We start from the raw sequence: 57,671 nt of genomic DNA, 5'->3' as shown, positions 1-57,671 counted from the left end.
ATTTAAAGGATTTGTTGCGTTCCGAGAATCCTATGGATTATACAGTTGTTGTTACCGAGCGACAACTTAAAGGAAGGGGGCAAATGGGAACGGTTTGGCAGTCGGAAGGGGGTAAAAACCTTACGTTTAGCGTGTTGAGGAGGTTTGATGCACTGAGCGTCAAGCATCAATTTGTGTTGAATATTGCCGTTTCCTTGGCTGTTTTGGACACGTTGATGGAGCTGTCCATTCCCGATGTGACGGTAAAATGGCCCAACGACATTATGTCAGGTTCCAAGAAAATTTGTGGCATTTTAATAGAAAATGTGCTTAGGGGAGAGTATGTGGGCCAATCCATTATAGGAATTGGTTTGAATGTGAATCAAACTGATTTTACGAATTTCGAGAAGGCTTCTTCATTAAAGCAGATTATGGGCCGCAATTTTGATTTGGACGAGCTTTTATATGGGGTGCTTCACAGACTTCAACATCATATGGAAAGGATTGAATCCAAAACCGTGAAACAGTTATTGCCTTCTTATGAGAAGTTACTTTTTAGGAAGGATAAGCCTTCTACATTTAGCGACCCCCATGGAAATAGGTTCATGGGTTTTATCCGAAGGGTTTCACCAACTGGCAAACTGATTATTGAACTGGAAGACCAGGTCCTTAAAGAATTCGATTTAAAAGAGGTGACCTTGCTCTACTGACCTATTTTGTCCATGTTGTTGGATAATGTACCCATAAAGTTGGTGATGGGTGCTTTGATCATCATGGCCATCATGGCATTGAACTGTCCCTCGAAACTAAGTGCTACTTCACTTTCGTTGTCTCCGAGCGATGTAATGTCGGCGGTAAGGGTAAAAGGTAGTTTGTCACTTGCCGCGCCCAGGACCACTTTATCATACGGGTTTTGTTCTTTTAGCCTAAGTACAATTTCGGGCATACCTTTTAGGGCGAATTTGAAGGTGTGCTCGTCCAACACTTCAAACTTGTCTATATTCTCGGGCATTAAAGTTTCAAAGTTTTTGATATCTGTCAAGAACTCAAATACTTCTTTGTCGCTTTTGGCTACTTTCTTTTTTGAGGCTTCAATGTGCATAGTAAATTATTGTTTCCATTCTTGTGGATTGGATCTCCACTCAAGAAGGGTCTTTAATTGTGATTCTTTGATGTAATTGGTTTCAGAGGCCTGTTCGATCAAGTGCTCGTAATCCGATAGGGTATGGAGTTCAATACCTTCTTTTTCGAAGTTTTCGGTGGATACCGGAAAACCATACGTGAAGATGGCGATCATTCCTTTTATATCGGCATTTTGTTCCTTGAGAGCTTGTACGGCATTAAGGCTGCTATTGCCGGTGCTTATCAAATCCTCTATGACAACAACGCTCTGTCCAGCTTCAAAATATCCTTCGATTTGATTTTGTCTGCCATGTTCTTTGGGTTTTGGCCTTATGTAAACAAAGGGCAGTCCCAGTGCTTCTGCTACCAAAATACCTATTCCAATAGCCCCCGTGGCCACGCCGGCGATCACATCTGGCTTGCCGTAAAGGTTCTCTACTTGCTTGGCAATTTCTTCCCGAACAAAATTCCGAACCTGCGGATAGGACAACATAATCCTGTTGTCGCAATAAATAGGAGATTTCCAACCCGAAGCCCATGTAAAAGGATTTTCAGGTTCCAACTTAATTGCATTAATTTGTAATAACAGCTCAGCTGTTTTTTTTGCGATTTGTTTATCTAAAACCATTGCGCAAATGTATGAAGTTTTTGTTAATGAGGCTCCACTGATTTTAACAAACGAGCGCCCCCAGGATTCCAATGGTAATTTGTTTTCTTTGGATGGTGATTCCATTGTTGAGGCCATAAAACTTTTGTCCAAAAAGAAAGTTAAAAAGGCATACCTCTATCATCCTGATGAGAAGAAGATCCTAAAACTTTTTATGCACAAAATTCCGGTGGTGGTCGCTGGCGGAGGATTTGTGATCAATAGAAAGGGCAAGGTCCTTTTTATCTACAGGAACGGAAAATGGGACCTGCCAAAGGGCAAGGTAGATAAGGGCGAATCCATTGAAAATGCCGCAATTCGTGAAGTTGAAGAGGAAACAGGTGTCAAGAACCTGGAAATTGACAGGTTCCTTCATACTACTTACCATATTTTTAAGCGGAACGGGGAGTACCGATTAAAACAGACGCACTGGTTTATTATGTCCACCGATTATACCGGAAAGTTAGTGGCCGAAAAGTCAGAAGGTATCAAAAAAGTTAAGTGGAAAGGTGCCCGAAAGACCAAAAAGGCCTTAAAAAACTCTTATCATAATATAAAGATATTGTTCGAGGATTGGCCTTTTAATTAGGCAGCAGGCCTGCTGCTTCGCTTCCTTTGGCAACTCGGTATATCGGGTATGTCATGTAGGCTTCCTCAAAATGTTCGGAGCGTTCAAAAATCCAATTGAGCTGTGCATACCAGTTATTGGCAAAATTGAGCTCGGCTTCTTTTTTGGTCTCGAATTCCTGTAGCAGCAAAGAATCCTGTTGAAGCATTTCAATGGCCACATCCTCAAAAACGTAAGGGGAAAAACCTTCTTTGCGTTGTAAAACGGTATCAAAAAAGTTCCAATTAAAGAATGAATCGGCGCCTTGTGGCTCCAATGTTTCCATAAGATACCTGATTCCGGGCTGACGGGTAGGTATCAATAGGTCACCTTCTCTAAAGTAAACTTTTTTGGTGTGTTTTGTGACTTTGGTATTCGAATGGAGATAGTGTCCTTCGTATGGGGTATTTCGTGTATCGTAATCCTCAATGGTGTACCCTTCCACCAAAAGTGTGGTGTCTTTTTTGATAGCCGTATATTGAATTTTATTGGCATCCAATCGCTCTATCACTCGTTTCCAGCTTTTCTTGACAATATAGGCGGCAGGAACGGTTACTGTATCCACCGGATAAAAATAATCTTGATAGGTAGTCTCTTTGATAAATGGTTTGTCCCTGTTGTATTTCAATCGCGGAAGTCCGGTTACTTCACTGGTAAGTTGTTCCGCCTCAAATCCTTTAAAGTTAAGGGTGCTGGTTTTTGTGGTGTCCACTTGCCAGTTGAAATAGTACTCGGAAAGTTCGAGGTTCTTTTCCAAGGTCTCTTTTCGTAATGTTTGAATTTTGTCGTGTTCTTTTTCTACTACCTCTATCAAACTTTGCATTAGAGCATAGGTTCCCTCAACGCGCTGTTTATAGGGCTTTAGCATATGGGTTTCTACCATAAGCCCTAAGGTGCTCCAGAGTGTGGTGTAGCCTGTGGAATATCTTGGATGGTCCATAAACTGACTGAATCCCATTTCCGGCGGCACGTTGAAAACGTTTACATAGGGAGTGATGTCCCATTCCTTTTTGGCCAAAGAATTTTCAAGATTTGGCATAAGGGTTCCGTGAAGATATTCCCCCATTTTACCACCTAGCTTGTTGTGCTGGGTAAAAAGGTGGGTCAAGGTGTACTGGTAATCCGCTCCATTGCTCACATGGTTATCGATAAAGACATCTGGTTTTACCATGTGGAATATTTGTGCAAAGGTCCGGCTATTTTCGGTATCCATTTTAATGAAATCCCGGTTAAGGTCGTAATTGCGGTCATTTCCTCTAAAACCATATTCCAATGGTCCATTCTGGTTTGCCCTGGTCGTGGAATTTCTGTTGAGCGATCCACCGACGTTGTATATAGGAATAGTTACCAAAACAATATTTTTCGGCATCTCCAGTTTGCCAGTGGCAAGGTCGCGGTATAGCATCATGGTGGCATCGATTCCATCGCTCTCCCCGGGATGTATCCCATTGTTTATTAGGATTATGGATTTTTCCTTGCGGATATTTTCATAATTAAAATCTCCGTCGGGGTTAAAAGTCACGGTGTGCAGTGGCAGCCCACTATCTGTTTTCCCTATGGTCTGTATGTTGATTTGTGGAAATTCACGGGCAAGGCCCATGTAATAGTCAATGGTTTGCTTGTAGGTGGCAGTTTCCTCACCACCAGAAGCTTCATAATGTGTTTGGTACGAGGATTTTTCTCCCTGAGTTTCTGATTCACAGGATATAAAAAGGAATACGGCCGCTAAAAAAAATAAATGTTTCAAAATACTTTGGGAACTTTAAGTTGCACCTAATGTTGTGCTTATCAGTGCCAAAAATACAGAATATTATGATTAGGAGGCCATATCCATCAAACCAAGGTCAGCTGCCTCGATTTTGAAAATGGGTTTGTTCTTAAAGTTGAGTGCATACGGGCATCTATCCTTAAAATTGCTCCATTTTTGGTGGTCCAGTGGGTCTATGGAAGAAGTGATCATATTGATGATGATGTGCTCTTTTAAGTCCAAGGAGATAAGTTCGTCCAAGAAGCCCCATCCGTCCATAATGGGCATATTGATGTCGAGAAATATAACATCGGGAATTGTTTTATTGGATTCATTCCTTTCCAACAGTGCATCAAAGGCTTCTTTCCCATTCTGAAATATTTGGACATCATCACATTTGGTAACGGACTTTAGCATTTTTTTTATGCCAAATACTGTAATGGGATCATCGTCCACAATAAAAATACTACTAACTTTCTTCATTAAAATACACATTAAATGTAGTGCCTCTATCAACATCACTTTGCACTGTTATACTTCCGCCCATGGCCTCTATTTGGTTTTTTACAAGATAAAGACCAAAGCCTTTGGAGTCTTCTTTGTTATGGAATGTCTTGTACATGCCAAAAATTTTGTCGCCGTATTTTTCCAAATCAATCCCGAGACCATTATCGGATATGCTCAGTAGTACACCTTCTTTTGATTTTACTGCATTGATTATGATCAATGGTTTTCGATTGGGACTCCTATATTTTACGGCATTGGAGATTAGGTTTAGAATAATACTGTCCAGATAGGCAGGTACACATTCTACTTTGATATCTTCGGCTACATGATTGATTATCTGCGAATTGTGTTTATTCAAAAAGGCAGAAAAATTCTGTAAAACCTTTACAATGTTTTGTTTGAGGAACAATGGTTTTTTGGTTACCGATGTATTGGTGTTCACATCTACCACTTGATTAAGGTTTTCCAAGGTCTCCAATAAATTGTCTGATGCTTGCGAGAGCATTTTGGTGATTCGTTCTCTCTCTGTCGGGTCGTTTTCTGACTTTAAAAATTCCAAGAGCATGGAAAAGTTTGCGGAGTGCGATCTTAGGTTATGGGATACAATGTGGGCAAAACCTATCAATTTTTGATTTTGCATCGAGGTTATTTTGATAAGATCTCGTAATTCCCGTTCCTTCTTTTTGATGGAGGAAATATCCAAGCTCATACCAATAAGACCGCACACTTTACCATCTAAATCAAAATAAGGTATTTTGGAGGTCAGAAAATGGGTTGTTTTGCCATTATGGGTAATAGCGGTCTCTTTGCCAATAATAGGAGTAAGGTGCTTCATGACCTGTATATCCTCTTCCCTGGATATTTTTGCCGTATCCTCATTATATATGTCGAAATCATTTTTGCCGATGATTTCCTCCTTGCTCTTGTTGATGTAATGGGACTCTCCTTTGTTGATCAGTACTTTTCTGGACTCAAGGTCTTTCACATAAACGTTCAACGGTAAGCTATCAACAAGTGTGCTGAGCAATTGTTGATGCTCCTTGACCTTGTTTTCGGCCATCACCTCGTCATGAATATCCCGTATTGTTCCAAAAACCTTAACGGTATTACCGTTTTCTACATAAGGTTTACCGGTAATCCGTACCCATCTTTCTTCACCGTTAAATGTTATGATCATCAAATTGTCGTCGTAGGATTGTTGGTTCTCGATTGCTTTGTGAAAGAGCATTGAAACCTTGTTTCTGCTATAGCCCGGTTTAAAAAACTCAATGGCCTCGGCCGTAGTGGGCTCAAAACAATCGGGAACTTGATGGATACGCTTGGTTTCCTTACACCATGTGAGTTTTTGCGTTGCTGTTTCAAATTCCCACCAACCTGTTTTGGATACTTCTACCTTGGTGTCCAAAATGTTCTGTAACCATTCGGCTTGGTATTCTTTTTCTACTTCAGCAGTAATGTCATCGGTTTGGATTATGGTCCCGATTACGTTTTCCTTCTCGTCGAACCAAGGGGCGAAATAACTTTTGAAATGACCAGTGCTGTTATGGTTTGATATTTTGTGCCTAAGAGAGAAGGATTTATTTTCTTTTAATTTTTTTTTGAGATCTGGGATATCTCCATATAGCGGAAAAACCTTGGTTTGGTGGTCGCTGTTCTGTGGAGGCAATCCAAAGATGTCTAGCCACGAAGAGGAGGCATCCACCAAAATACCTTTTTTGCACAGAAGTGCTGTCGCCTTTGGCAACTGTTTCAATAAGTAAAATTGGTCAACTCTTCTTACTGCTTTCAAAACTCGGGGTTGTTTAAAAAACGTTAGTGCTTACTCAGAAATTTCCGACTAAGCTATAATTATTTGGTCGATACAACGCATATTATGTTGCGAAAGCAATCATTAATGTTGTATCCAAAAGGTTGGCCATGGTTTCTATAAATATAAAAAGAAAGAATTTACCTACAAATTATATTCGATGAACGGAAAGTGGACGGTTATTTTACTACAACGGTCTCTGGTACCAGACCCGTATAGTCCCCTCCATTCCTGATTACATCTCGAACTATTGATGAGCTGATGTAAGATTTTCCAGAGGATGTCAATAAAAATACCGTTTCAATCTCCGATAACTTTCTATTGGTATGTGCAATGGCTTTTTCAAATTCAAAATCGGCAGGGTTCCGCAACCCCCTAAGAATAAAAGTGGCATCTATTTTTTTGCAAAAATCCACGGTCATGCCCTTGTATGTGGTCACTTTTATTTTTGGTTCATCGGCAAATGCCTTTTGAATAAAACTTACACGTTCTTCCAATGAGAACATATAATTTTTGTCGGCATTTATCCCTATGGCGATCACCAATTCATCAAAAAGGGTCACACCTCTCTTAATAATGTCGTAATGTCCTAAAGTAAGCGGGTCAAAAGAACCAGGGAACAATGCACGTCTCATGTTGTGGAATAAAGTTTCCTAAAAATACGGTTTCTATCGCAAAGCTTCAACAATTGCACTGTCAAATAACTCCTCCAAAGTGATTCCTGCCGTTTTTGCTTGTTGGGGCAATAGGCTTTCCTCCGTAAGTCCGGGGGTTGTGTTTATTTCGAGAAGATGTGGCTCATCACCAATGAAAATAAATTCACTTCGGGTGTATCCTTTGAGCTCCAATGTTTTGTAGATAAATTCTGCCAGCTGCCTTACGTTGGATTCTTGCTTTTCCGAAATCCTTGCGGGTGTGATTTCTTGTGATTTACCTAGATATTTGGCCTCAAAATCAAAAAAATCGTTCTCCGAGATAATTTCTGTAGCGGGAAGAACAGTTACTTCATTATTGAAAGTAATCACTCCGACCGATACTTCGGTACCATCCAAAAAGGATTCTATAATGATTTGTGAATCTTCCTTGAACGCACTTTCTATGGCATCTGCCAATGTTGCCCTATCGTAAACTTTTGATACCCCGTAGCTACTGCCCGCGCGGTTCGCTTTTACAAAACAAGGTAGTCCAACTTTGTCAACAATGGAATCTTCATCAATACTTTGTCCCTTATTTAAAAAATACGAGGTGGCACACGGAACATTGTAAGGTTTTAGTGCACTCAATAGGTCTCGCTTATTAAAGGTCAGTGCTGCCTCATAATGGTTGCAAGATGTTTGCGGTATTCCAAGAAGCTCAAAATAGGCCTGCATAAGCCCATCTTCACCTGGGGTGCCGTGAATCGCATTGAAAACACAGTCAAATTGAATTTTTTTGCCATGTATCTCAACACTGAAATCGGACCTTTCTATGGGATGCTCCTGTTCCAATTCATCCAGATAATACCACTTATCCTTGGAGATGACAATTCGGTAAGGATTATATTTTTCTCTGTCCAAATATTTGTGCACCACATTTCCACTCTTAATGGAAATATTGTACTCACTGGAATAGCCGCCCATGATGATGGCAATGTTCTTTTTCATTGTCTTGTAAAATAACGCGAAGCCAAAATAAAGAAAAAAGGGTTGGCTTTCCTATATTTGTTCCGATAAGGTGAACTACATGAAAAATTTTCTCAACTTTTTAAAAAGCAAGACTTTTTTGATACAGCTCGGATTGGCGGTCGTTGCTATTCTGGTGTTGGTCTTTATTTCTTTACAATGGCTTAAGAGCACCACAAACCACGGTGAGTTTGTTGAGGTACCCGACTTTTCCAAAATGTCGGTGTCGGAGATGCGCAAGGCAGTTGAGAGTGCTGGGCTTAGATATCAAGTGTTGGATTCGTCGGAATATAATCCCGACTATCCCCGTTTTTCCATACTGGACCAAAACCCTCCTGCAGGCAACAAGGTAAAATCCAACCGGAAAATATATTTTACCGTAAATCCCTCGGGCTATAAAAAGGTAAGTGTACCGGATATTATCCAAGTAACCCAACGTAACGCCGCCTCTATGTTGAGGGCAGTAGGTTTGGATGTGGAACGTGTGACATATATAGATGAACTTGGTAAGGACATGGTATACAATATGAAGTTCAAAGGAAAATATTTAAAGCCCGGAGATAAATTGCCAAAGACTTCAAAAATTGAATTGATTTGTGGTAACGGTACCATTCCTGGCAGTGCAAGGGTACAGGCAGAATCCAACTAAAGATGGATATTTCGGATAATCAGGAAGATTTTTCCCAGGACGAGCTTTCGCAGGACGACCTCTACGAGCATCATAGTTTTGTGGCCTCAAAAGGTCAGGAACCACTGCGCGTGGATAAATTCTTGATGAACTTTATTGAGAACGCTACGCGGAACAAAATCCAGCAGGCTGCCAAAAAAGGCCATATATGGGTCAATGGTTCCATCGTCAAGCAAAATTATAAAGTAAAGGCAGGAGACGAGGTCAAGGTAATGTTCGAGCATCCACCCTATGAGTTTTTGTTGACCCCCGAAAGCATTCCCTTGGATATTGTGTATGAAGACGATGTGCTTTTGGTGGTGAACAAACCTGCCGGTATGGTGGTGCACCCGGGGCACGGAAATTATTCGGGAACATTGATCAATGCCTTGGTCTATCATTTCGAGAACCTTCCCAACAATAGTTCGGATAGGCCGGGACTTGTTCATCGCATCGATAAGGACACCTCTGGTCTCTTGGTAATTGCCAAAACGGAATCGGCCATGACATACTTGGCCCAACAATTTTTTGAAAAGACCAGTGAACGTGAATATGTGGCCTTGGTCTGGGGCAATGTAGAGGAAGATGAGGGGACCATTGAGGGCCATATTGCACGTAACCCAAAAAATCGTTTACAGATGATGGTTTTTCCAGATGGAAGCGATGGCAAGGAAGCAGTTACCCATTATAAGGTAATAGAGCGTTTAGGGTACGTAACATTGGTCTCTTGCAAATTGGAAACGGGTAGGACCCATCAAATTCGGGTACACATGAAATATATTGGACATACCCTGTTCAATGATGAGCGCTATGGTGGTGATAAAATTTTAAAGGGGACAACCTTTACCAAATACAAGCAGTTTGTTGATAATGCCTTTAAGGAACTGCCCAGACAGGCCTTGCATGCCAAAACCCTTGGTTTTGAACATCCCGTTACCGGTGAGTTTATGCGATTTGATTCAGAACTGCCAGAAGATATGGTCAACGGGATTGAAAAATGGCGTGGCTATGCCAAACATCACGAATCATAGTTTTCTTCAATATTTAAATTGAAAACACCATTGGATTCCTTTTCCAAAAAAGTAAAATCCTCGCTATTTTTACAAAAATTAGAAGAAGATGAAAATTGTGATATCTCCTGCAAAGTCGTTGGATTATGATACGGCATTGCCCACATCAAAATATACCCAGCCCCAATTTTTGGAACAAGCGGAAAAACTGAATTCCGTACTCAAAAAGAAAAAGCCAAAGGCCTTGATGGACTTGATGTCCATTTCCGATAAGCTGGCCGACCTGAATTGGGAGCGCAATCAAAAATTTGATACGCCTTTTACCGTTGACAATGCAAGACCGGCAGTCTATGCTTTCAATGGCGATGTGTACCAGGGATTGGATGCATATACTATCCCCGAGGATAAGCTGGACCGATTGCAGGATACTTTGCGAATTCTGTCAGGTCTGTATGGTGTTTTAAGGCCTTTGGACTTGATGCAGCCCTACCGCTTGGAAATGGGAACGCAATTAAAAGTAGGCCGTAAAAAGAACCTGTACGAATTCTGGAAGAAGGACATTGTAAACTTTCTGAACAGCGAGCTTAAGGATGATGAGCTTTTTATAAACTTGGCCAGCAACGAATATTTTAGCGCTGTGGATACCAAACAATTAAAAGTTCCTGTAATTGCACCAGTTTTCAAGGATTGGAAAAACGATAAATTGAAAGTAATCAGCTTTTTTGCGAAAAAAGCCCGTGGCTCCATGGTCCGTTATATATTGGATACCGGAGCGGAGACCTTGGACGATATCAAGAATTTTGACTACGATGGGTATCTCTACAGCGAAGAACACACGGTCAAGAAAAACGAACCCGTTTTCATTCGATAAAAACTTTGGTAAAATCCGAAGTATTCTTTAAGTTATAATCGGTAAGGTATGTTGTTACGTTTAAAGTGCACATGCCTTAAATTGTGATACGCTTAAATTTAACCCAGAGGTTACACTTTATTCACGACCTTTGAGTGTTTGACTATTTTTTAACACTAACATAAAACAGATACATGCAGCAAACTAAACGGTTAGAGGAGTTTAAAAAATCGGTAACCAATAAATTCAACATCTATAATAGCCTTTTCTTGAGCTTGCCATACAAGAATGTGGAAAACGTAGGGATTCTTATTCCACTCTTGTTGGATCAATGCGAAAAAGGATTAAAGGCTGGCAAAGATCCCCAAGAAATTTTGGAAGTGTTCTTCTCCAACTTTGTGGATATTCAGGACGAGAGGGAACGTTTGGATTTTATGTTCAGGATCGTGCAGTACGTGGAGCGCCAAGTGGTGCTTTATGATAGTGTGGAAGATTCCGCATTTCCCAAACTACAGGAATACAGTAGTTCTTTGACCATACCTGATTATTTTGAGTTGGTGAACCGTACAAAAAACTGGGACAAGGTTTCCAAAAAACTTTCAACCTTTAGTGCACGCATTGTATTAACCGCCCACCCAACGCAATTTTACACGCCAGCGGTTCTGGATATTATTGCCGAACTCCGCTCGTTGATAGATGAGGACAGGATACATGATATTGATGTAACTCTACAACAATTGGGATTGACGTCCTTGATCAATGCAAAAAAGCCAACACCTTTGGATGAGGCGAAAAACATTATCTATATTCTTCGTAACACCTATTACGATGCTGTCGGTGAACTGTACCAATACGTGAAGAGCAATATTCGCGATGAAAAGTTCGAGAACTATAATTTGATGAAACTTGGTTTTTGGCCAGGCGGGGATCGTGACGGAAACCCTTTCGTAACGGCCGATATTACCAAAGAGGTGGCCGATGAACTACGGTTGACCCTAATGAAGTGTTATTATAACGAATTGAAGAATCTTCGAAAAAAACTCACATTCAAGAGTATGCAAGAAGATATCAATGCATTGAGCACAAAACTTTATCATGCCATGTTCGATTCCAATGCACCAATTTCGTACGAAGGAATCATTGAGCATTTAAGTGCGGTTAGGAATCAATTGATAGACCACTATCATGGGTTGTATTTAGACGAATTAGATAGGTTTATTGATAAAGTACATATCTTCAAAACACATTTCGCCACTTTGGATATCCGTCAAGATCACAGCAAGCATACCTTGGTAGTGGAATCCGTATTGAAAAAGAATGGAGTCATCAAAAAAAGCTTGGACGAGCTCAAGGAAAAGGAGTTGGTGAAGCTGCTGTTGGAGAAGGATTTTAAACTAAAGGCAGAGGATTTTGATGATGATATTGTGAAGGACACTATCGTTAATATCCAAAACCTGAAAGCGATCCAAGAGAAAAACGGTGAAGATGGATGCAACCGATACATCATCAGTAACTCGGAGGATATTTTCTCAGTGCTGTTCGTTTTCGGATTGTTCAGGTGGTGCGGTTGGAACGAAAAAGAAATCACTTTCGATATTGTTCCCTTGTTCGAGACCATGAGAGGGATGGATGCTTCCGAAGAAGTGATGCAAACCTTGTTCGATATTCCAAAGTATAGACAGCACTTGGAACGAAGAAGGGATATACACACCATTATGCTAGGCTTCTCCGATGGAACCAAAGATGGAGGTTACCTAAAGGCCAACTGGTCTATACTAAAGACCAAGGAAACTCTGAGCAAGGTTTGCAAGAAAAACGGTATCGCAGCCATATTCTTTGATGGTAGGGGAGGACCACCCGCCCGTGGTGGAGGTAAAACCCATAGATTTTATGCGGCACAGACCAAGGATGTGGCCAACCACGAAATCCAGCTTACCATCCAAGGACAGACCATTACTAGTACATATGGTACCAAGGAACAGTTTATGCACAACTCCGAGCAGTTATTGACCGCCGGATTGAGCAATAATCTCTTTGGAAAGGAACTTACTATTTCGGCGTCACAAAGGAAGTTGATAGAGGAGCTTTCCGAACTCAGTTTTGATAAATATGATGCCCTGAAACAGCACGATAAATTCATTCCTTACCTTGAAAATAGAAGTACGTTAAAATATTATACCAAAGCCAACATAGGAAGTAGGCCTGGTAAACGTGGAAGCGCAAAACAGTTGACATTAGCTGACCTGCGGGCAATTTCATTTGTGGGATCATGGAGCCAATTAAAGCAAAATGTACCTGGATACTTTGGTCTCGGTTCCGCAATCCAAAAATTGAAAGACGAAGGAAGGTTGAACGAGGTCAAAAAACTGTACAAGGAAGTTCCTTTCTTTAAAGCATTGATGTTGAACAGTATGATGTCCTTGGCGAAGACCAATTTTGATTTGACCAGTTACATGAAAGACGACCCTGAGTTCGGTGATTTCTGGAAGATTCTTTATGAAGAGTACCAACTGTCCAAAAAGATGCTTCTTCAAATTTCCGGGCTCAAGATTTTGATGGAAGACGAAGCTGTATCGAGGGAATCCGTAAAAATCAGGGAAAAGATTGTATTGCCGTTATTGGTGATTCAACAAAATGCTTTGTATCACATCACGCAAAATTCAGAGTATAAGGAATTGTACGAGAAAATTGTGACCCGCTCTTTATACGGAAACATTAATGCGAGTAGAAACTCTGCGTAGTTTCCAAGCTTTTAGTAGCATACAGATTTTATAAAAGCAATCGGTATGGTGCAAATTTACATGCATCATACTGATTGTTTATTTTTATTCAAATTTGGAACGATTTCTATTTTGAGTTCAGCACTTTTCAAACATATACACCCCTATAAACCCTTTTTGTTGGAGGAGGCCACCAAGTTGATTGTGGGTACCCTGCCTCCGCCACGATTTACCACTGGTGATTTGAAGCCACAGGATGTAGATTTCTGTTATGGCAGTTGCAACGGTCAGTTGTGGCCTATCTTAGATAGAATATTCAATTTGGAACTGGTTTATGAAACTACCCAAGAAGCAGTTGAACAACGTAAACAATTCCTCATCAAACATAAAATCGGTGTATGTGATATAGTGGAGAGTGCCGAGCGTGAAAAAATCGATGCCTCCGATTTGGGCATGCAGAATTTTGTCCTTCGGGATATGGTAGGGTATTTACAGCAGTATCCAAATATTGAAACACTGTTGTTTACTGGTGGAAACAGTAAAAATGGCCCGGAGTTCTTTTTCCGGAGACAGCTAAAGGAGTATGGCCTAAAACTAAAAGTAGTGTCCAACGAGGTCCCAAGGATTCATCATTTGGAGCTTCCGTTTATCTCAAATGGTGCCCAAAAAACAAGAATGATCAAAACGGTTTCGCTCACGGCTCCTTCTGGTGCTGCAAACCGGGCAGTAGGTAGTTTACAGGCCTATAAAGACCTCAAAAGTAAAAATCCCGAATTCAATACAGTAGACTTTAGGGTAATGCAATACAGCGAATTTTTCTAAAAATTCGTTGACCTGTCTCAACATTTACGTCCATTTTTGCGTTCTACCCGTAGATATATAGATCTATAAACTAAAAATTGAATTATGAAATCAATTAGTAAAATTGTAGGAGTTGTATTTGCTGTTCTGGTGTTCAGTTCATGTTCCGTACATAGGAACGCAGGAAAAAGCGCTACGGCTCCAGGACAAGTAAAAAAGATTACAGGTGCTAAAAGTGCAAAGGCGTATGCACCTGGACAACAAAAGAAGAAAGGCAATAAGCACTGATTATTGCTCAGCATAACCCCAAAAAAAAGCCTCGAATTTTCGAGGCTTTTTTTATTTCAGGATATGTTCTGCTATTCTTTATTCCATTTTGGAAGATAGGATGCTATAGAATGTTTTGATGCCATATGCCAATTGACCAATCTTAATATTTTCGTTGGGACTGTGTTGGTTATTGTCAGGATTGACAACAGGTACAATAAAGGCAGGGATTTTTAATTCATTGATGAAGGGAGCGATAGGAACCGTACCACCCATGGTTCTAATTTGAATAACTTCCTCCCCAAAACTTTGGTTCAGGGTTTTTACAATAAATTCGCCATAAGGATTGTCCAAATCGGTACGGAAGGCATCGGTAACACTGCCCTCTTCAACAGTTATTATTTTATCGAATTGCATCCGCTCTTCTTTGGATGGAACATGGTCCAATACTTTGTATCCCTGTTTGGCGATATGATCTTTGACCAATTTTTTCAATCTGGAGCCGTCGCTTTCTACGACCAACCTCAAATCCAACTCGGCTGTGGCACTTTCGGGAACAATGGTTCGTGCTTTATCACCAACCCAACCAGATTCCAAACCGCGAATATTCAAAGATGGATATTGAAGGGCTTCCTGATAATAGCCGCCAACCTTTTCCGCAGTTTTAAATTGAAGCTTTTCTGCAATGGCAGAATCGTCATCGGGAACGCTCTTTAAAATTGAATCGGTTTTCCCATCTATAGAAATACCATCGTAATAACCGGGAATAATGACTCTTCCTTGGTCATCCTTCATAGTGGCCAATAACTTGGACAATTGAAAACCTGGATTTGGTGCATAATTGCCGTAATGGCCGCTGTGCTGAGGTTTTATGGGGCCATAGGTCGTCAATGTCAATGTAGTGATGCCACGACATCCATATACAACGGTTGGCTTTTCAGAAGCATGTACCGGCCCGTCCACGATCATTAAAAAGTCCGATTCCAGAAGTTCACGGTATTGTTTTACCGCGACGGGTAATGGTTTGCTGCTTTTTTCCTCTTCACTGTCCAAGATCACCTTAATGTTGAACGGGATTTCAATACCATCATTTTTAAGAAGATCAACAGCATTGAGAAGCATTACAATAGGTGATTTATCATCCGAAGTCGACCTGCCGAATAAACGCCAGTCATAGTTAATGTCATCATCCAGTTCATCAAAAGAAATTATTTCGAATCCACCGTCAGTGGGTTTTTTGAGAACTACCTGATAAGGGTCCGGCTGCTCCCATTTACTGGGGTCTACGGATTGTCCGTCAAAATGCATATAAATGAGCACCGTTGGTTTATTGGCGTTCATGGGCATGGCCGCAAAGAATAAAGGCAATCCTTCTGTGTCCAGTACTGCGGTATTGAATCCTCTATCCCCGAATTTTCGCTTGAGCCACATAATGTTGCGGTCAATATCGGCGGCATCCAAGGCATCGTTCGGAATAGCGATAAATTCGCGGACCTCGTTGATGGCATCGGCCACTTGCGATTTTACGGCCACATCATCTTGGGCAAAAAGAGAAAAAGTAAGTGACAGGAAAACTAAAGAAAATGTTTTTTTCATGGATGTGTTCGTCAGGGTTTTTGAAAGCCGAAATTTAACGAATTTGCTTCACAAAGTCACCAATACTAGTGACCCCATTTGCTGTTAAATGTTTGATGAAAGCTGAACCGATTATGGCTCCTTTTGCTTTTTTTGTTGCTTGTTCAAAAGTTTCCGCGTTGCTTATTCCAAACCCTACAATTTGAGGGTTGCTCAACTTCATATTGGCAATTCGGTCAAAATAGTCCGACTGCTCAGCACCAAAACCTTGTTTGGCACCTGTTGTGCTTGCCGAACTTACCATGTAGATGAATCCTTCCGAAGCATCGTCAATGGCTTTGATGCGCTCATCGCTGGTTTGGGGAGTGATCAAGAAAATGTTGATCAGACCATGTTTTTTGAATATGGGTTCGTACTCTCGTTGGTACACATCCAAAGGCAGATCGGGCAATATCAACCCATCAATACCTATTTCTTCACATTTTGCACAGAATGCAGCCACACCGTATTGGAGTACTGGATTAAAATAGCCCATTAAGATCAAGGGAATGGATACGGTTTTACGGATATCCTTGAGCTGTTCAAAGAGCAAGGCGGTGTTCATTCCGTTTTTAAGTGCTGCTGAGGAGCTTTCCTGAATGGTGGGGCCATCTGCCAACGGGTCGCTAAAGGGCAATCCTATCTCAATGAGGTCCACACCGCTTTTTTCGAGATCCTGGATGATTTTTACGGTGTCATCCAAATTGGGATAACCTGCTGAAAAGTATATGGAAAGGATTTTTTTATCTTCCTGTAGTTTTTGTTTGATTCTGTTCATAGTTTGAAATAATCAATATAGTTCTGTAAATCTTTGTCGCCACGGCCTGATAGGTTTACGACCACCACATCATCGGGATTGAATTTTCTGTCCTCAAAAATGGCCAGGGCATGTGATGATTCAATTGCAGGGATTATCCCTTCCAGTTTGCATAGTTCCAATCCTGCTTTCATGGCATCATCATCGGTAATGGAAATAAATTCACCTCGGCCGGAAGCGAACAGGTGTGCATGCATGGGGCCAACACCCGGATAATCCAGACCTGCGGAAATGGAATAGGGCTCTGTTATTTGCCCGTCTTGGGTCTGCATCAACAATGTTTTGCTGCCATGAATGATCCCTATTTTGCCCAAGGCGGATGTAGCGGCACTTTCTCCGGAGTCAATGCCCTTTCCTGCAGCCTCTACTGCGATGATTCCGACTTCGGGAGTGTCCAAATAATGATAATAGGCACCTGCGGCATTACTACCGCCACCTACGCAGGCAATCACAAAATCTGGGTTTTCCCTACCTTCTTTTTCTTGGAGCTGATTTTTGATTTCTTCCGAAATCACTGACTGAAAACGCGCCACCATATCCGGATAGGGGTGTGGGCCCACTACCGAACCGATAATGTAATGCGTGTCGACCGGATTATTGATCCAATCGCGAATAGCTTCGTTTGTGGCATCTTTTAAAGTTTTGCTTCCAGAAGTGGCGGGTCTCACCTCTGCTCCAAGCATTTTCATACGGGCAACGTTGGGAGCTTGTCTGGCAATATCAATTTCACCCATGTACACCACACATTGAATGCCCATCAAGGCACAAACAGTAGCTGTTGCCACGCCATGCTGTCCAGCCCCGGTTTCCGCAATGATTCTGTTCTTGCCCAATTTTTTGGCCATGAGTATTTGGCCGATGGTATTGTTGACTTTGTGTGCACCGGTATGGCATAGATCTTCTCTTTTTAGATAGATCTTGGTATTGTATTTTTCGGAAAGCCGCTTGGCAAAATAGAGAGGAGTTGGACGGCCCACATAATCTTTCAGCAATTGATGGAACTCTTTCTTAAATGAAGGTTCTTCCATGATGTTGAGATAATTTTGGCGAAGTTCTTCACAATTGGGATAGAGCATCTCTGGGATGAAAGCTCCTCCAAACTCACCATAGTAACCCCGTTCATCGGCATGATAGCTTTTCATTGGTGTTCAGTTTATTAGTTGCGAATGCTGTTTAGCGATTCGATAAATGTTTTTAAATCTTCTATACTCTTAAGCCCTGGCGCTGATTCGAATTTACTGTTCACATCAACGGCATAACAATTTTTTGAGGCCGGACTGCTTAAAAACTCCTGTAGATCTTGGATGGATTCCAATCCGATACCACCACTTAAAAAGTAAGGCTTTTGGGACGGATACTTTTCAAGAACGGACCAATCAAATCTATAGCCATTGCCACCGGGCAGTTTCCCCTTGGTATCGAAAAGAAAATAATCACAGACTTCTTCGTAGTCCTTCAAAATGGAAAAATCAAAATCATCTTTGATGGAAAACACTTTGATGACGTCTAGATTTCTCGACCGTGCTCGAAATGACAGAAAGCTATTTTTTAATTGTTGACAGTACTCGGCACTTTCCTTTCCATGGAGCTGTACGGCATCCAATTGATGTTGGTGCACTTTTTCCAAAACATATTCTTGGTCGGCATCCACGAATACCCCTACTTTTTTGATTTGACTGGGGATCTTTGGCATGTCACCAGAAAAATAACGGGCCGATGGTTCCCAAAAAATAAACCCTAAATAATCAGGTCGCAATTGAGCAACTTCTGATGGATTATGGTTCATGCCGCAAACCTTTAGTTTCATTGTTCCAGTCTTTTTATAAATTCAGCTGCATTTTTTCCTGGGTCATCGTTTTTCATGAAATTTTCACCGACCAAAAATCCTTGATAGCCAAATTTCCTTAAATCTTTAATGGCCTCAACGGAACTTATTCCGCTTTCAGAAACTTTTACAAATTCATCTGGGATTTTTTGGGACAGCGACTTGCTTATGCCCAAATCTACCTCGAACGATTTAAGATTGCGATTGTTCACACCCAACATGTCCAAACTTGGCATAAGGGATTTTTCGAGTTCTTCTTCGTTGTGCACTTCCAAAAGCACATCAAGCCCCAATCCTTTGGCCAGTTCTGACAGAACTTTAATTTCATCTCGTCTTAAAATTGCCGCTATCAATAAAATAACATCGGCCCCATAGGCTTTCGCCTCCACAATTTGATATTCATCTATGATGAATTCTTTACGCAAGATGGACATGTTGGTAGAGGCCCTTGCCAGTACCAGATCGTCCAATGATCCCCCAAAGTATTTGCCATCAGTTAGTACCGACATGCCACATGCGCCTGCCTCGGAATACCCCTTGGCCACATCTTGGACACTCAAACTTTGATTGATAACGGATTTGGAAGGAGACCGTCTTTTATGTTCCGCAATGATTCCCGAACTGCTTTTGCGCAATACCTCGGCAAGTGAAATGGATGTACGCTCCATCATCACCGAAGCTTCCAATTGGGCCTGTGTGATGAGCGATTTTTTTAAATCGACTTCTATGCGTTTATTTGCTACTATTTTATCTAAGATGTTCATTTATTATAATTGTAATTAGGAAGGTAAGGTGAATCTGGGGCAATATCTCGACTGCGTTTGAAATGACCTTAGTTCCTGCTCAATTCCTGTAATTTTTTCAATGCGGTCAACCCTTTGCTGCTATGTAGCGACTCTTTAGCTCTTTCAAAGCCTTCTTTTGGGGTGATGCCTTTTACCGTTGCAATGGCTATTCCTGCATTGGCACAGACCACGTTGTTTTGGGCCTCGGTACCTTTTCCTTGCAAAATATTCATAAATATTTGGGCGGATTCCGCAATATCGCTACCTCCGATAATGTCCTCTTGAGAAACCTTTTCCACGCCAAAATCCGAAGGCGTTAACATTGCTTCTGTATGATTTGATATGGTCTTGGTATCGCCTGTCAACGAGATTTCATCATATCCGTCCAAAGCATTTAAAATGGTGAATTTCTTATCGGTATTCTGGTACAGATACCCATACATCCTTGCCAATTCCAAATTATAGACCCCTACCATTTGGTTTTTGGGGAATGCTGGGTTTACCATTGGCCCTAACATATTAAAGAATGTTTTTACCGCTAATTCCCTTCTGATGGGTGCCACATTTTTCATTGCGGGGTGAAACAGGGGGGCGTGCAACACGCAAATACCTGCTTCTTCGATGGTTTTTTTGAGGAAATCGGCATCGTTGCTGAATTTGATTCCCAAGAATTCCATAACATTGCTACTGCCACATTTGGAAGACACCCCATAGTTTCCGTGTTTGGTCACATGGATTCCTGCTCCTGCGGTCACAAAAGACGCCAGTGTGGAAATATTGAAGGTGTCCTTGCCATCTCCACCGGTCCCACAAAGGTCGATTGGATCATAATCGGCAAGATTTACTGCCAAACAAAGTTCCAATAGGGCATCACGAAAACCTTCCAATTCTTCAATGGTAACACTACGCATCATGTACACTGTTAGGAATGCAGCAATTTGGGAGGTGTTATAATCTCCTTTGGCAATATTTACCAGAATCTGTTTTGCTTCTTCCTTTGGAAGAATTTCGTGATTGATAAGTTTATTTAAAGTCGCTTTCATTTTCAAATCTATTTACTTTCCAACCAATTTTTGAGCATTTGTTTTCCTTCCGGTGTCAACACCGATTCTGGATGGAACTGTACTGCGGTAACATCGTATTCTTTATGTCGGAGCGACATCACTTGTCCATTTTCATCTATGGCAGTAGTTTCCAATACTTCTGGGAGATTGGGGTCCACCACCCAGGAATGATATCTGCCGACCTGAAGCGTTTTGGGCATATTCTTATAAATCGGATCATCTTTAGCAACCATGATGGTGGTATCAACGCCATGATACACTTGGTCAAGGTTCACTAGCGTTCCGCCGAATACCTCACCAATGGCCTGTAGCCCCAGGCATACCCCAAAGATTTTTTTTGTTGGCGCATACTTTTTGATGATTTCCTTTAAAAGTCCTGCTTCATCAGGAATTCCGGGGCCTGGGGAAAGCACAATGTATTCAAATGGTTCAACCTCGTCCAAAGTGAGTTGGTCGTTCCGTTTTACGGTTACCTCGCAATCCAAATCTTCCAGATAGTGTACCAAATTGTAGGTGAAACTATCGTAATTGTCAATCATTAAAATCTTTCTTCCCATGGTTAGATTGTTTCGGCAATTTCCAGTGCTTTTTTCAATGCACCCAATTTATTGTAGGTTTCTTGTAATTCGTCATCTGGGTTGGAGGCAGCCACCAGACCAGCTCCTGCTTGATAGTACAATTCGTGGTTTTTGCTCAGGAACGTACGGATCATGATGGCATGGTTAAAATTACCTTCAAAATCCATGAATCCGATTGCTCCACCGTAATACGAGCGGCTCGTTTTTTCATATTTCTCGATCAACTGCATGGCCATATGTTTGGGCGCTCCGCTCAAGGTACCCGCAGGGAAGGTATCCGCTACTACCTTCATGGTGGTACTTTCCTTTTTCTTTTGTCCGGTTACTTTGGAGACCAAGTGAATTACGTGCGAGAAATATTGTACTTCCCGGTAAGTTTCCACATTTACGGTGTTGCCGTTTCGGCTCAAATCGTTTCGGGCAAGGTCTACGAGCATCACGTGTTCGCTGTTTTCCTTCTCGTCCTGTGCCAATTTTTTTGCCAGTTCGGCGTCCTTCTCATCGTTTCCTGTACGCTTGTAGGTTCCGGCTATCGGATGGATTTCCGCTTTGCCTTCTTTTACAATAAGTTGCGCTTCCGGCGAGCTACCGAATATTTTAAAGTTTCCATAATCAAAATAGAAAAGGTATGGGGAGGGGTTGATGGAACGTAGTGCCCTATACACGTTGAATTCATCCCCCTTGAATTTTTGCTTGAACCTTCGGGAGAGTACCAATTGGAACACATCTCCCCGTTGACAGTGTTTTTTTGCCAGTTCTACCTGTTCTTTGTAATCCTCGTCCTTTAAATTGGATTCTGGTTCACCTTCTTTGTTGAAGTTGTAGGAAGAAAATGTGCGAACATTAAAGAGTTGCTCTATTTCATCTACATTGCTTTCGGAATCATAACAGTGGGCGAACAAATAGGCCTCATTTTTAAAATGATTGATGGCAATAATGTTTTGGTAAACCGCATAGTAAATATCCGGAATGTCCACGGAATCCTCCTTTTTCGAAATTTCCACATCTTCAAAATATCTAACGGCATCGTAGGCCATATATCCGAATAGGCCGTTATAGATAAATTTAAAGCCGTTTTGGGTGGTCTTGAATTGCTTGCTGAAATTATGGATAACCTGTGTTACATCGGTTTCGGCAGTGATATCTGTCACCTTTTTGGAGCCATCGGGAAAACTCTCCGTTATGATCTCGTTTGCTATCTTAATGGAGGCGATAGGGTTGCAGCAGATATATGAGAAACTGTTGTCGTTGGCATGGTAATCGCTACTTTCCAATAGAATGCTGTTCGGGAACTTGTCCCTGACCTTCAGGTAAACGCTCACGGGGGTAATGGTGTCCGCGAGGATTTTTTTGTAATGCGTGGTTAGCGTGTAATTCATTTTGGTACTTATATAAATTAAAAAAGGCCTGTCGTGATGACAAGCCTCTTGTATGATTATAATGGGGACTTAGCTCACGAAGTTCGACGTAAGTTGATCCACCACCAATTATTTGCTATTCTATTATTCATTGCATCAAATATAGGGAGGAATTTTTAACGGCACAACAATATGTTTTGTTTAAAATCAAAAATCCCGTCCGAGAAATTCTCGGACGGGATTTCCACACACTAAACAGGAGCTGATTACATCTGTAGATCAACTACCAAATCAAACTCGTCATAAATTAATTTGTCCTTGGCTGTACCAATGATTCCTGATCCGTATTTTACATCGTATTTGGTTCTGTCAACTTTCAATGAAGCAGTTGCTTTATCCCCATACACGGAAACTTCAAAGGTTACAGGCTCGGTAGTACCTTTAATGGTAAGGTCGCCAGTTACATCGTAAGAATTTTTTCCAGTAGACTTTACTTTAGTGAAAACCAATTTTGCGGTAGGGTGGTTGGCAGTTCCGAAGAAATCATCAGATTTCAAGTGACCATCCAACTGACCTTTGTAATCACCTTCCAAATCGGTTGTGTTGATGCTGGTCATATCCACAACAAACTCTCCGCCTACCAACTTTTCACCATCAAATTCCAAAGCACCGGATTTTAGGCTAATAGTACCTTCGTGCGAACCTCCTACTTTGTAGCCTTTCCAGGTTACTTGGCTTTCAGAAGTTTTTACTTCTTTGGTTTCTTTGATAGGGTTTGCATTTGCTGAGGTACCTAATACGGTTACCAACGTTAAGCTTAGAATTGTCTTTTTCATGATTGTTTTAATTTCTGTTTTTAATTGTTAAGGGTTCAATAATTATATTAGAGTAAATAATTCTTCTGTTGATTTTCTAACCTTGGCGTAGTGTTGGGTTTCGTCCTCTTCGGAACGGTATCCTACGGCTAAAACTACAGCTGCATTGAGGTTTTTATCCTCAAGCCCCAAAATTTCATTGTATTTTTTGGATTCAAAACCTTCCATGGGACAGGTGTCGATTTTTAATTCCGCAGCGGCCTGCATCAAATTACCAAAGGCGATATAGGCTTGTCTGGCCGTCCAATTGCTTTTGTGCTCGGTAGGGAGTTCCATCAATTTGGACTTCATAAAATCTGCATAACCTTTTAATCCTTCTGTAGGAATGCTTCTGGTCTCACTTACATTCGACACATAATCATCGACCAATTCCTCACCAAAATCCGTTGCATTTGCAAATACGATAATATGCGATGCATCCGTAATTTGGGACTGTCCCCAAGAAGCGGGCTTTAACTGCTCTCTAATTTCTGGGTCCGAGATTACAAAAAAGTGATAAGGCTGTAGTCCGTAGGAGGAAGCACTTAATCGCGCGGCCTCCATTAGGGTCTCCAAATCTTGATTGGACACTTTTTTTGTGGCATCAAATTTTTTTGTGGCGTAGCGCCAGGTTCTATGTTCTAAAACGGTGTTCATTATATTTAAAATTTATCCAATAGTTGATTTAATTGTTCTAGTTCCTTTTTGTCAAAGTTCTTAAGGATGTTGCTATGTGCTTCTTCAAGGGCTTTGTCCATTTGTGCCAAGGCATCCAACCCTTGTTCTGTGATCAAAATTTCTACCTTTCTCCGGTTAGATGGGCAAATACAACGGCTTACGTGTCCCTTGGCAATAAGTTTGTCCACCAAGCGGGTGGTATTGCTCATTTTGGTCACCATTCTTTCATTGATGGTGGAGAGGTTGGCAGGGTTTCCCTGTTGCCCCCTCAAAATCCGTAGTACATTAAATTGTTGCATAGAAACTTCAAAAGGCTTTAAGGCGCCTGTCATGATTTCACTGATTCTATTATGAACCAATTCCAAGTGAATGACCGTTCTGGGTTCCAAGGGAATCTTTTTTGAGGTTTTTATAATTTCTTCAACATTCATGTACAAACAATATTTGTATATACAAATGTATGTTGATTTGAAGCGTGAATCCAAATTTCTGATAGATAAATTTTTGTTAAAGACTGGAAAATGGCATGGGCAGTGCGTATTTTTAAATTGTAAAATTCAGGTAATGACTAGGTTATTGTTGGTTTTGTTGGTGATGTCAATTTTTTTCGGGTGCGCTGAAAAGAAGAAAGCGGATAATGGTAAATCCGACATTGTTGAGATTGAAATGGTTGTGAAGGATGGTGATGAGCAAAATGATATTCCCTTTCCCATATATGATTTTGATGGTTTTGAACCATTGCTACATAATAATGATGGCAAAACCTATGTTATAAATTTCTGGGCCACTTGGTGCAAACCTTGTATAGAGGAGATGCCTCATTTTGAACGAATCAATTCGGAATATGGTGAGAAAAATGTAGAGGTGGTTTTGGTGAGTTTGGATATGCCCAATATGTGGAAGAGCCGTTTGGAACCCTATGTGGTGAAAAATAAAATACAATCCCAAGTGGTGATACTGGATGACCCCAAACAAAATGATTGGATACCCAAAGTCTCCGAGGAGTGGGGCGGGGGTATTCCAGCTACCTTAATATATAATAAGGACAAACGAACTTTTTACGAGCGTGGTTTCACGTACGAGGAACTTAATAATGAGTTGAAAACATTCATAAACTGATGAGCTATGAAAAAAATCAGAATTTTAGGATGGTCCGCATTACTATTGATCTTTGTGGCATCTTTTGCCGTAGGATTCAAAGTTGCGGCCGAACATAATTTGGATGATGGGTACGAAATCGGTGATCTGGCCGACGACTTCTCATTGAAAAATGTGGACGGGAACATGGTATCGCTGTCGGATTATGGTAGTGCCAAAGGTTTTTTGGTGATCTTTACCTGTAATACTTGCCCCTATGCCCAGGCCTATGAGGATAGAATAATTGCCTTGGATGCCAAATACAAACCTCAAGGTGTGCCCGTTATTGCCATTAATCCGAACGATCCAAGCGTTAAATCAGGCGATAGTTTTGCCAAAATGAAAGAGCGTGCTGATAAAAAAGGTTTCACTTTTCCGTACCTCTTGGACGAGGGCCAAAAAGTCTACCCGCAATATGGCGCTACGCGGACCCCACATGTTTTTCTTTTGGAGAAAACGACAATAGGGAATGTGGTTAGGTATATAGGGACTATCGACGACAATTATCAGGATGCATCACAAGTGGAGGAACCCTTTGTGGAAAATGCCGTGAACGCAATGTTGGCAGGAAATGAAATCAATCCAAAAACAACAAAAGCCATTGGATGTGGGATAAAATAGACCCTGTTCAAAATAAAGAATTTGTAAATCCGGAGTAATAATGCTTCGGATTTTTATTTTTGTATCAATCTAAATAGAAAAATAATGTCAGATCTATCACAAGAAGAATGGGCGGAACAATTGGAAAATGATAACAACGCCTTTATTTTGGATGTACGCACCCCGGAAGAAGTTGAAGAAGGGTATATCCCAGGTGCAACGAACATCGATATATATTTAGGACAAGAATTTGTCGATGAACTGGAAAAATTGGACAAGTCCAAAAACTATTACGTTTATTGCAGGTCTGGAAACCGTAGTGGTCAGGCCTGTGCCATAATGAACAGTCTCGGGTTCGAAAATGCTTATAATCTGGAGGGCGGTTTTATGAACTGGGACGGCGATGTAGAAGAGTAGACCTCCATTTATCCCAAATCAATGCGAGAAGACCTACTTTATTTTATTTGGAAGCACAACAAGCTTCCAACGGAAAACCTGCGTACGGGTAACGGTGAACCTATTCTGGTCAAGGCTCTGGGGACCCAAAACAGTTTGGCTGGCCCGGATTTTTTCAATGCCGAGGTCGAAATCGACGGGCAGCTCTGGGCCGGGAATGTGGAAATGCACATCAAATCCTCCGATTGGTATGTGCATCATCACGAAACGGATGAAAATTACAACAATGTCATTCTTCATGTGGTATGGGAGGATGACATTGCTGTTTTTAGGAAAGATGGTTCTCAAATTCCCACCTTGGAAGTAAAGCGCTACGTGTCCGGCAAGTTGTTGGAGGGTTATCGGAACTTAATGGACAATTCCCGGATTAACTTTATCAATTGTGAGAGGGACCTGAAAGATGTTGGCCCTTTTTTGATTGATAACTGGTTGCATCGTTTGTACATTGAGCGACTGGAGCACAAATCCCGATTGATAATTGAACTTTTACAGACATCCAAGAATGATTGGGAAGCAGTGTTGTTTATACTCTTGGCCAAGAATTTTGGCTCCAAGGTAAATGGGCATTATTTTTTAGACCGTGCGCGACAACTGGATTTTTCAATCGTTAGGAAAACCATCAACGGGCCCTTGCAGTTGGAAGCTTTGCTCTTTGGACATTTTGGTCTTTTGATCGTGGAGGAATGTTCGGACTCCTATTATGTGCAACTTCAAAAGGAGTATGATTACCTGCTTCGTAAATTTGATATGGAAGAGTCGCAATCAAAACCAGAATTTTTTGGATTGCGGCCGATGAATTTTCCAACCGTTCGAGTTTCGCAATTGGTCAACCTGTATTTGAAAAACCACAATCTTTTTTCCAGATTGATGGAGTCGAATTCCTTGGAATCTATTTATCAAGTGTTTGAAATTGGTGCTGGAAAATATTGGGAAGACCACTATACCTTTGGTAAGGCTTCTAAAAAGAGTACAAAAAAGCTGTCCAAAAAGTTTATCGATCTTGTTGTCATCAATACGCTGGTGCCCATCAAATTCTGTTATGCCAAACATACTGGGAGGGATTGGAACGATGAGTTGATTTCATTAATGTCCGAATTGGGGAGAGAGGACAATTCCATCATCAAAAATTTTGACAAAATGGGACCGAAAACCCAAAATGCGTTGGAGAGTCAAGCAAAATAGGAGTTATATACAAATTACTGCGTTAAAAATAAATGCATGCAATGCGTGATCGGTACACAATTATTAAATAGAAATACATAATTTTGGCTATGTCTTTGTTCTATAACACCCTTTATTACTTTCAAAAAAGAGGATTCGAGGTTTGTGGCCGAATTGCTGAGCGTTTGGGCATACGGGCCCGCGTGGTGCGTACCAGCTTTATTTATTTAACTTTTGTTACCCTGGGCTTTGGATTTGCGCTATACCTGTTCATAGCTTTTTGGCTTAGAATCAAAGACTTGATCTATACCAAAAGAACATCTGTATTTGACCTGTAGACATGATTAGACTGATGCGCTCCAAAATAGTATTGGCCCTATCCTTAATGGTAGTGGTGTTGCTGTTCGGGGTTATCGGTTACAAAATGCTGTCCGATTTTACTTGGATAGAGGCCATTTATATGACCATTATCACCGTGACCACCGTTGGATTTTCGGAGGTACGGCCATTGGACGCCAATGCAAAAATTTTTACCGTATTTTTAATTGTTACCAGTGTATTCATTTTCGGTTTCGCCATATCGGTGGTTACCGAGTACATTTTGGGAAGAAACTCATTGGAACTGCTAAAAAAGAAAAGAGTGAAGAAACAGATAGATGATCTAACGAACCATGTTGTGGTCTGTGGTTTTGGTAGGAACGGCATGCAGGCAGCAGAAAAATTGATAGCCTACAACAAACCTTTTGTTGTTATAGAAAAGGACAAAGAAATTATCGAGCGACATGAGGAAGAGATTTTGTTCGTGGAAGGCGATGCCAATGAGGATGATGTACTGCTTCAGGCGGGAATTGAGAGGGCGCAGTATTTGATTACGGCAGTTCCGGACGATGCTGCCAACCTTTTTATTGTGCTTTCCGCTCGCCAACTCAATAAGAACCTTTTTATTATAAGTAGAGCTTCGCAAATAACTTCTGTGAAAAAATTGGAATTTGCCGGAGCCAATAAGGTGATCATGCCCGATAAGATAGGAGGGGACCATATGGCCTCCTTGGTGGTAATGCCCGATTTGATCACATTTCTAGATCAGCTTTCCATAGAAGGGGAGCATACTACAAACCTGGAAGAGGTGAGTATAGAGGATTTTACCAATCAAATGGACTGTCATTCCCTTCGGGATTTAGATCTTAGAAGAAAGACAGGCTGTACCATTATAGGTTATATAGATCCCAATGGAACGTATGTCATCAACCCGGAGGCAGACTTGGTGTTACAACCAAAAAGTAAGGTGATAGTGTTGGGGAGACCTGAGCAAATAAGGAAATTAAATCAAATGTTTCAGATCGGTTAGTTAAAAAAACTTAAAATTTGATAGCGTTGATTTTTTTTTGGATATTGTTGCCTTTATCATACCAAAAACTAACTAATCTCAATATATGAAGTATTTTCTTTTTCTATTGTCTTTTTGTGCATTGACCACTGGTTTTTCACAGGAATTGACTGTAGTAGGTAAGACCTACAATGTTTCCAATAATATTAATGATGGAGCCATAGAGCTTGAAGTTGATGGGGGAACGGAGCCCTACACCTACAAGTGGAGCAATCAGGAAACACCACTTACATCCAAATCTGCAAAAGGATTGGTGGAAGGTATACCTTATAGTGTAACGGTAACCGATGCAGCAGGTAATTCCGTTACCAAAGAATTTAAGGTAGAGACAGAATCGATAACAGAAGTTTTTAATGGAACCATGACCCCGGCAGTAAGCGCATTGGGGTCTGTTCTTTTTTGGGACCCTTTTGCCGCGATCGGAATCTACGATCCAGTTGCCTATGCCGATGTAAAGTTGATAGGAATACCCGATTGGAGCAACGAGACCCAGGACAAGTTCATCTTAAAAGAATGGCTCAAGGGCGATAAGGCCAGTGTTAGGGCTGGTGAAGATATCGCTGTCATTACCAGTGATAAGCGCGGGGATATTACAATTAAATCTTCTGCTAAAGGTAAATTACAACATAAGGTCAAAGAAGGAAACGTAATCTATAACTCCGAAAACCAAGAGCACGTAATCGAACAAGGAGCTCATTATTTTGCCGAGATCGAGTATGATGAGCCAATCGCCATGACCCATCCCAATGGAGACTCGATAATCAAGGGTATCCCTTTTATTGTAATCTGGTTGGTTTTAGGAGCGTTGTTCTTCACCATCAGAATGGGATTCATTAACATTCGTGGATTTAGACATTCCATCGATTTGGCCAAAGGAAAATATGATGACCCGGATGCGCCAGGGCAGGTTACCCACTTTCAAGCATTGGCCACTGCAGTTTCCGGTACTGTTGGTCTCGGAAATATAGCAGGTGTTGCCGTAGCAGTATCGTTAGGAGGCGCAGGTGCAACTTTTTGGATGATAGTTTGTGGTCTTTTGGGTATGTCTTCAAAATTTGTAGAATGTACCCTTGGTGTAAAATATCGTGATATCCTTCCTGATGGCCGTGTGTTCGGTGGACCTATGAATTACCTCCGTTATGGTCTGGAAAAAAGAAACCTAAAAGGTTTTGGTAAAGTTTTGGCAGGTGTATTTGCCGTACTTGCCGTAGGTGCTTCATTCGGTGGCGGAAATATGTTCCAGGCAAACCAGTCCTTTGAACAATTGGCAGGACAGTTTCCTGTATTGGCCGGTAACGGATTCTGGTTTGGAGTGGTTACAGCAATTTTGGTAGGTGTTGTTATCATTGGAGGTATAAGCAGTATTGCCAAGGTAACAGGTAAAATCGTACCTATTATGGCATCTATATATATAGTAGCTGCCTTGGCTGTCATTATAATGAACATACAGAATATTGGCCCGGCATTCTCTGCTATTGTTGATGGAGCATTTAGCCCTTCAGCACTTAAAGGAGGTATACTCGGAGTTCTGGTCATTGGCTTCCAGCGTGCGGCCTTCTCAAATGAAGCTGGTGTAGGTTCTGCCGCGATTGCCCACAGTGCCGCAAAGACCAACCATCCTCCATCCGAAGGTTTTGTTGCCTTGCTTGAGCCATTTATTGATACCGTAGTGGTATGTACCCTTACCGCTTTGGTGTTGATTTTTACAGGAATGCACGAAGTGGAAGGAATGGCTGGTGCCCAGTTGACTTCTGATGCTTTTGGTAGCCAAATCTCTTGGTTCCCTTACATATTGGCTTTGGCCGTGTTCCTTTTTGCATTCTCAACCATGATTTCGTGGTCTTACTATGGAATGAGAGCTTGGACGTATCTTTTCGGAAAGAGCAAGCGTTCCGAAATGATTTATAAAATGTTGTTCTTGGTATTCGTAGTGGTAGGTGCTTCCGTGAGTTTGGGAGCTGTACTCGACTTTTCGGATATGATGATTCTGGCCATGTCCTTCCCGAACATTATTGGACTTTATATAATGTCCGGTGAGGTACGCAAAGACTTGGACGGATACTTGGCAAAATTGAAAGCCGGGCAGCTCTTTAAAAAATTAAAGAGCTAAATAGCTCCTGCATATTATGAGAAAACAATCCCACTTCAGGTTCAATAAACAAGAACGAAGTGGGATTTTCTTTTTGTTGTTGATCGTGGTCGTGCTTCAATGTGGGTATTATTATGTGAAGGCAACCCCATCCAATTTAAAAAGTGATTTTGCCCTCAATGCTGTCGAGCAAACCAAGATAGACAGTCTTAAAAAGGAGCGATTTGATAAATCCCAAAAAATATATCCCTTCAATCCAAATTATTTAACCGATTATAAGGGCTACGCCCTGGGATTGTCTCCATCTGAATTGGATAGGTTGTTCACTTTTAGGGATCAAGGAAAATTTGTGAATTCGGACAAGGAGTTCCAAACAGTTACCCAGATATCCGATTCACTTTTAAATAAAATCTCGCCCTATTTCAAATTTCCAGAATGGGCAGGAAAAAATCAAACGGTAAAGAAGACAACTTCAAAGCCTGCGACCGAAACCAATATCAAAGACTTGAATGCAGCAACGGCTGAAGAATTGAGACAAGTCTACGGTATCGGGGAAACATTATCCAAACGAATTATAAAGTTCAGGGATAGGTTGGGTGGTTTTTTGGTTAGTGAACAATTATATGATGTTTACGGGCTTGAACCAGAGGTCGTGGGGAAAGCATTGCTCAAGTTTCAAGTGATTGACAAACCTGAGGTGGGCAAAATCAATGTGAACAAGGCCAATGCAAAAGAATTATCCCGATTGGTCTATATAAATGGTTCATTGGCATCCAACATTGTGGAATATAGAGATAAAAATGGTTTATTTGCATCTTTACAGGAATTGAGTCAAGTAGACGGATTCCCTACAGAAAAGCTAGATAGAATAGCTTTATATTTGTCTTTATAAAATAGGTGCTATGAACGAAATGTACTTCACGGAAGAGCATAACTTATTCCGCGAAAGTTTGAAGGATTTTTTACAGAAAGAAGTTGTTCCCCATATAGAGGAATGGGAGGAATCCGGTAAAATTGATAAATCTATATGGCCCAAGTTCGGTGAAATGGGCTTTTTTGGATTGATGACCCCAGAAGCCTATTCGGGATTGAACCTCGACCTTTTTTATACCGTTATTTTTCTGGAAGAATTACAAAAAATCAATTCGGGAGGTTTTGCTGCCGCCATGTGGGCGCACCAGTATCTCGCGATGACCTATTTGAACAAATTGGCCAACGATGGGCAGAAAAAAGCTTATCTGGAACCCAGTGTGCTGGGTAATAAGATTGGTTGTTTAGGAGTGTCCGAGCCCTTTGGGGGGAGTGATGTAGCCGCTATGCGAACCACTGCCGAAAAGAAAGGAGACGTATATATTGTAAATGGGTCCAAAACATTTATTACCAATGGTGTTTACGGGGACTATATTATACTAGCGGCAAAAACCGATAAGGATGCCGGCAATAAAGGTATCAGTATGTTTGTGATGGATAGGCATGCAAAAGGTGTCTCTGCCAGTAAGTTGAACAAGTTGGGTTGGCGCGCATCCGATACCGCTGAGCTGGCCTTTGACAATGTTGAGGTTCCTGCTTCAAATTTGTTGGGTACCGAAAACGAAGGCTTTGGTTATATTATGGAAGCCTTTGCTTTGGAGCGATTGGTAATGGGAATAAACGCGCACGCGCGTGCAGAGTTTGCTCTTGATTATGCCCTGCAATACATGTCCGAACGTGAGGCGTTCGGTAGAAGTATAGACCAATTCCAGGCATTGCGCCACCGATTGGTGGATCTATATTCCGATATGTTGTTGTGCAAGCAGTTCAATTATGCTACCGTAGCGCAAATGGATAAAGGTGTCTATGTGGTGAAGGAAGCCACGATTTCCAAATTGAAATCCACAAAAATGGCCGATGAGGTCATTTATAACTGTCTACAGTTTTTGGGCGGTTACGGATATATAGAAGATTATCCTATGGCGCGTTTGATGCGCGATAGTAGGTTAGGGCCAATTGGCGGGGGTACATCCGAGATTTTAAAGGAAATTTTAGCCAAGATCATTGTGGATAAAAAGGAATACAAAAAGCGTTCATAATAGCTTTCCATCAAAAAAATAAAATATTTCTTTACCCATTGAATATCATTTGTATATTTGCAGACCAAAATTTTAAAGAAAGGAGGTTGTAGCCCATGTTAATTATACCAGTTAAAGAAGGAGAAAACATCGATAGAGCTTTAAAGCGTTTCAAACGTAAGTTCGACAGAACAGGTACCATGCGTCAGTTAAGATCAAGACAGCAGTTCACCAAGCCTTCTGTAGAGCGTAGAGCGCAAATACAAAAAGCACAGTACATTCAAGGTCTTAGGGATCAAGAAGAAGTATAGGGCTATCGCTTTTACAAAATATATGAATCCCGTTCCAATATTGGAACGGGATTTTTCGTTTTATATCCAAGGGCAATCTAAATTGCTACCTTTGATATATGTCCGTAACCGCTTTTATATCTTATTTGAGGTTGGAGAAGAATTACTCCGATCATACCGTAAGGGCATATCAAAAGGATATTGAAACCTTTTCTCAATTCTGTTCGGAGAACCATGGGGAGGAAAATATTGTGAAGATTTCGTATCCATTGATCAGGAACTGGATAGTTGAGCTATCCGACAGCGGTATTTCAAATAGGACCATCAATAGAAAAATATCTTCACTACAGGCCTACTATAAATTTTTATTGAAGGTAGGTGATATTGCCGTTTCACCTTTGGCAAAGCACAGGGCGCTGAAAACAAGTAAGAAAATGGAGGTGCCTTTTTCCGAGAACGAAATGGAGGAGATCCTGTCTGAGATTCCATTTACTGATGATTTTGAGGGTGAGCGGGATAAACTCATTATAGAGTTGTTGTACACCACAGGAATGCGTAGGGCGGAATTGGTAAACCTGAAAATCAAAGATGTGGATTTTTCATCCCAGGTCATCAAAGTGCTGGGTAAGCGCAACAAGGAGCGTATCATTCCCATGCTGGCATCAACCATAGAGCGAATTAAAAGCTATTTGATCAAGCGTTCGGAGCTTGAAAATGTGACGGATTCGTCTTTCTTGATTTTAACAAAAGAAGGTCTTAAAATTTATGAAACACTTGTTTATCGAACCATAAATAAGTATTTTAGTTTAGTGTCCCCTAAGGTGAAAAAGAGCCCTCACATATTAAGGCACACCTTTGCAACACACTTGCTGAATAGGGGAGCGGATTTAAATTCCGTAAAGGAATTACTGGGCCATTCAAGTTTGGCATCAACACAGGTGTATACGCACAATAGTATTGCCGAACTTAAAAAAGTGCATCAAAAGGCCCACCCAAGAAACAAGAAATAAAATTCTTGTATTGTTTAACTTCACTGTCTTTGACAGTACTAAAACTTCGTCTTATGAAAGTAAACGCACAATCGGTAAATTTTACAGCTGATGGTAAACTCATCGACTTTGTCCAAAAGCGAATGGACAAGTTGGAATTGTTTTATGACAAGGTCATCGAATCGGATGTTTATTTGAAAGTGGAAAACACAAGTGCAAAAGAGAATAAGATCGTGGAAATCATGGTGTTCGTACCTCGCGACAAAATCATGGTGAAAAAGCAATGTAAGTCTTTTGAGGAGGCGGTGGATTCGGCCTGTAGTTCCTTGGAAAGACAGTTGGTGAAGAAGAAGGAGAAGTTAAGGGCGAATGCTTGATGAAAATTTTTCAAATTTTATTTTGAATTAAAATATAAATATATACATTTGCAGTCCGTTAGAAATAGCGGGCTTTTTTAGTGAGAAAAAAGCGGTGAAATGCCGATATAGCTCAGCTGGCTAGAGCAGCTGATTTGTAATCAGCAGGTCGTGGGTTCGAGTCCCTCTATCGGCTCGTAAGTTACTGAAAATAAGGCGGGGGGATACTCAAGCGGCCAACGAGGACAGACTGTAAATCTGTTGGTTTTTACCTTCGCAGGTTCGAATCCTGCTCCCCCCACAAGAGATTGTTCGTCGGAACAATCGGGATAGAAGGTTTTTTGAAATATTGGAATCTTTGGATGAAAATCCAGAAAAAAATGCGGGAGTAGCTCAGTTGGTAGAGCGTCAGCCTTCCAAGCTGAATGTCGCCGGTTCGAACCCGGTCTCCCGCTCCATATAAACTTGAATCTTTTAGATGCAAGTGTAAAAAGGTTGAAGTTTTGACGAGCTAAGCTTGTAACTTTAAACTCTAAACCTGATAACCCATAGGCCGGTGTAGCTCAGGGGTAGAGCGTTTCCTTGGTAAGGAAGAGGTCACGGGTTCAATTCCCGTCATTGGCTCAAAACGATTTGTACACTAATATAAACTAAGATTAAAATTATTTTAAAATGGCAAAGGAAACTTTTGATCGTTCCAAACCCCACTTAAATATTGGTACCATTGGACACGTGGATCACGGTAAAACAACATTGACTGCTGCTATTACCACTGTATTGGCGAACGCTGGTTTGTCCGAGCTTAGAAGCTTTGACTCCATCGATAACGCGCCAGAAGAAAAAGAAAGAGGTATTACTATCAACACTTCACACGTTGAGTACCAAACTGCTAACCGTCACTACGCTCACGTTGACTGTCCTGGTCACGCGGATTACGTAAAGAACATGGTTACTGGTGCTGCTCAGATGGACGGTGCTATTTTGGTGGTTGCTGCAACTGATGGTCCTATGCCACAGACTCGTGAGCACATCCTTTTGGGTCGTCAGGTAGGTATTCCACGTATCGTTGTTTTCTTGAACAAAGTTGACATGGTGGATGATGAGGAGCTATTGGAGCTTGTTGAGATGGAAGTAAGAGAATTGCTTTCTTTCTACGAGTATGATGGTGATAACGGACCTGTAATCTCTGGTTCTGCACTAGGTGCTTTGAACGGTGAGCAAAAATGGGTTGACACTGTAATGGAATTGATGGAAGCTGTTGATAGCTGGATCGAGGAGCCAACTCGTGAGGTTGATAAAGACTTCCTTATGCCAATCGAAGATGTATTCACTATTACGGGTCGTGGTACTGTTGCTACCGGTCGTATCGAAACAGGTGTTGCCAACACTGGTGATGCTGTAGATATCATTGGTATGGGTGCTGAGAAATTGTCTTCTACCATTACTGGTGTTGAGATGTTCCGTAAGATTTTGGATAGAGGTGAAGCTGGTGATAACGTTGGTCTTCTTTTGAGGGGTATCGAGAAATCCGATATCAAAAGAGGTATGGTTATCTGTAAGCCAGGTTCTGTTAAGCCGCACGCTAAATTCAAAGCTGAGGTTTATATCTTGAAAAAAGAAGAAGGTGGGCGTCACACTCCATTCCATAACAACTACCGTCCACAGTTCTACGTTCGTACAACTGACGTAACAGGTAACATCAACCTTCCTGATGGAGTTGAAATGGTAATGCCAGGTGATAACTTGACAATTACTGTAGATTTGATTCAGCCAATCGCATTGAGCGTTGGTCTACGTTTCGCTATCCGTGAAGGTGGTAGAACAGTAGGTGCTGGTCAGGTTACTGAGATTCTAGATTAATTTCAGAATATATTATAAAATTGCACTCAAGGGTGTTCCGATTTAATCGGGATACCTTTCAGTGTAATTATAAACGGGTGTAGCTCAGTTGGTAGAGCACTGGTCTCCAAAACCAGGTGTCGGGAGTTCGAGTCTCTCCTCCCGTGCAAAAAGAAAATATTGGCATAGTGAAGTGAGACGAGAAGTTTATCCCGAGGAAAGTCTCTCCTCCCGTGCTAGCAAAATACTTTAAAATTATGGTCACTTACATAAAGGAATCATTAGAAGAGCTTAGAAACAATGTTACTTGGTTGGAAAGGAGCAAAGCCTCCAACCTGATGGTTATTGTGGCGGTTTTTTCCATTTTATTTGCTTTGGCAACTTGGGGTGTTGATTCCTTGTTCAGTAAATTGATCACGTTGTATTTTGAAAAATTAATAGGGTAAAGATCGTTCGATATGTCTGAGGTTCTGGAGAAAAAATGGTATGTAGTAAGAGCGGTCAGTGGTCAGGAGAACAAGATCAAGGGCTATATAGAGAGCGAGGTCGAGCGCGCTGGATTTGGTGACTACCTCGAAGAAGTTCTTGTGCCTACCGAAAAAGTTGTTCAGATACGTAATGGAAAGAAAATCAATAAAGAAAGAGTTTACTTTCCAGGATATATTATGATAAAGGCCAATCTTGGAGGAGAAATGGTTCACATCATCCGATCCATAACCAATGTGATTGGTTTCTTGGGCGAGGTGAAAGGTGGTGATCCAGTACCCTTGAGAAAGTCAGAAGTCAACCGTATGCTTGGTAAAGTAGATGAGTTGGCTGTGAATACAGATAACGTTTCTATTCCATTTGTATTGGGTGAAACAGTAAAGGTTATTGATGGACCTTTCAATGGTTTTAACGGAACTGTTGAAAAAATCAATGAAGAAAAGCGTAAGCTGGAGGTTATGGTGAAGATTTTTGGTAGAAAAACTCCACTGGAACTTAGCTATATGCAAGTAGAGAAAGTATAACAAGAGCTGTTACATATATAAAGCTGTGTTGCTTCCAATTGACACACTTTGAATTTAATTAGAAACAATGGCAAAAGAAGTAGATAAGGTAGTTAAATTACAAGTTAGGGGAGGTGCTGCGAACCCATCGCCACCGGTTGGACCCGCCTTAGGTGCTGCTGGTGTTAACATTATGGAGTTCTGTAAGCAGTTTAATGCTCGTACGCAGGACAAACAAGGTAAAGTATTACCTGTTGTTATCACCGTTTACAAAGACAAATCTTTCGAGTTTGTTGTAAAAACACCACCTGCGGCAGTTCAATTGATGGAAGTGGCTAAGATTAAAAAAGGATCTGGCGAACCTAACAGGGTTAAGAATGGTTCAGTAACATGGGATCAAGTAAAAGCGATCGCCGAAGATAAAATGGTGGATTTGAACGCTTTTACCGTGGAATCTGCAATGAGTATGGTTGCTGGTACTGCAAGATCTATGGGTCTGAAAATAGCAGGACAAAGACCTTTTTAAAATCTGAAAGCAAGTAAGAAATGGCAAGATTGACTAAAAAGCAAAAAGAGGCTCAAGCCAAGATAGACAAGAATAAGCTCTATACTTTGGAAGAAGCATCAGCTTTAGTAAAAGAAATAACCAATGTGAAATTTGATGCTTCCATTGATTTGGCAGTTCGTTTGGGCGTAGATCCAAGAAAAGCCAATCAAATGGTGCGTGGCGTTGTAACCCTTCCTCACGGAACAGGGAAAGACGTTAAAGTTTTGGCATTGGTGACTCCAGACAAAGAAGCAGAAGCTAAAGAAGCAGGTGCGGACTTTGTTGGGTTGGACGAATATTTGGATAAAATCAAAAACGGTTGGACGGATGTTGATGTTATCATCACTATGCCAAGCGTAATGGGTAAACTTGGTCCATTAGGACGAGTGTTGGGACCGAGAGGTTTGATGCCCAATCCAAAGACCGGAACAGTAACTATGGATGTGGCAAAAGCCGTTTCCGATGTTAAAGCCGGTAAGATTGACTTTAAAGTGGACAAAACAGGTATCGTGCACGCTGCTATCGGGAAAGCATCTTTCTCTGCAGATAAAATTGCTGGAAATGCTAGGGAATTGATCGATACATTGATCAAGTTGAAGCCTTCCGCAGCAAAAGGTGTGTACATGAAGAGTATTTACTTGTCAAGTACCATGAGTCCTAGTGTTCAATTAGATCCAAAAGCAGTTCAATAAACTGGTAGTTCAATTTTTATAACTATGACAAGAGAAGAAAAAGCAACGGTGATAAAAGACTTGACTGCACAGTTGGCTGATAATCCAAACATTTATTTGGCGGATATATCAGGATTGAATGCCGTGGACACCTCTAACTTAAGAAGAGCGTGTTTCAAGGCTAATATAAAGCTTGCGGTCGTAAAGAACACATTGCTTGCAAAGGCAATGGAAGCTTCTGATAAGGAATTCGGTGAACTTCCCGAAGTTTTGAAAGGAAATACATCTTTGATGTTGTCCGAAACGGGAAATGCACCAGCGAAACTTATCAAGAACTTTAGAAAAAAATCAGATAAACCATTGTTGAAAGGTGCCTTTATTGAAGAGGCAGTATATATCGGCGATAACAACCTTGATGCACTTGTTAATATCAAGTCCAAAGAAGAAGTTGTCGGAGATATCATCGGATTGTTGCAATCCCCAGCCAAAAACGTTATTTCTGGACTTAAGTCTGGTGGCGGTAAATTGGCAGGTATCCTTAAGACTTTGTCTGAGAAAGAATAATTCGCGCACAATAAACTAAGTATATTTTTAAACATTTTTATTAAACGATAGAAAAATGGCAGATTTAAAAGATTTTGCAGAACAGTTGGTAAACCTTACAGTAAAAGAGGTAAATGAGTTGGCCGACATTTTAAAAGAAGAATACGGTATCGAGCCTGCTGCTGCTGCAGTAGCTGTTGCCGCTGGTGGTGGAGCCGCAGAAGGTGGTGAGGCTGCTGAAGAAAAATCAGAATTTGATGTAATCCTTACTGCTGCTGGTGGTTCTAAATTGGCAGTTGTTAAATTGGTGAAAGAATTGACAGGTCTTGGTCTTAAAGAGGCTAAAGATATCGTTGATAGCGCACCAAAAGCTGTTAAAGAAGGTATTTCTAAAGACGAAGCAGAAGGTATCAAAAAATCATTGGAAGAAGCTGGAGCAGAAGTTGAGCTTAAATAATCGCTTTTCCCATTAGAACTTGGTTAAGGTCTTTCCATTTTTGGTTAGACCTTAGCCTATTTATATAAGGAGTGTATAAAGCCGTACACCAACCCACTTAGTAATCACGATCAAAATTTGTCCATAGATGTTCACAAACACTATTGAAAGAGTTAATTTCGCATCCGCTAAGAACATACCGGAATACCCGGATTTCTTGGACATTCAGATAAAATCGTTCCAAGACTTTTTCCAGCTTGAAACTAAATCTGACGAAAGAGGAAACGAAGGTCTCTACAACACCTTCATGGAGAATTTTCCAATCACCGATACCAGAAACCAGTTCGTACTTGAGTTTTTGGATTACTTCATTGATCCACCACGATATTCCATCCAAGAATGTATAGAGCGTGGACTTACCTATAGCGTACCGTTAAAGGCGCGTCTAAAATTGTACTGTACCGATCCAGAGCACGAAGATTTTGAAACCATTGTACAGGACGTGTATTTGGGGACCATCCCTTACATGACTCCAAGTGGTACTTTCGTGATTAACGGAGCGGAACGTGTTGTAGTATCCCAGTTGCACAGATCTCCAGGAGTTTTCTTTGGACAATCTTTCCACGCAAACGGGACAAAATTGTATTCGGCCAGGGTAATCCCGTTCAAAGGATCTTGGATCGAGTTCGCCACCGATATCAATTCGGTGATGTATGCCTACATCGATAGGAAGAAAAAATTACCGGTAACCACTTTGTTCCGTGCCATCGGGTTTGAAAGGGACAAGGATATTTTGGAAATCTTCGACCTTTCGGAAGAAGTAAAGGTTTCCAAATCCGGACTTAAAAAAGTATTGGGCCGTAAATTGGCCGCTAGGGTGTTGAACACATGGCATGAGGATTTCGTGGACGAGGATACAGGTGAAGTGGTTTCCATCGAAAGAAACGAAATTGTACTTGATCGTGATACAGTTTTGGAAAAAGAGCATATCGATGAGATCATTGATGCCGATGTGAAGACCATTTTGCTTCATAAGGAAAACAATGCACAATCCGATTACGCCATCATCCATAACACCTTGCAAAAGGACCCTACCAATTCTGAAAAGGAAGCGGTAGAACATATCTATAGACAATTACGTAATGCCGAGCCGCCAGATGAAGAGACCGCTCGTGGTATTATCGATAAATTGTTCTTCTCCGACCAACGTTACAACTTAGGTGAGGTAGGTCGTTACCGAATGAACAAAAAACTGGGATTGGATATCGGAATGGACAAACAAGTTTTGACCAAAGAAGATATCATCACCATTATTAAATATTTGATCGAGTTGATCAACTCCAAAGCGGAGATTGATGATATCGATCACTTGTCCAACCGTCGTGTTAGAACCGTTGGGGAGCAATTGTCCCAGCAGTTTGGCGTAGGTTTGGCACGTATGGCACGTACCATCCGTGAGCGTATGAACGTTCGTGACAACGAAGTGTTTACACCGATAGATTTGATCAACGCAAAGACATTGTCTTCCGTGATCAATTCTTTCTTCGGAACCAACCAGTTGTCCCAGTTCATGGACCAGACGAACCCGTTGGCCGAGATTACACACAAAAGAAGATTGTCCGCATTGGGGCCAGGTGGTCTTTCCCGTGAAAGAGCAGGTTTCGAGGTGCGTGACGTTCACTATACACACTACGGAAGATTGTGTCCCATCGAGACACCTGAAGGACCGAACATTGGTTTGATCTCTTCATTGTCCGTGTTTGCCAAGGTGAACAATATGGGCTTCTTGGAAACTCCTTACCGTAAAGTAGAGAATGGTAAAGTGGATACTAAAAACCACATTTACCTAAGTGCAGAGGAAGAGGAAGGAATGAAGATCGCCCAAGCCAATATTCCATTGGCAGATGACGGTACCATTGAAAGGGAGAAGGTAATTGCCCGTGAAGAAGGTGATTTCCCGGTTGTGGACCCAACAGAGGTAAAATATACCGACGTTGCGCCTAACCAGATTGCTTCCATTTCCGCATCGTTGATTCCGTTCTTGGAGCACGATGATGCGAACCGTGCGTTGATGGGATCGAACATGATGCGTCAGGCAGTTCCATTGTTGAGACCAGACTCTCCGATCGTAGGTACAGGTCTGGAAAGACAAGTAGCTACCGATTCCCGAGTATTGATCAATGCCGAAGGAGATGGAGTTGTTGAGTATGTGGATGCACAGAAGATCACCATTAAGTACGATAGAACCGATGAAGAAAGGTTGGTAAGCTTTGACGATGACTCGAAGACCTACCAATTGGTGAAGTTCAGAAAAACAAACCAAGGGACCAGTATCAACTTGAAACCAATCGTAAGAAAAGGGGACAAGGTGAAAAAAGGTCAGGTACTTTGTGAAGGTTATGCTACCGAAAAAGGTGAATTGGCCTTGGGTAGAAACATGAAGGTGGCCTTTATGCCTTGGAAAGGATACAACTTTGAGGATGCGATCGTAATCTCCGAAAAAGTGGTGCGCGAGGATATCTTTACCTCTATCCATGTGGATGAGTACTCTCTTGAAGTAAGGGACACCAAATTGGGTGCAGAGGAATTGACAAACGATATTCCAAACGTATCCGAAGAGGCAACAAAGGATTTGGACGAATACGGTATGATCCGTATCGGTGCCGAAGTGAAGCCCGGTGATATCTTGATCGGTAAGATCACTCCAAAAGGAGAATCGGACCCAACTCCAGAAGAAAAATTGTTGCGTGCCATCTTTGGTGACAAAGCGGGTGACGTTAAGGATGCTTCATTGAAAGCTTCACCATCATTGAGAGGTGTTGTTATCGATAAGAAATTGTTCTCCCGTTCCATCAAGGACAAGAGAAAACGTTCAGAAGATAAAGAGGCCATTTCAAGATTGGAGTTGGACTACGAAGTGAAGTTCCAACAACTTAAAGATGAATTGATCGAGAAGTTGTTTGGATTGATCAGTGGAAAAACATCTCAAGGTGTAATCAATGATTTGGGTGAAGAAGTACTTCCAAAAGGAAAGAAATACACCATCAAAATGTTGAACGCTGTTGACGATTTCGCTCACTTGGTAGGAGGTAGCTGGACAACGGATGACGATACCAATGCTTTGGTAGCCGATTTGTTGCACAACTACAAAATCAAATTGAACGATATTCAAGGTAACCTTAGAAGGGACAAGTTCACCATCTCTGTTGGAGATGAACTTCCTGCAGGTATCATGAAGCTGGCCAAAGTTTATATCGCCAAAAAACGTAAGTTGAAAGTAGGTGATAAAATGGCAGGTCGTCACGGTAACAAAGGTATCGTGGCCCGTATCGTTCGTCAAGAGGACATGCCGTTCTTGGAAGATGGAACCCCAGTGGATATCGTATTGAACCCACTTGGTGTACCTTCAAGGATGAACATTGGTCAGATTTATGAAACCGTATTGGGTTGGGCCGGATTGAAGTTGGGTCAAAAATATGCGACTCCAATTTTCGATGGTGCCTCATTGGATGAAATCAATAAGATTACCGATGAAGCAGGTATTCCAAGATTTGGACACACCTACCTATATGATGGAGGAACAGGTCAGCGTTTTGACCAACGTGCAACCGTTGGTGTCATCTACATGTTGAAACTAGGTCACATGGTAGACGATAAGATGCACGCAAGATCTATTGGACCATACTCCTTGATCACACAGCAACCATTGGGTGGTAAAGCTCAGTTTGGTGGTCAGCGTTTTGGAGAGATGGAAGTTTGGGCATTGGAAGCTTACGGAGCGTCATCTACCCTTAGGGAGATATTGACCGTTAAGTCCGATGACGTGATCGGAAGAGCCAAGACCTATGAGACCATCGTAAAAGGTGAGACCATGCCAGAACCTGGTTTGCCAGAATCTTTCAACGTATTGATGCACGAACTTAAAGGTTTGGGCTTGGATATCCGTTTGGAAGAGTAGAACACTATATTACATTAATTATATCATCACCATATTGTTATGGCTAGAATTAAAGATAATAACGCACAAAAAAGGTTCAACAAAATTTCTATCGGATTGGCCTCTCCAGAGTCAATCTTGGCCGAGTCCCGAGGAGAAGTGTTGAAGCCTGAAACCATTAACTATCGAACGCACAAACCAGAGCGTGATGGATTGTTCTGCGAGCGTATTTTTGGTCCTGTAAAGGATTATGAGTGTGCCTGTGGTAAATACAAGAGAATCCGTTACCGCGGAATCGTTTGTGACCGTTGTGGTGTTGAAGTGACGGAAAAGAAAGTACGTAGAGACCGTGTAGGGCACATTAACCTTGTGGTTCCCGTAGCGCATATCTGGTACTTCCGTTCGTTGCCAAACAAAATAGGTTACCTTTTGGGATTGCCGTCCAAGAAGTTGGATATGATCATATACTACGAAAGGTATGTGGTTATCCAGCCCGGTATTGCCAAAGGTCCAGAAGGTGAGGAAATCCAAAAAATGGATTTCTTGACCGAGGAGGAGTACTTGAACATTTTGGAATCCATTCCTACCGAGAACCAATACTTGGAGGATACCGATCCAAACAAGTTCATTGCCAAAATGGGTGCCGAGTGTTTGATTGACATTTTGTCCAGAATTGATTTGGAACAATTGTCGTACGAACTTCGCCATAAGGCAAACACCGAGACTTCAAAACAACGTAAGACCGAAGCCTTGAAGCGTCTTCAAGTAGTGGAAGCTTTGCGTGAGTCGCAAGGAAATAGGGAGAACAACCCTGAGTGGATGATCATGAAGGTAATTCCTGTGATCCCACCAGAATTGCGTCCGTTGGTGCCGTTGGACGGTGGTCGTTTTGCGACTTCCGATTTGAACGACCTGTACCGTAGGGTAATCATCCGTAACAACCGTTTGAAGCGTTTGATGGAAATCAAGGCGCCCGAGGTGATCTTGAGGAACGAAAAACGTATGCTTCAAGAAGCGGTGGATTCCCTTTTCGATAATACAAGAAAGGCATCTGCGGTAAAAACAGAATCAAACAGGCCATTGAAATCCCTTTCCGATTCCTTGAAAGGTAAGCAAGGTCGTTTCCGTCAAAACCTTTTGGGTAAACGTGTGGATTACTCCGCTCGTTCCGTAATCGTCGTTGGGCCGGAATTGAAATTGTACGAATGCGGTCTTCCCAAAGATATGGCGGCCGAGCTATACAAGCCTTTCATCATCCGTAAGTTGATTGAAAGAGGTATTGTAAAGACCGTTAAATCTGCGAAAAAGATTATAGACAAGAAAGAGCCCGTAGTATGGGATATTCTTGAAAATGTCCTTAAAGGGCATCCAGTATTATTGAACCGTGCCCCCACATTGCACAGATTGGGTATACAAGCGTTCCAGCCAAAACTTATCGAGGGTAAGGCGATTCGTTTGCACCCATTGGCATGTACCGCATTTAACGCGGATTTTGATGGGGATCAGATGGCAGTTCACTTGCCATTGGGACCAGAGGCCATTTTGGAAGCTCAATTATTGATGTTGGCTTCACAGAACATCCTTAACCCAGCGAACGGTTCTCCGATTACCGTACCATCTCAGGATATGGTCTTGGGATTGTACTATATGACCAAGCATAAGAAATCTACTCCAGAAGAGCCTGTATTGGGTGAAGGGTTGACCTTCTATTCTTCTGAAGAGGTAGAAATAGCCTTCAACGAGAGAAAAGTTTCTCTTAACGCCGGAATCAAGGTTAGAGCAAAAGACTTTAACGAAGAAGGTGAGTTGGTCTATCAAATCATTGAAACCACTGTAGGTCGTGTATTGTTCAACACGGAAGTGCCAGAGCAAGCAGGATTCATCAACCAAGTATTGAACAAGAAAGCCCTTAGAAATATTATCGGGGACATTCTTGCGGTAACCGATGTGCCTACAACGGCTGACTTCTTGGATAAAATCAAGGCTATGGGATATGATTTCGCCTTTAAAGGTGGATTGTCCTTTAGTTTGGGTGATATTATCATCCCTGCAGAAAAGCAGGATATGATCGGCGAAGCCAACGAGCAGGTCGATGGTATTATGATGAACTATAACATGGGTCTTATCACCAACAACGAACGTTACAACCAGGTAATTGACGTTTGGACCTCTACGAATGCTATGTTGACCGAATTGGCAATGAAGCGTATCCGTGAGGACAAACAAGGATTCAACTCTGTATATATGATGTTGGATTCTGGTGCGAGGGGTTCCAAAGAACAGATTCGTCAGTTAACCGGTATGCGTGGTTTGATGGCCAAGCCTAAAAAATCTACTGCAGGTGGTGGTGAGATTATCGAAAACCCGATTCTTTCCAACTTTAAGGAAGGTCTATCGATTTTGGAATACTTTATCTCTACCCATGGTGCGCGTAAGGGTCTTGCGGATACCGCTTTGAAAACAGCGGATGCGGGTTACTTGACTCGACGTTTGGTGGATGTTTCACAGGATGTTATCGTGAACAGCGAAGATTGTGAAACCTTGAGAGGTATCGAGGTAGAACCATTGAAGAAAAACGAGGAGATTGTTGAAAGCCTAGGTGAGAGAATCTTGGGTAGGGTATCGTTGCACGATGTATACAACCCATTGACCGAAGAGCTTGTGCTGAGAGCAGGACAAGAAATCAATGAGGCCGATGTTAGAAGGGTAGAGGCAGCTCCAATCGAAAAGGTAGAAGTAAGGTCTCCGTTAACATGTGAGGCTGCACAAGGTATCTGTGCCAAATGTTATGGACGTAACCTTGCTACCAATAAAATGGTACAAAGAGGTGAGGCTGTAGGTGTTGTAGCTGCACAGTCCATCGGTGAGCCTGGTACACAGTTGACATTGCGTACCTTCCACGTAGGGGGTATTGCAGGTAACATATCCGAGGATAACAAATTGGAGTCCAAATTTGATGGTGTTGCCGAAATCGAAGACTTGCGTGTAGTTGAAGGTGAGGGCAGTGATGGTAAAAAGACCAACATTGTAATCTCCAGAACCTCTGAAGTTAAGATTGTAGATCAGAAAACAGGAATCACTTTAAGTACAAATAACATTCCTTACGGTTCTCAATTGTTCATTAAGGACGGTGAGAAGATTACCAAAGGAACTGTGATTTGTGAGTGGGATCCATATAACGGTGTAATCGTTTCTGAGTTCTCTGGGCAGATAGCTTACGAGAATATTGAGCAAGGGGTTACTTATCAGGTTGAAATCGATGAGCAGACCGGTTTCCAAGAAAAGGTAATTTCCGAGTCCAGAAACAAGAAACTGATACCAACTTTATTGATTCAGAACAGTAAAGGTGAAACACTAAGGTCGTACAACTTGCCAGTAGGCTCTCACTTGATGATCAATGATGGAGACAAGGTGAAGGAAGGTAAGATTTTGGTAAAAATCCCACGTAAATCTGCCAAGGCAGGGGATATTACTGGAGGTCTTCCAAGGGTAACGGAGCTTTTCGAAGCACGTAACCCATCCAACCCAGCTGTTGTATCGGAGATTGATGGTGTAGTTTCCTTCGGTAAGATCAAGCGTGGTAATCGTGAGATTATCATCGAGTCTAAGACAGGTGATATCAAGAAGTACTTGGTCAAATTGTCCAACCAGATATTGGTTCAGGAGAATGACTACGTACGTGCGGGTATGCCATTGTCCGATGGTTCCATTACCCCAGAAGATATCTTGGCCATTAAAGGACCATCAGCGGTACAGCAATACTTGGTGAACGAGGTACAGGAAGTATACCGTTTGCAAGGTGTGAAAATCAACGATAAGCACTTTGAGGTTGTTGTAAGACAGATGATGCGTAAAGTAAAAATCCAAGACCCAGGAGATACCATTTTCTTGGAAAATCAATTGGTGCACAAAGATGACTTTATCAACGAGAACGATGAGATTTTCGGTAAAAAAGTTGTTGAGGACGCCGGTGATTCAGAAAGGTTGAAACCAGGACAGATTTTGACAGTACGTGAGCTAAGGGACGAAAATTCTATTCTTAGAAGAGAGGACAAGACCTTGGTATCTGCAAGAGATGCTGTAGCAGCTACTGCTACCCCAATCTTGCAAGGTATTACAAGAGCTTCGTTGCAGACAAAATCATTTATCTCTGCAGCATCGTTCCAAGAAACCACCAAAGTATTGAACGAAGCCGCGGTAAGTGGTAAGATAGATACCTTGGAAGGATTGAAGGAAAACGTAATTGTAGGACATAAGATTCCAGCCGGTACCGGTATGAGGGATTATGATAGCATCATTGTAGGTTCCAAAGAGGAATACGATGAGATTATGGCCCGAAAAGAGGAGTTTAAATTCTAAACATTATAAACCCTGGCCTTATAGGTCGGGGTTTTTCTTTTTAAGACAAATATTATTTATGGCCGAAGAAAAGAAAAATCAGAAACAGATAAATATTGAGTTGGACGAGAAAACGGCAGAAGGAATCTATTCCAATCTTGCCATCATCAACCACTCCGTCTCTGAATTTGTGGTGGACTTTATTAGCTTGATGCCCGGCGCTCCAAAAGCCAAGGTAAAGAGCAGGATAATATTGACCCCACAACATGCCAAAAAGCTGCTCAAGGCATTGAACGATAACGTTAGCCGCTTTGAACAGGCGCACGGAACAATTCAAGACTACGAGCAACCAGCGATTCCACTAAATTTTGGACCCACTGGTGAAGCATAAAAAAAGGCCCTGAAATATTTCAGGGCCTTTTTTTATTTCAACCATCCCTTTTCAATTCCTTTTTTTGAAAAGAATATCAGGTAAATCCCGATAATTACAACAATCACCGGCATTGTATAGGTAGACGGTCCAAAAGCCTCAACGGCATTTGATATGAACAGCCAGTGGATAAATTGTGCGACAGCTGCAATCAGTGAGATAACAAAAAATGTTCTGGCCCACTTTTTACGCAGTAAAAGCCCGATACAAGCCAATGTGCCCGAAAAAACAGCGATGGCGAAAGCGGCCGTGGCCCAGGCGGGGATACTTTCAAAAGCTGTGCGTTGCGCTTGATCCATAGCTTCTAATAGAGCTACTTGATTGAATGCTTGATTGAGATAGTTCATAACGCCTACCAAATTCCATAAAAGAGCTATTACGCTCACCACCCAGAACCAAACAGGTGGTTTTTTCGAAGTAGTCATAATCTGATTATTTAATTGGTTACATTAATCAATGTACGAAAAAAATAGATTTGAACTATGTAATCAATTAATAACCAATCATGTAAATGATTTGGATTACGGGGTTTACTCAAATTCTGAAGTATAGTGTAACTTCACTGAAGGGTATTTTTGCTGTGTCATTTGAAGTGAAAACGGAGAATCCGCCAAAAATACCAATTGTCCTTTCTTGTCGGTAGCCAAAAACTTTTGCTTTACCCGTTTAAATTCTTGGAACTCTTCGTTTTTTTCATCCTTTGGCTCTACCCAACAAGCTTTGTGCACAGGGAAATTTTCGTAGGTACACTTAGCACCATACTCATGCTCCAATCGATATTGAATTACCTCGTATTGCAGAGCTCCAACGGTTCCTATAATTTTTCTGCCGTTTAATTCCAAGGTGAACAACTGAGCGACCCCTTCGTCCATAAGCTGGTCGATGCCTTTGTACAATTGCTTCGCTTTCATGGGATCGGCATTGTTGATGTACCTGAAATGTTCCGGTGAGAAACTTGGGATTCCCTTGTAGTGCAACTCTTCACCGCTGGTCAAGGTGTCACCGATTTTAAAGTTCCCAGTATCATGAAGCCCTACAATATCTCCAGGATAGGAAATGTCCACAATCTCCTTTTTCTCGGCAAAAAAAGCATTGGGACTCGAAAATTTAAGCTTTTTGCCCTGACGTACATGCAAGTATGGAGTGTTTCGTTCGAAAGTACCGGATACTATCTTTACAAAGGCAAGGCGGTCACGGTGCTTAGGGTCCATATTGGCATGTATCTTAAATACAAAACCCGAAAAGTCCTTTTCGTTGGCCTTTACCAAACGTTCTTCGGCTTTCTTTGGCCTTGGGGAAGGAGCTATGTTCACAAAGCAATCCAGTAGTTCCCGAACTCCAAAATTGTTCAGAGCGGAGCCAAAAAACACTGGCTGCAATTCACCTTTCAAATAGGCATCTTGGTCAAAATCAGGATAAACCCCTTCTACCAGTTCTAGATTACTTCGTAATTCATCAGCGGCATTTGTACCGATCAATTTCTCAAGTTCTGGATTGTCCAAGTTATCAAAAGCGATGGTCTCCTCTATATTCTTTTTACTATTACCGCTAAACAGGTTGATGTTTTTCTCATAAATGTTGTAGATACCCTTAAAATCGTATCCCATTCCAATAGGAAAACTCAGCGGGGTTACCGTTAACCCTAACTTTTGCTCCACTTCGTCCAATAGGTCGAACGCGTCTTTACCTTCGCGATCCAATTTGTTGATAAAAACAATCATGGGGATGTTGCGCATACGGCAAACCTCAACCAATTTTTCCGTCTGTTCCTCGACACCTTTGGCTACATCGATTACAACGATAACACTGTCAACAGCGGTCAAAGTTCGGAAGGTATCCTCGGCAAAATCCTTGTGTCCAGGGGTGTCTAGAATATTTATTTTTTTGTCCTTATAAATAAAGGCCAGTACAGAAGTTGCAACGGAAATTCCCCTTTGGCGTTCGATTTCCATAAAATCACTGGTGGCGGATTTTTTGATTTTATTACTTTTTACCGCACCGGCTTCTTGAATGGCCCCACCGAACAACAAGAGTTTTTCGGTAAGTGTAGTTTTACCCGCATCGGGGTGGGAGATAATGCCAAAAGTTCTTCGTTTCGCTATTTCCTTTTCAAAATCCATCAACAAAAATTTCGGCAAAAATACGGGATTTAAATCTTTTGCCACTCATTTTTAAAATGATTAGGCATTGTTGATATCATTGGAAAAAAATCAAAGAATTTAAGCTTCTAGATCCAAAAAGAAAGGTATTTTTCGCCTGCTTTTGAAACACTGACCGGTTCACTCAACACTTATCTGTTTGCTTAATATGCAGATAAGGTAACTTAATGATACGGAAATTGCCTTTTATCGATTAAAATAGGAGGTGAAACACAAATGGGCTAATTATGTGACCTGTTTATATCAATATGTGTCGAACGGACAGAGTTATTGAAGTAACCAAGAAAACCCCAATTTTCTTACAATTATAGGATTATACTTACAAGCGCCATGGTGATTAGTTGATCAAAACTATCATTTATGGAGAACTTTACTTTTGTAAGACTAAAGAAGCATTTAGTCCTTAAATCCACCACTACTTTGTGGTGTTTAGTTTTTGGATTTACCTCATCTTTTGGTTTTGCCCCTTTACATAATCATAATTTGGATGTGGTAACCAAGACCACATCATATTCCGATGTTCCTTTTTCGGATATTTCCAACTTATGGAATCCGTTGGCGAATGCGTTGTCGGCACAGGATTGTGACGGCGATGGTGTTACATGCGAACAGGAGAAAAAAGATGGTACTGATTATAATGACCCTTGCGATTTTATTTTGGAACACCAAGACTGTGCTCCTTCCGAAGCATGGAAAAAGGACGACTGTGACGGTGATGGTGTGACCAATGGAAAGGAAAAAGAAGACGGTACGGATCCCTTGGATCCTTGTGATTTTATATTGGCACATCAGAATTGCTCTATTACCGATGCATGGAAGAAGGACGACTGCGACGGTGATGGTGTAAGCAACGGAAAAGAAAAAGAAGACGGTACGGACCCCTTGGATCCTTGTGACTTCATATTGGAACACCAGGATTGCTCTGTTTCCAATGCATGGAAGAAGGACGACTGCGACGGTGATGGTGTGAGCAACGGAAAAGAAAAAGAAGACGGTACGGACCCCTTGGATCCTTGTGACTTTATATTGGAACACCGGGATTGCTCTGTTTCCGATGCATGGAAGAAGGACGACTGCGACGGTGATGGTGTGAGCAACGGAAAAGAAAAAGAAGACGGTACGGACCCCTTGGATCCTTGTGACTTTATATTGGAACACCAGGATTGCTCTGTTTCCGATGCATGGAAGAAGGATGACTGTGACGGTGATGGTGTGAGCAACGGAAAAGAAAAAGAGGATGGTACAGACCCCTTGGACCCTTGTGACTTTATATTGGAACACCAAGATTGCTCACCATCCGAAGAATGGAAGAAAGCAGATTGTGATGGAGATGGCGTGACCAATGAAGACGAAAAGAAAGATGGTACAGATCCTCTAGATCCTTGTGATTACAAGCCGGAGAGTGTTACCTTACCACAAACCGGCGATTATCTAGAAGCCGACTGTGATGGTGATGGGGTTACCAACGAAGATGAAAAAGAGGATGGCACCGACCCATTGGATGCATGTGATTTTCTTCTTGAGAGTCAAACAGTAGCTCCCGACTCCGCATGGAACAGTTCAGATTGTGATGGAGATGGCGTGACCAACGAAGATGAAAAGAAAGATGGTACCGACCCATTGGACCCTTGCGATTACAGACCTGAAAGCGTGACATTACCGCAGACAGCGGATTGGGATGCATTGGATTGTGACGGAGATGGTAATCCAAATGAAACTGACCCGGACCCGTTGAAGGCCAATGCCAATGATGATTACGGTTCTACTCAGGCGTTAACAGAAGTTGCCATAAATATTTTGGAAAACGATGACTATCTGCCAAACAACGCCGCTAATAATGTAGGTGAGACCAATCTATCACAAATTGGTGGAGACGCCGGGGGATCTATAAGTTTTAATAACGATACGGGCTTCGTAAACTATACACCAACACTGTCTGAGTCGAATTCAACGGTTACAATAATATATCAAGTTTGTAATGTATTGCCGGACCCTAGCGTTTGTGCATCAGCAACCATTTATATAGAAGTTGGAGCGAACACTATTGATGCGGTTGATGATACCTATTCTGCTACATTGGGTGAAGATGAAGTAATTGGCGGTAGCGATGTACTTTTAAATGATACCTTGAACGGTTCATCAATTACACTTGCCGATGTACTTCTGACTTCCACGTCAACAGATGAGCTTAGGGTGAACGACGATGGAAGTGTAAGCGTACTTCCAGGTACACAGGAAGGGACCTACACCATAACTTATACGATTTGTGATATAATGGATGTGGATAATTGCGATACCGCAACGGTAACCGTAACAATAACAGAAGGAATGGGAGGTAACATTATTGATGCGGTCGATGATGCCTATTCCGCAACATTGGGTGAAGATGAAGTGATTGACGGTAGCGATGTGCTTTTAAATGATACCTTGAACGGTTTACCTGTTACCTTGGCCGATGTACTTCTGACTTCCACGCCAACAGATGAGCTTAGGGTGAATGACGATGGAAGTGTAAGCGTACTTCCAGGTACACCGGAAGGAACCTACACCATAACTTATACCATTTGTGATATCATGGATGTAGATAATTGTGATACCGCAACGGTTACTGTAGAAGTAATACAGGGAGAAGATAATGTAATCGATGCCGTAGATGACAATTATAATGCAGGTACCTCGGGAGGGGTTATTACAGGTAGCGATGTGTTGCTGAATGATACCCTGAATGACGAATTTGTATCGTTGAACGATGTAATATTGACCTCTACACCGACTAACCAACTTATGATCAATGACAATGGTACCGTTACGGTGGCAACCGGGACCCAACCAGGCACCTATACTATTGAATACACCATCTGCGAAGTAGGTAATCCAGATAATTGTGATACGGCAATAGTCACGGTAGAAGTGGAGGCCATAGAGGTAAATCAAATGTTGACGCCGAATGGAGATTTAAAAAATGACTTTTTGTTCATCAGAGGGGTCGAGTACATCAAATCAAGTACAATAAAGATTTTCAATCGCTGGGGGACTGAGGTATTCACGGGCAACAACTACGATAATGTCAGCAATGTATTCGACGGACGGGTTCGCGGTAAATCAGCACTTAGTGTAAACGATTATCTTCCAGCTGGAATTTATTTCTACATATTTAATTACGAGACCGAACAAGGAAGTTTTACGGACTCAGAATACATTTACTTGAGCAGATAACAATATTGGATAGCATGATAAAGAAACATTTTTTAACCACCTTATTGTTCATTGGAATCTTGTCCACGGGTCTATTTGCTCAGCAAGATGCCCAGTATACACAATACATGTACAATACCTTGAGCGTAAACCCAGCCTACGCGGGATCTAGAGGCCAGCTTAGTTTTGCTGGACTTTATCGTTCGCAATGGGTAGGTCTGGACGGAGCTCCGGAAACCTTTACGCTCAATCTTCATTCGCCCATTAGGAACAGCAGATTGGGCTATGGTATTTCCATAGTGAACGATAATATTGGAGACGGTGTGGTGCAAGAGACCTATCTGGATGCCGTTGTATCCTATACCATCGATGTATCCATGGATGCCAAATTATCGTTCGGATTAAAAGCCGGAGGAAACATGTTGAATTTGGACTTTAATGGATTAAGGAATTTTGACCAAGAGGTTGTCAATCAAAATAATATTGACAATAAATTCACTCCAAATTTTGGTTTGGGAGTGTATTACCACACCGATAAATTTTATGCTGGGGTTTCAGCGCCCAACGTGCTTGAATCGGAATATTTTGATAACGACAATTCAGGTGAAGGTGTCAACTTTTTGTCCGCAGAACGTATGAACATCTATCTTATAACAGGATATGTTTTTGATATTGGACCAGACCTGCAATTTAAACCAGCTCTGCTTACAAAAGCCGTAAGTGGGGCACCATTACAGGTAGATCTTTCAGCAAGTTTCTTGTTTGCGGAAAAGTTCAGTTTTGGAGCGGCCTACCGATGGGATGCCGCAGTAAGCGGTCTGGTAGGTTTTCAGGTGACCGACCAGATTATGTTGGGCTTGGCCTATGATCGCGAAGTGACCGAATTGGGCGGGACACAGTTCAACGATGGGTCTTTTGAAGTGTTCCTGAGGCTGGAATTGTTGAAATCCTTCCAGAGAACCATATCACCAAGATTCTTTTAATTTAGTTTATAATGCCGAAAAGAATACTCTTATTATTGATCATCGTTTGCGGATTTTGGACAAAAGTAACCGCCCAGAAGGATAGTATTCCCGATAAGCAAATGGAAAGGGTTATGGAAAGGGCCGATGAGCGGTACAACCAATATTCCTTTAGTCCTGCCATTGATATTTATAAAAAAGTGTTGGATAAGGGGTACACTTCGCCCGATTTGTTGAAAAGATTGGGAAACTCCTACTATTTCAACGCCAAGTACCAAGAAGCGGCGGACACTTATGCAAAGCTCAACACCACATATCCCGATGAAATGTCCGTTGAAGATGTTTTCCGATATGCACAGAGTTTGAAATCAATCGGGAATTATGATCAAGCTGCCCAACTCATGGAATCATTTAGGGAAATGACCTCTACCATGTCGGATTTTGATGAAGATTACATGACCAAAATTGAGGAAAACTCAGGTCGGTACACGGTTAAAACATTCCCGTACAATAGTAAATACTCGGATTTTGCCGCCGCCTACTACGAAAAAGGACTCATTTTTGCTTCTGACCGTGACACAGGAAACTTTGCAAGATATCGGCACACTTGGAATGCGAGGGACTTTTTGGATTTATACAAAGTGAACGCAGATAGTGTTTCCAATAATAATGTGGTAAAGTTGGGAGGAGTCGTCAATACCCGATTGCACGAGTCCACATCCGTAGTTACCAAAGATGGTACTACCATGTACTTTACACGGAACAATTTTTTCGATGGTAGAAAAAAGAAAGATGAAGAAGGTATTATCCGATTGAAGATATACAGCGCAGAAAACATAGATGGTGAATGGCTCAATATAACGGAACTCCCGTTTAATAGCGATTCCTATTCAGTGGCCCACCCCATGCTAAGTCCCGATGGTAAAAAATTATACTTTGTCTCCGATATGCCGGGAAGTTTGGGCGAGTCCGATATTTTTGTGACCGAGATTATAGGTGATGGTACCTATGGGCCCATCAAGAACTTGGGAAGCAACATCAACACCATAGCTCGTGAAACTTTTCCTTTTATTGACAAGGATGGTGTACTTTATTTTTCTTCCGACGGCCATCAAGGATTGGGAGGATTGGATGTTTTCGCGACAAAAATAGCATACAACGATTATACACAACCAGTAGTAAACGTTGGTAAGCCGGTCAACACACCGAAGGATGATTTTTCATACATTTTCAATTCAGAGAACAAAACAGGGTATTTCTCCTCCAACAGGGAAGGAGGCATGGGAGATGATGACATCTATGAGTTTGTGGAAAACGAACCATTGGTCTTGGATTGCATTCAAGAAATCACAGGAACCGTAAGAGATCGTATTTCCAACGAAGTCTTGGCGGGAGCAACCGTTAAGATCATAGATGAAGAAAACAACGAAATTTCATCGACTATAACCGATTCAGAAGGGAACTACATACTCATGCTGGATTGTTCCAAAGGAAATTTTGTGAGAGCATCCAGGGACGGTTACGTTCCTTCGGAAGAATATCTGCCTATTTCCGATGGAAAACCACGTATTGTTGATTTTTACCTAGAGCGCGACCTGGTTACAGGAGGCTTTGGGGACGATTTGGCAAAACTGTTGCAGCTGAGTACCATATACTTCGATTTAAATAAATATAACATAAGGCCGGATGCCGAGATAGAAATTCAAAAGGTCATCGTTGCCATGGAAAAATATCCAAGCCTTAAGATTAAGGTCAATTCACACACCGATAGTCGAGGAGTTGATGCTTATAACCTTTGGTTATCGCAAAAAAGGGCGGAAGCAACGGTGGATTATATGATTTCGAAAGGTATCTCCGCCAATAGACTCCAGGGTGAAGGCTACGGAGAGACCCGTTTGGTAAACGATTGTGCAAATGGAGTACAATGTTCCGAAGAACAACACCAACTAAATAGAAGGTCCGAGTTTATTATTTTTGAATAACCCCTTCCAAGTCAATAGCGATAAATATATGAACGGCTCCATTTTTGGAGCCGTTTTTTTTTGGTTGTGAACGAAACTGGTTAGCAACGTCACCATACCCATTTTTTAGATTTATCACCAAGACCCCGTAAGATTCAACCTACGTAAACAACTGTCTTTTTGGGCTTTCATCGACAAGCTGTCTTAATAAAAACTAAAAACCATACTAGGGTAACCTCAAGATTTGTGAACTAGACAGTTCTATTTCATCGGTTCACAACAATTATTTTTCAACCCTAAAAGCGAGGGTAATTTTGTACGTGGTTTAATTCGGTGAGTTGGATTATGTTAAAAACCGATTGATCCAAATAGAAGCAAATCAACAAACTACAGTATTACAACCTTCAATAATAGTAACCTCATGAAAAAGAGCATTCTAGCCCTATTGTTCCTTCTTTTTACAGGAATTGCCTTTTCACAAACAACCGTTACCCTTCAGGACCAATGCGACTGCGAAGTGCTTAAAGGAACTGATGTTTCCAGTCCAGGTGCCACTAGTCCAACAGGTGCTGATTTGGGAGATATCTATGTCAACACCAATACGGGTACCATTTATTTTTGGGATGGTAATTCATGGGAGTTGACATCCTCGGACAATCAGCAGTTGACTGGTTTCAATTTCGATGATGTTACCAATATTTTATCACTCTCTTTGGAAGATGGGGGAAATGTAAATGTTGATTTAAGTAGTTTGAAGGATATTTTTACCGATTCAAACACGGCCGTAACCTCATTTGATATTGATGGAACAAACACCAATTTGGTCATAACCGATTCTGAAGCCAATACCTTTTCAGTGGCGTTGGCTGATCTAGCCGCTTTGATAGATACTGATAATCAAAACCTTTCTAATGTTCTTGTAAACGGCAACAATGCGAACGGAGCGACGATCACGGGCCTTGGCACTCCGACGGCAGCTAGCGACGCTGCCACGAAGGCTTACGTTGACGCCCTTGACGGGACTGACGACCAGGACCTTGGGATAGGCGCTGGCGGCACTGCCAACGAGAGCGTCGAGCTTACGATCACCGATGGTGCCAGCGCGACCATAGACATACGGGATGGTGACTTCGACCCATCGAACGAGATACAGAACATCGAGGAAGTGCTCTTGGACGGCAACAATG

The 57,671-nt window shown here is 41.6% G+C and carries 54 protein-coding genes and 5 tRNA genes (1 of these 59 running past the window's edge); 39 read left to right on the top strand and 20 right to left on the bottom strand.

Annotated features, from left to right (window positions below; all coding sequences use genetic code 11):
• Positions 1-689, top strand: partial view of a biotin--[acetyl-CoA-carboxylase] ligase gene (locus J0656_RS10225; protein WP_207033436.1) — the 3' portion only. Its footprint begins 55 nt before the window's first position; the window shows 689 of its 744 coding nt (coding positions 56-744); the start codon falls outside the window, past its left edge; the stop codon is at positions 687-689.
• Here the strand turns inward: J0656_RS10225 and J0656_RS10220 are convergent.
• Together J0656_RS10220 and pyrE are read right to left on the bottom strand one after the other, a co-directional pair.
• Positions 683-1,081, bottom strand: coding sequence for an SRPBCC family protein (locus tag J0656_RS10220; protein WP_207033434.1), 399 nt, complete (start codon positions 1,079-1,081; stop codon positions 683-685). The genes J0656_RS10225 and J0656_RS10220 overlap by 7 nt on opposite strands.
• A gap of 6 nt (positions 1,082-1,087) precedes the next feature.
• Positions 1,088-1,729, bottom strand: a complete 642-nt coding sequence (pyrE, locus tag J0656_RS10215) for an orotate phosphoribosyltransferase (protein ID WP_207033432.1) — start codon at positions 1,727-1,729, stop codon at positions 1,088-1,090.
• Between the two features lie 7 nt (positions 1,730-1,736).
• On the opposite strand from pyrE, the gene J0656_RS10210 reads away from it, so the two are divergent.
• Positions 1,737-2,336, top strand: coding sequence for an NUDIX hydrolase (locus J0656_RS10210; RefSeq protein WP_207033430.1), 600 nt, complete (start codon positions 1,737-1,739; stop codon positions 2,334-2,336).
• Here J0656_RS10210 and J0656_RS10205 read toward each other — a convergent pair.
• The 5 genes from J0656_RS10205 to J0656_RS10185 form a co-directional block, all read right to left on the bottom strand.
• Positions 2,329-4,101 carry a M14 family metallopeptidase gene (locus tag J0656_RS10205; RefSeq protein ID WP_207033427.1) on the bottom strand — a complete coding sequence of 591 codons (1,773 nt, stop codon included), beginning with the start codon at positions 4,099-4,101 and terminating at the stop codon, positions 2,329-2,331. The genes J0656_RS10210 and J0656_RS10205 overlap by 8 nt on opposite strands.
• 69 nt (positions 4,102-4,170) lie before the next feature.
• The gene (locus J0656_RS10200) at positions 4,171-4,584 is read right to left on the bottom strand and encodes a response regulator (protein ID WP_225603627.1); all 414 of its coding nucleotides are present in this window, start codon (positions 4,582-4,584) and stop codon (positions 4,171-4,173) included.
• A complete protein-coding gene (locus J0656_RS10195; protein ID WP_207033425.1) occupies positions 4,571-6,397 on the bottom strand; it encodes a PAS domain-containing sensor histidine kinase in 1,827 nt (608 codons plus the stop codon). Before J0656_RS10195 ends, J0656_RS10200 begins: the two co-directional genes overlap by 14 nt.
• Before the next feature lie 197 nt (positions 6,398-6,594).
• Positions 6,595-7,050, bottom strand: a complete 456-nt coding sequence (gene coaD, locus J0656_RS10190; RefSeq protein WP_207033423.1) for a pantetheine-phosphate adenylyltransferase — start codon at positions 7,048-7,050, stop codon at positions 6,595-6,597.
• Positions 7,051-7,083: 33 nt separating this feature from the next.
• A complete protein-coding gene (locus J0656_RS10185) occupies positions 7,084-8,058 on the bottom strand; it encodes a D-alanine--D-alanine ligase (protein WP_207033421.1) in 975 nt (324 codons plus the stop codon).
• A 79-nt stretch (positions 8,059-8,137) separates the two neighbouring features.
• Between J0656_RS10185 and J0656_RS10180 the strand changes: the two genes are divergently transcribed.
• From J0656_RS10180 to J0656_RS10155, 6 genes are all read left to right on the top strand, one after another.
• Positions 8,138-8,725, top strand: coding sequence for a PASTA domain-containing protein (locus J0656_RS10180; RefSeq protein ID WP_207033419.1), 588 nt, complete (start codon positions 8,138-8,140; stop codon positions 8,723-8,725).
• A gap of 2 nt (positions 8,726-8,727) precedes the next feature.
• The gene (locus J0656_RS10175) at positions 8,728-9,774 is read left to right on the top strand and encodes an RluA family pseudouridine synthase (RefSeq protein ID WP_207033417.1); all 1,047 of its coding nucleotides are present in this window, start codon (positions 8,728-8,730) and stop codon (positions 9,772-9,774) included.
• Positions 9,775-9,862: 88 nt separating this feature from the next.
• On the top strand, positions 9,863-10,624 hold the full coding sequence (gene yaaA / locus J0656_RS10170; RefSeq protein WP_207033415.1) for a peroxide stress protein YaaA: 762 nt from the start codon (positions 9,863-9,865) through the stop codon (positions 10,622-10,624).
• 173 nt (positions 10,625-10,797) lie between these two features.
• Positions 10,798-13,344 (top strand): phosphoenolpyruvate carboxylase, encoded by a 2,547-nt coding sequence (locus J0656_RS10165; protein ID WP_207033413.1) that lies wholly within the window; start codon positions 10,798-10,800, stop codon positions 13,342-13,344.
• Between the two features lie 111 nt (positions 13,345-13,455).
• Positions 13,456-14,145 (top strand): uracil-DNA glycosylase family protein, encoded by a 690-nt coding sequence (locus J0656_RS10160; RefSeq protein ID WP_207033411.1) that lies wholly within the window; start codon positions 13,456-13,458, stop codon positions 14,143-14,145.
• A gap of 84 nt (positions 14,146-14,229) precedes the next feature.
• Positions 14,230-14,412, top strand: a complete 183-nt coding sequence (locus tag J0656_RS10155; protein ID WP_207033409.1) for a hypothetical protein — start codon at positions 14,230-14,232, stop codon at positions 14,410-14,412.
• Positions 14,413-14,490: 78 nt separating this feature from the next.
• Here J0656_RS10155 and J0656_RS10150 read toward each other — a convergent pair whose 3' ends face one another.
• From J0656_RS10150 to J0656_RS10100, 11 genes are all read right to left on the bottom strand, one after another.
• Positions 14,491-15,987 carry a M20/M25/M40 family metallo-hydrolase gene (locus J0656_RS10150; protein WP_207033407.1) on the bottom strand — a complete coding sequence of 499 codons (1,497 nt, stop codon included), beginning with the start codon at positions 15,985-15,987 and terminating at the stop codon, positions 14,491-14,493.
• A 34-nt stretch (positions 15,988-16,021) separates the two neighbouring features.
• Positions 16,022-16,783 carry a tryptophan synthase subunit alpha gene (gene trpA / locus J0656_RS10145; protein WP_207033405.1) on the bottom strand — a complete coding sequence of 254 codons (762 nt, stop codon included), beginning with the start codon at positions 16,781-16,783 and terminating at the stop codon, positions 16,022-16,024.
• Entirely contained in the window at positions 16,780-17,964 is a 1,185-nt protein-coding gene (trpB, locus tag J0656_RS10140; protein WP_207033403.1) for a tryptophan synthase subunit beta, read from the bottom strand. The genes trpA and trpB overlap by 4 nt, the downstream gene beginning before the upstream one ends.
• A gap of 14 nt (positions 17,965-17,978) precedes the next feature.
• Complete coding sequence (locus J0656_RS10135) at positions 17,979-18,629, bottom strand: phosphoribosylanthranilate isomerase (protein WP_207033401.1); 651 nt, start codon at positions 18,627-18,629, stop codon at positions 17,979-17,981.
• Positions 18,626-19,411 (bottom strand): indole-3-glycerol phosphate synthase TrpC, encoded by a 786-nt coding sequence (gene trpC / locus J0656_RS10130; RefSeq protein WP_207033399.1) that lies wholly within the window; start codon positions 19,409-19,411, stop codon positions 18,626-18,628. Before trpC ends, J0656_RS10135 begins: the two co-directional genes overlap by 4 nt.
• Positions 19,412-19,479: 68 nt before the next feature.
• Positions 19,480-20,475 carry an anthranilate phosphoribosyltransferase gene (trpD, locus tag J0656_RS10125; protein ID WP_207033397.1) on the bottom strand — a complete coding sequence of 332 codons (996 nt, stop codon included), beginning with the start codon at positions 20,473-20,475 and terminating at the stop codon, positions 19,480-19,482.
• A gap of 8 nt (positions 20,476-20,483) precedes the next feature.
• The gene (locus J0656_RS10120) at positions 20,484-21,053 is read right to left on the bottom strand and encodes an anthranilate synthase component II (protein ID WP_207033395.1); all 570 of its coding nucleotides are present in this window, start codon (positions 21,051-21,053) and stop codon (positions 20,484-20,486) included.
• A gap of 2 nt (positions 21,054-21,055) precedes the next feature.
• Positions 21,056-22,453 (bottom strand): anthranilate synthase component I family protein, encoded by a 1,398-nt coding sequence (locus J0656_RS10115; RefSeq protein ID WP_207033393.1) that lies wholly within the window; start codon positions 22,451-22,453, stop codon positions 21,056-21,058.
• A 245-nt stretch (positions 22,454-22,698) separates the two neighbouring features.
• Positions 22,699-23,268, bottom strand: coding sequence for a YceI family protein (locus tag J0656_RS10110; protein ID WP_207033391.1), 570 nt, complete (start codon positions 23,266-23,268; stop codon positions 22,699-22,701).
• Between the two features lie 42 nt (positions 23,269-23,310).
• Positions 23,311-23,943 carry an NAD(P)H-dependent oxidoreductase gene (locus J0656_RS10105; RefSeq protein WP_207033389.1) on the bottom strand — a complete coding sequence of 211 codons (633 nt, stop codon included), beginning with the start codon at positions 23,941-23,943 and terminating at the stop codon, positions 23,311-23,313.
• Positions 23,944-23,948: 5 nt separating this feature from the next.
• Positions 23,949-24,395, bottom strand: a complete 447-nt coding sequence (locus tag J0656_RS10100) for a MarR family winged helix-turn-helix transcriptional regulator (protein ID WP_207033388.1) — start codon at positions 24,393-24,395, stop codon at positions 23,949-23,951.
• Between the two features lie 133 nt (positions 24,396-24,528).
• Here J0656_RS10100 and J0656_RS10095 point away from each other — a divergent pair, with 133 nt between their 5' ends.
• The 27 genes from J0656_RS10095 to J0656_RS09965 all read left to right on the top strand — a co-directional run bounded on the left by J0656_RS10095 (position 24,529) and on the right by J0656_RS09965 (position 48,168).
• Complete coding sequence (locus J0656_RS10095) at positions 24,529-25,083, top strand: TlpA family protein disulfide reductase (RefSeq protein WP_207033386.1); 555 nt, start codon at positions 24,529-24,531, stop codon at positions 25,081-25,083.
• A 6-nt stretch (positions 25,084-25,089) separates the two neighbouring features.
• Positions 25,090-25,722 (top strand): thioredoxin family protein, encoded by a 633-nt coding sequence (locus tag J0656_RS10090; protein ID WP_207033384.1) that lies wholly within the window; start codon positions 25,090-25,092, stop codon positions 25,720-25,722.
• A gap of 84 nt (positions 25,723-25,806) precedes the next feature.
• Positions 25,807-26,118 (top strand): rhodanese-like domain-containing protein, encoded by a 312-nt coding sequence (locus tag J0656_RS10085; RefSeq protein WP_207033381.1) that lies wholly within the window; start codon positions 25,807-25,809, stop codon positions 26,116-26,118.
• 21 nt (positions 26,119-26,139) lie between these two features.
• Positions 26,140-27,339: a DUF2851 family protein gene (locus J0656_RS10080; RefSeq protein WP_313790188.1), complete on the top strand. Its 1,200-nt coding sequence runs from the start codon at positions 26,140-26,142 to the stop codon at positions 27,337-27,339.
• 89 nt (positions 27,340-27,428) lie between these two features.
• Entirely contained in the window at positions 27,429-27,656 is a 228-nt protein-coding gene (locus J0656_RS10075; protein WP_100817497.1) for a PspC domain-containing protein, read from the top strand.
• Between the two features lie 2 nt (positions 27,657-27,658).
• A complete protein-coding gene (locus J0656_RS10070; protein ID WP_207033379.1) occupies positions 27,659-28,666 on the top strand; it encodes a potassium channel family protein in 1,008 nt (335 codons plus the stop codon).
• Positions 28,667-28,751: 85 nt separating this feature from the next.
• Positions 28,752-30,815 carry an amino acid carrier protein gene (locus J0656_RS10065; protein ID WP_207033378.1) on the top strand — a complete coding sequence of 688 codons (2,064 nt, stop codon included), beginning with the start codon at positions 28,752-28,754 and terminating at the stop codon, positions 30,813-30,815.
• A gap of 16 nt (positions 30,816-30,831) precedes the next feature.
• Positions 30,832-31,686 (top strand): ComEA family DNA-binding protein, encoded by an 855-nt coding sequence (locus tag J0656_RS10060; protein ID WP_207033376.1) that lies wholly within the window; start codon positions 30,832-30,834, stop codon positions 31,684-31,686.
• Between the two features lie 10 nt (positions 31,687-31,696).
• Entirely contained in the window at positions 31,697-32,863 is a 1,167-nt protein-coding gene (locus J0656_RS10055) for an acyl-CoA dehydrogenase family protein (RefSeq protein WP_207033374.1), read from the top strand.
• 95 nt (positions 32,864-32,958) lie between these two features.
• Positions 32,959-33,153: a 30S ribosomal protein S21 gene (gene rpsU, locus J0656_RS10050; RefSeq protein ID WP_090299076.1), complete on the top strand. Its 195-nt coding sequence runs from the start codon at positions 32,959-32,961 to the stop codon at positions 33,151-33,153.
• A 98-nt stretch (positions 33,154-33,251) separates the two neighbouring features.
• The gene (locus tag J0656_RS10045; RefSeq protein ID WP_207033372.1) at positions 33,252-34,142 is read left to right on the top strand and encodes a phage lytic cycle repressor MrpR family protein; all 891 of its coding nucleotides are present in this window, start codon (positions 33,252-33,254) and stop codon (positions 34,140-34,142) included.
• A 53-nt stretch (positions 34,143-34,195) separates the two neighbouring features.
• Positions 34,196-34,498, top strand: coding sequence for a ribosome hibernation-promoting factor, HPF/YfiA family (gene hpf / locus J0656_RS10040; protein ID WP_108247123.1), 303 nt, complete (start codon positions 34,196-34,198; stop codon positions 34,496-34,498).
• A 101-nt stretch (positions 34,499-34,599) separates the two neighbouring features.
• A tRNA-Thr gene (locus J0656_RS10035) sits at positions 34,600-34,673 on the top strand.
• 22 nt (positions 34,674-34,695) lie between these two features.
• Positions 34,696-34,778 (top strand) — tRNA-Tyr (locus tag J0656_RS10030).
• A gap of 81 nt (positions 34,779-34,859) precedes the next feature.
• Positions 34,860-34,935: transfer RNA gene (locus tag J0656_RS10025), tRNA-Gly, on the top strand.
• 94 nt (positions 34,936-35,029) lie between these two features.
• A tRNA-Thr gene (locus tag J0656_RS10020) sits at positions 35,030-35,101 on the top strand.
• A 48-nt stretch (positions 35,102-35,149) separates the two neighbouring features.
• A complete protein-coding gene (tuf, locus tag J0656_RS10015; protein ID WP_108247122.1) occupies positions 35,150-36,337 on the top strand; it encodes an elongation factor Tu in 1,188 nt (395 codons plus the stop codon).
• A 73-nt stretch (positions 36,338-36,410) separates the two neighbouring features.
• Positions 36,411-36,483, top strand: a tRNA-Trp gene (locus J0656_RS10010).
• A 90-nt stretch (positions 36,484-36,573) separates the two neighbouring features.
• Entirely contained in the window at positions 36,574-36,762 is a 189-nt protein-coding gene (gene secE, locus J0656_RS10005; RefSeq protein ID WP_207033370.1) for a preprotein translocase subunit SecE, read from the top strand.
• A gap of 12 nt (positions 36,763-36,774) precedes the next feature.
• Positions 36,775-37,326: a transcription termination/antitermination protein NusG gene (gene nusG, locus J0656_RS10000; RefSeq protein ID WP_108247120.1), complete on the top strand. Its 552-nt coding sequence runs from the start codon at positions 36,775-36,777 to the stop codon at positions 37,324-37,326.
• 67 nt (positions 37,327-37,393) lie between these two features.
• Positions 37,394-37,831, top strand: coding sequence for a 50S ribosomal protein L11 (rplK, locus tag J0656_RS09995; protein WP_108247119.1), 438 nt, complete (start codon positions 37,394-37,396; stop codon positions 37,829-37,831).
• Positions 37,832-37,851: 20 nt separating this feature from the next.
• Positions 37,852-38,544 carry a 50S ribosomal protein L1 gene (gene rplA / locus J0656_RS09990; protein WP_207033368.1) on the top strand — a complete coding sequence of 231 codons (693 nt, stop codon included), beginning with the start codon at positions 37,852-37,854 and terminating at the stop codon, positions 38,542-38,544.
• 24 nt (positions 38,545-38,568) lie between these two features.
• Positions 38,569-39,087 carry a 50S ribosomal protein L10 gene (rplJ, locus tag J0656_RS09985; protein WP_207033365.1) on the top strand — a complete coding sequence of 173 codons (519 nt, stop codon included), beginning with the start codon at positions 38,569-38,571 and terminating at the stop codon, positions 39,085-39,087.
• A gap of 55 nt (positions 39,088-39,142) precedes the next feature.
• Positions 39,143-39,523 (top strand): 50S ribosomal protein L7/L12, encoded by a 381-nt coding sequence (rplL, locus tag J0656_RS09980; protein WP_207033363.1) that lies wholly within the window; start codon positions 39,143-39,145, stop codon positions 39,521-39,523.
• A gap of 127 nt (positions 39,524-39,650) precedes the next feature.
• Positions 39,651-43,460, top strand: a complete 3,810-nt coding sequence (gene rpoB, locus J0656_RS09975; RefSeq protein ID WP_207033361.1) for a DNA-directed RNA polymerase subunit beta — start codon at positions 39,651-39,653, stop codon at positions 43,458-43,460.
• A gap of 39 nt (positions 43,461-43,499) precedes the next feature.
• Positions 43,500-47,798, top strand: a complete 4,299-nt coding sequence (gene rpoC / locus J0656_RS09970) for a DNA-directed RNA polymerase subunit beta' (protein ID WP_207033359.1) — start codon at positions 43,500-43,502, stop codon at positions 47,796-47,798.
• A 58-nt stretch (positions 47,799-47,856) separates the two neighbouring features.
• Positions 47,857-48,168: a DUF3467 domain-containing protein gene (locus J0656_RS09965; RefSeq protein ID WP_207033357.1), complete on the top strand. Its 312-nt coding sequence runs from the start codon at positions 47,857-47,859 to the stop codon at positions 48,166-48,168.
• Positions 48,169-48,200: 32 nt separating this feature from the next.
• On the opposite strand, the gene J0656_RS09960 is transcribed toward J0656_RS09965, so the two are convergent.
• Together J0656_RS09960 and J0656_RS09955 are read right to left on the bottom strand one after the other, a co-directional pair.
• The gene (locus J0656_RS09960; protein WP_207033355.1) at positions 48,201-48,632 is read right to left on the bottom strand and encodes a hypothetical protein; all 432 of its coding nucleotides are present in this window, start codon (positions 48,630-48,632) and stop codon (positions 48,201-48,203) included.
• Positions 48,633-48,737: 105 nt separating this feature from the next.
• Positions 48,738-50,327: a peptide chain release factor 3 gene (locus tag J0656_RS09955; RefSeq protein ID WP_207033832.1), complete on the bottom strand. Its 1,590-nt coding sequence runs from the start codon at positions 50,325-50,327 to the stop codon at positions 48,738-48,740.
• 399 nt (positions 50,328-50,726) lie between these two features.
• Here J0656_RS09955 and J0656_RS09950 point away from each other — a divergent pair, with 399 nt between their 5' ends.
• From J0656_RS09950 to J0656_RS09935, 4 genes are all read left to right on the top strand, one after another.
• On the top strand, positions 50,727-53,582 hold the full coding sequence (locus J0656_RS09950; protein ID WP_207033353.1) for a T9SS type B sorting domain-containing protein: 2,856 nt from the start codon (positions 50,727-50,729) through the stop codon (positions 53,580-53,582).
• A gap of 14 nt (positions 53,583-53,596) precedes the next feature.
• Positions 53,597-54,544, top strand: coding sequence for a PorP/SprF family type IX secretion system membrane protein (locus J0656_RS09945; RefSeq protein ID WP_207033350.1), 948 nt, complete (start codon positions 53,597-53,599; stop codon positions 54,542-54,544).
• Between the two features lie 11 nt (positions 54,545-54,555).
• Positions 54,556-56,505 carry an OmpA family protein gene (locus J0656_RS09940; protein ID WP_207033349.1) on the top strand — a complete coding sequence of 650 codons (1,950 nt, stop codon included), beginning with the start codon at positions 54,556-54,558 and terminating at the stop codon, positions 56,503-56,505.
• A gap of 400 nt (positions 56,506-56,905) precedes the next feature.
• The coding region (locus tag J0656_RS09935) for a hypothetical protein (protein ID WP_207033347.1) at positions 56,906-57,671 on the top strand (766 nt) is incomplete at its 3' end.

This window comes from Flagellimonas aurea (assembly GCF_017313785.1).
GTDB lineage: Bacteria > Bacteroidota > Bacteroidia > Flavobacteriales > Flavobacteriaceae > Flagellimonas > Flagellimonas aurea.
Note: the sequence above shows the minus strand (reverse complement) of the source record. Positions and strands in the feature narration are given on the sequence as shown.

Excerpts from the sequence above, each read along its gene's own strand:
- J0656_RS10220 (WP_207033434.1), bottom strand. The coding sequence starts at position 1,081 with ATGCACATTGAAGCCTCAAAAAAGAAAGTAGCCAAAAGCGACAAAGAA.
- pyrE (WP_207033432.1), bottom strand. The coding sequence starts at position 1,729 with ATGGTTTTAGATAAACAAATCGCAAAAAAAACAGCTGAGCTGTTATTA.
- J0656_RS10210 (WP_207033430.1), top strand. The coding sequence starts at position 1,737 with ATGTATGAAGTTTTTGTTAATGAGGCTCCACTGATTTTAACAAACGAG.
- J0656_RS10200 (WP_225603627.1), bottom strand. The coding sequence starts at position 4,584 with ATGAAGAAAGTTAGTAGTATTTTTATTGTGGACGATGATCCCATTACA.
- coaD (WP_207033423.1), bottom strand. The coding sequence starts at position 7,050 with ATGAGACGTGCATTGTTCCCTGGTTCTTTTGACCCGCTTACTTTAGGA.
- J0656_RS10185 (WP_207033421.1), bottom strand. The coding sequence starts at position 8,058 with ATGAAAAAGAACATTGCCATCATCATGGGCGGCTATTCCAGTGAGTAC.
- J0656_RS10180 (WP_207033419.1), top strand. The coding sequence starts at position 8,138 with ATGAAAAATTTTCTCAACTTTTTAAAAAGCAAGACTTTTTTGATACAG.
- J0656_RS10175 (WP_207033417.1), top strand. The coding sequence starts at position 8,728 with ATGGATATTTCGGATAATCAGGAAGATTTTTCCCAGGACGAGCTTTCG.
- yaaA (WP_207033415.1), top strand. The coding sequence starts at position 9,863 with ATGAAAATTGTGATATCTCCTGCAAAGTCGTTGGATTATGATACGGCA.
- J0656_RS10165 (WP_207033413.1), top strand. The coding sequence starts at position 10,798 with ATGCAGCAAACTAAACGGTTAGAGGAGTTTAAAAAATCGGTAACCAAT.
- J0656_RS10155 (WP_207033409.1), top strand. The coding sequence starts at position 14,230 with ATGAAATCAATTAGTAAAATTGTAGGAGTTGTATTTGCTGTTCTGGTG.
- J0656_RS10150 (WP_207033407.1), bottom strand. The coding sequence starts at position 15,987 with ATGAAAAAAACATTTTCTTTAGTTTTCCTGTCACTTACTTTTTCTCTT.
- trpA (WP_207033405.1), bottom strand. The coding sequence starts at position 16,783 with ATGAACAGAATCAAACAAAAACTACAGGAAGATAAAAAAATCCTTTCC.
- trpB (WP_207033403.1), bottom strand. The coding sequence starts at position 17,964 with ATGAAAAGCTATCATGCCGATGAACGGGGTTACTATGGTGAGTTTGGA.
- J0656_RS10135 (WP_207033401.1), bottom strand. The coding sequence starts at position 18,629 with ATGAAACTAAAGGTTTGCGGCATGAACCATAATCCATCAGAAGTTGCT.
- trpC (WP_207033399.1), bottom strand. The coding sequence starts at position 19,411 with ATGAACATCTTAGATAAAATAGTAGCAAATAAACGCATAGAAGTCGAT.
- trpD (WP_207033397.1), bottom strand. The coding sequence starts at position 20,475 with ATGAAAGCGACTTTAAATAAACTTATCAATCACGAAATTCTTCCAAAG.
- J0656_RS10120 (WP_207033395.1), bottom strand. The coding sequence starts at position 21,053 with ATGGGAAGAAAGATTTTAATGATTGACAATTACGATAGTTTCACCTAC.
- J0656_RS10115 (WP_207033393.1), bottom strand. The coding sequence starts at position 22,453 with ATGAATTACACGCTAACCACGCATTACAAAAAAATCCTCGCGGACACC.
- J0656_RS10110 (WP_207033391.1), bottom strand. The coding sequence starts at position 23,268 with ATGAAAAAGACAATTCTAAGCTTAACGTTGGTAACCGTATTAGGTACC.
- J0656_RS10105 (WP_207033389.1), bottom strand. The coding sequence starts at position 23,943 with ATGAACACCGTTTTAGAACATAGAACCTGGCGCTACGCCACAAAAAAA.
- J0656_RS10100 (WP_207033388.1), bottom strand. The coding sequence starts at position 24,395 with ATGAATGTTGAAGAAATTATAAAAACCTCAAAAAAGATTCCCTTGGAA.
- J0656_RS10095 (WP_207033386.1), top strand. The coding sequence starts at position 24,529 with ATGACTAGGTTATTGTTGGTTTTGTTGGTGATGTCAATTTTTTTCGGG.
- J0656_RS10090 (WP_207033384.1), top strand. The coding sequence starts at position 25,090 with ATGAAAAAAATCAGAATTTTAGGATGGTCCGCATTACTATTGATCTTT.
- J0656_RS10085 (WP_207033381.1), top strand. The coding sequence starts at position 25,807 with ATGTCAGATCTATCACAAGAAGAATGGGCGGAACAATTGGAAAATGAT.
- J0656_RS10080 (WP_313790188.1), top strand. The coding sequence starts at position 26,140 with ATGCGAGAAGACCTACTTTATTTTATTTGGAAGCACAACAAGCTTCCA.
- J0656_RS10075 (WP_100817497.1), top strand. The coding sequence starts at position 27,429 with ATGTCTTTGTTCTATAACACCCTTTATTACTTTCAAAAAAGAGGATTC.
- J0656_RS10070 (WP_207033379.1), top strand. The coding sequence starts at position 27,659 with ATGATTAGACTGATGCGCTCCAAAATAGTATTGGCCCTATCCTTAATG.
- J0656_RS10065 (WP_207033378.1), top strand. The coding sequence starts at position 28,752 with ATGAAGTATTTTCTTTTTCTATTGTCTTTTTGTGCATTGACCACTGGT.
- J0656_RS10060 (WP_207033376.1), top strand. The coding sequence starts at position 30,832 with ATGAGAAAACAATCCCACTTCAGGTTCAATAAACAAGAACGAAGTGGG.
- J0656_RS10055 (WP_207033374.1), top strand. The coding sequence starts at position 31,697 with ATGAACGAAATGTACTTCACGGAAGAGCATAACTTATTCCGCGAAAGT.
- rpsU (WP_090299076.1), top strand. The coding sequence starts at position 32,959 with ATGTTAATTATACCAGTTAAAGAAGGAGAAAACATCGATAGAGCTTTA.
- J0656_RS10045 (WP_207033372.1), top strand. The coding sequence starts at position 33,252 with ATGTCCGTAACCGCTTTTATATCTTATTTGAGGTTGGAGAAGAATTAC.
- hpf (WP_108247123.1), top strand. The coding sequence starts at position 34,196 with ATGAAAGTAAACGCACAATCGGTAAATTTTACAGCTGATGGTAAACTC.
- tuf (WP_108247122.1), top strand. The coding sequence starts at position 35,150 with ATGGCAAAGGAAACTTTTGATCGTTCCAAACCCCACTTAAATATTGGT.
- secE (WP_207033370.1), top strand. The coding sequence starts at position 36,574 with ATGGTCACTTACATAAAGGAATCATTAGAAGAGCTTAGAAACAATGTT.
- nusG (WP_108247120.1), top strand. The coding sequence starts at position 36,775 with ATGTCTGAGGTTCTGGAGAAAAAATGGTATGTAGTAAGAGCGGTCAGT.
- rplK (WP_108247119.1), top strand. The coding sequence starts at position 37,394 with ATGGCAAAAGAAGTAGATAAGGTAGTTAAATTACAAGTTAGGGGAGGT.
- rplA (WP_207033368.1), top strand. The coding sequence starts at position 37,852 with ATGGCAAGATTGACTAAAAAGCAAAAAGAGGCTCAAGCCAAGATAGAC.
- rplJ (WP_207033365.1), top strand. The coding sequence starts at position 38,569 with ATGACAAGAGAAGAAAAAGCAACGGTGATAAAAGACTTGACTGCACAG.
- rplL (WP_207033363.1), top strand. The coding sequence starts at position 39,143 with ATGGCAGATTTAAAAGATTTTGCAGAACAGTTGGTAAACCTTACAGTA.
- rpoB (WP_207033361.1), top strand. The coding sequence starts at position 39,651 with ATGTTCACAAACACTATTGAAAGAGTTAATTTCGCATCCGCTAAGAAC.
- rpoC (WP_207033359.1), top strand. The coding sequence starts at position 43,500 with ATGGCTAGAATTAAAGATAATAACGCACAAAAAAGGTTCAACAAAATT.
- J0656_RS09965 (WP_207033357.1), top strand. The coding sequence starts at position 47,857 with ATGGCCGAAGAAAAGAAAAATCAGAAACAGATAAATATTGAGTTGGAC.
- J0656_RS09960 (WP_207033355.1), bottom strand. The coding sequence starts at position 48,632 with ATGACTACTTCGAAAAAACCACCTGTTTGGTTCTGGGTGGTGAGCGTA.
- J0656_RS09955 (WP_207033832.1), bottom strand. The coding sequence starts at position 50,327 with ATGGATTTTGAAAAGGAAATAGCGAAACGAAGAACTTTTGGCATTATC.
- J0656_RS09950 (WP_207033353.1), top strand. The coding sequence starts at position 50,727 with ATGGAGAACTTTACTTTTGTAAGACTAAAGAAGCATTTAGTCCTTAAA.
- J0656_RS09945 (WP_207033350.1), top strand. The coding sequence starts at position 53,597 with ATGATAAAGAAACATTTTTTAACCACCTTATTGTTCATTGGAATCTTG.
- J0656_RS09940 (WP_207033349.1), top strand. The coding sequence starts at position 54,556 with ATGCCGAAAAGAATACTCTTATTATTGATCATCGTTTGCGGATTTTGG.